We start from the raw sequence: 57,671 nt of genomic DNA on the forward strand, positions 1-57,671 counted from the left end.
AGTTAGCAACTTTGCCATCAACTAAACTATTACGTGAGCCTGATTTCTGACCCTTATGCGTTTTTTTTCTACCCGATTCTTTTTTATCTGCGGGACGGGTTTCTTGCTTTCTGATCCCAATTTGACCAACTTTTCTACTTTTTTTCTGACGAGTCATTATTTACTCCGGGTGAGGGATTAGAAGACATTATAATTTATATCAATTGATCTAATACTTTTTATTCAGTTATACAAAATCACCAGTTCAGATCACGAGCATTTAAGGTCGAAACTTTTTAAACTTTGAATAACAAATAAAACACTTTAAGCATTTGCTTTTCATACGTTTAACAAGCAATTATGCCGCAAGTTATGAATTTAGACGCAAAAAAGCTGCGCTTTTAACCATCGCTTGTCCAAATACTTATTAATTCCCACTGAATGCAAAAAATATTAGATGAATTGATATTATGGGGATTTTACTGGTTTGTTGAATTTCAGGCAATAAAAAAGGCGATAGTGTGACAGCCATCGCCTTAAATTTATATCAGTCGCCAAAAATATATTGGCACCTCTCCTATTTTACTTCGATAATCCTTCCGAACGCACGACACCTTGTCTCGTCACTAGATAAATTTTCCGTATTCTTTTTATTTAATGTCCATATATGTTTTTATTTTTTATCGGTCATCATGACACTTTATTCAATCTTCCGTGTGAACTCACCTGAGTTATTGTTAGCAATCACCACTGTGACTTCCTTGAAACTTATCCGTTTTTTTATTCGCTGCGTGGCAACGGGGATTAATTTACTCCTATCCCAAAAACTCTCAACCTTTAATTAACATTTTTTTACATTTATTTAATGAACCAATTAACTTATCTATACATTTCAACGGATTGAGCTATTCTCGGTATATTTTTTGGGACTTATCTCATAGTAAAATTGAGATATATCTCACAAATATTCCACTAATTTTTCCTATTTTGCCCCATATTGGTGGGATATGCTGATTTTAGAATGAAATTTTATTCCAATATACCGGTCTAATACTGCTTCACGTAATAAAAATGCCATTATGACCATTTCGTATATATAGTTCATTAGTTATTAAACATAAAAAAAGCGCCTAAGAGGCGCCTTTTCTTTAATCAGTTTTATACTGATTAAGCTTAAATACAATGACTAGTGAAGACCAGACAAGTACTTAGATAATATTTCAATATCTTTGTCTGTTAATTTCACAGCGATATCTTGCATCATGCCATTCATGTCATTCTTACGATCACCAGAACGGAATTTTTCTAGCTGTAACTTAAGGTATTCAGGGTGCTGAAACGATACTTTAGGAAAGCCCGCTAAGCTTTGACCAACACCACGTGGTCCATGACATGCGATACATGCCGGAATACCGCGTTCCATATCACCACCGCGATATAATGACTCGCCTTCTTCAACAACATTTTCTGGTGTAGAACCCGACTTAGTTGTTTGATTTGAAAAATAAACGGCAAGATCTTTCATGTCTTGATCATTTAAAGGCATGGCCATACCACTCATCGCGACATCGTAGCGACCTTGCTTGCCGCCGGTTTCCATTCCTAATTTAAATTCTTTTAGCTGTTTATAAATATAATCAGCATGTTGTCCTGCTATCTTTGGATACATTGCCAAAGTGCTGTTACCATCTGGTCCATGACATGCGCCACAGGTAACTGACTTAGTTTTCCCTGCTTCAGCGTCGCCGGTTACAGCATTGGCAGAACTGATGAGTCCGAAAAGCAAAGTGAGTGATAATGCGATATTTCTCATATTTTATTCTCTGTTTTAAAGTTATCTCATTTCCTTTGGCTATGAAGCAGTTCACGCAAAGAGTATAATTAACGTATTCTACACCAAATGTCACAATGTGGAAGATTCTTAAGACGGTTATTTTAGGCCAAGTCTTTGAATTTCTGACATTCGGCTAAATTAATCGAGGAATTTTTGTGTCACGATCTATTATTAACTACAGAAAGGCGGCGTTTTTAACGTCTGCACCGGATATTTCGAAACTGCCAGCCGATCAAGGATACGAAGTTGCCTTTGCTGGACGTTCGAACGCCGGTAAGTCTAGTTCACTCAATACACTTACCGAACAAACAGGATTGGCTCGTACCAGTAAAACACCTGGCCGAACACAATTAATCAATGTTTTTTCTTTGGACGCGCCTGACCGTCGTTTAGTCGACTTACCTGGTTACGGCTATGCAAAAGTACCATTGGAGATGAAATTAAAGTGGCAACGCTCACTTTCAGAATACCTAGAAAAAAGAACCTGCCTTAAAGGGTTGGTGGTATTAATGGATATTCGTCATCCGATGAAAGAACTCGATCAAGATTTAATTCATTGGGCGGTTCATAGTCAATTATCTGTGTTAGTTCTGTTAACTAAAGCCGACAAATTTAAGTCGGGTAAACAAAAAGGCGAATTGCTTAAAATTCGCGAAGCATCGTTGGCATTCCAAGGAGACGTGACTGTTGAGTTGTTTTCATCTTTGAAAAAACAAGGTATCCCGCAGTTATCTAAAAAATTAGATGAATGGTTATCTGCAGACGAATTACTTGGCGACAAAATTGCTGATAAAAAAGCCGAGCAAAACACCAATAAATAGTAATTTTGATCTTATTAGCTAGTTAAGTCAGTTTCTAAAGCGCCTACGTTGGCGCTTTTTTTTATATTGAGTTTCAACCAAGCGTTATATCACCAATAACAATCCCACTTAATATAGTTAAGTCAATTGGCTGCACATTGAGATTGAACAAAATTAGAACGAGAATTGAAATGCAAAAATTGCCTAAACCCACGCTAGCTTGTGGTGCAGCGTGGCAGGTTGAAGCCTAAAGGATAATAAGTATCGAGCGGAAAATTTGTAGTTCAAAGTAATTGAGAGATCAGATTACACTTACCTTCTTGTAAAGTGATTAAAAAACGCCCTTCAAATGTAGTTAAATAACATAACTGTCGGTAAAAACCGTAAAACTTTATTTTTGGCAAAAAAAAACCGATGCTTTTGGCACCGGTCATAGCAATAAGGGGAGAGGCTATAAAAATTCTCGTCAATATCAACAGGGTCTGCTCAAAGAGCGACTGTAGCTATAATAGCGTTTTCAAATAAAAAGTAAAGTCATTACTCTAAAAAACCTGAGTTTATATTACTAAATAATACATAACTATTTGATAATAAAGAAATATTAAAGATTAAATAAATTAACTCCACGAACAAATAATACTCACCCACTAAATTTCAGACAAAAAAAAGCCCCATCCAAAGGATGAGGCGGCAATTTAAGCCTATTTCATATTATGAAATAAAAGGTCTGAAAGATAGAACATCTTACGTCTGTACCCTACGCCATAAAGCATAATATTTGCTCATTAATAAAGCAAGGGTTGTGTAATAAAATTATGTAATTTACTTACATAAAATAATTCTATCTTATACCTAGGTTCAATCTTTTGTTAATGAGCTTGGTCCCAATTCTCGCCTATCCCTGCTTCCGCAATTAATGGCACATTGAGTGAGGCTGCTTGTTCCATCAGGTTCACTAACGTTGACACATACATATCCAACTTACTTTCTGAAATTTCAAATACTAATTCATCGTGGACTTGCATGACCATTTTCACATCATCGGCGGCGTTTTCTTTTATCCACTGGCTAACAGAGATCATTGCCAATTTAATAATGTCAGCCGCAGTACCTTGCATAGGCGCATTAATTGCGGCACGTTCCGCTGCTTTGCGCCTTGGTACATTACGAGCAGTAATGTCTGGTAAATAAAGTCGACGACCAAAAATGGTTTCAACAAAGCCATTTTTCTCGGCATTTTGACGTGTGGTTTCCATATAGGTTAGTACACCAGGGAAACGCTCAAAATATTTGTCGATATAGTCTTGAGCCTCAGAACGTTTAATATCTAACTGTTGTGCAAGACCAAACGCCGACATGCCATATATAAGTCCAAAGTTAACTGCCTTAGCCGCTCGTCGTTGGTTGTTTGTAACCTCAGCAAATGGTGTCGCAAACACTTCCGAAGCCGTGGCTCTATGAATATCCTGGTTATTCGCAAACGCATTAACCAACGATTCATCACCACTTAAATGCGCCATGATCCGCAGTTCTATTTGCGAATAATCTATCGCGACGATTTGCTTACCTTCAGGGGCAATAAATGCTTCTCTTATTCGACGACCATTGGTATTACGAATCGGAATATTTTGCAAATTAGGATCGGTTGAACTCAAGCGTCCTGTCGCGGCCACAGCTTGTTGGTATGACGTATGGACGCGCCCTGTGCTAGGCTTAATCATCGAAGGCAGTTTGTCTGTGTATGTCGACTTAAGCTTACTTAAACCACGGTGTTCTAAAATTAGTTTCGGTAATTCATGAGTCAACGACAATTCTTGTAGTACATCTTCCGCTGTTGAAGGCGCTCCCTTAGGAGTTTTCTTAAGCGGCGTTATGCCCATTTTATCAAATAGGATCACTTGTAGTTGTTTCGTAGACGCTAAATTAAATACTTCACCAGCAACGTCATGGGCTTTTCGTTCTAATTCTTCAAGTTTAATTGCAAATTCGCTACTAAGGCCATGCAAGTGATCAGCATCAATTAATACGCCGCTTTGTTCCATTTGCGTTAAGACTGGCATAACCGCAAGTTCAATGTCAGCGAGAAGTTCTTTTAAGCGAGGGACTTTGTCGAATTGCTCATTAAAATAGAAAAATAAGCGCAATGTGATGTCGGCATCTTCCGCTGCATATTGTGCCGCTTTTTCTAATTCAATTTGATTAAATGTGATCTGCTTCGCGCCTTTACCGGCAATATCTTCAAAAGAGACACAGTTATGCCCTAAATATTTTAGCGCTAGGCTCCCCATATCATGACGGGTAGCCGTACTGTTAAATATATACGACTGCAACATAGTGTCACCTACTATGCCTGCAATATTTAGGTCGTATTTAATGAGGACATTCATATCATATTTAAGATTTTGCCCAACCTTTTTAACATTGTTGTCCATTAAAAGTGCAGATAGTGAGTCAAATACGCGTTCTAAAGATAGTTGCTCCGGCGCGTCCTCATAATCATGCGCAAGTGGCACATAAAACGCTTTGATGTCCCCTTGCCACTCATAGGCCATGGAGAAACCAACGAGTTTAGCTTCCATATAATCTAATGAGGTCGTTTCTGTATCAAACGCAATTAGGCCAACTTGATTTATTTCATCCAAACATTGCTGCCACTGCTCCAATGTAAAGATAGTTAAATATTTCTCTTGATTAATAACAACCGACTTCACTTCTTCATCGATTATTTTCGTGACATCTTGCTTGGTCTGGCCGACTGGCGGCGGGGTTGCTCCACCAGATAAAACTTCTTTTAACCATCGCTTAAATTCACATTCAGCGTAAAGCTCAGCGAGTTTTTGCTTGTCGGGTGAACCTAATGTCATAGCTTCATCTGGACAGTCGTGTTCGACATCCATCTTAATCGTGGCTAATTCGTATGATAACTGCAGTTGTTCTTTATTATCTTCCAACTTAGCGACCATGGTTTTAGAACCTCTAAAACCAAGACCAGCAACTTTATCTAAGTTTTGGTAGATATTTTCAATACTGCCTAATCCCTGTAATAAGGCTACCGCCGTTTTATCACCAACACCTGGTATACCAGGAATATTGTCAACTTTATCTCCCATCAATGCGAGGTAGTCGATAATGAGTTCGGGCGCGACGCCAAATTTTTCAACAACCGCATCAGGGGTCAATAGGGTATTTGTCATGGTATTAATTAACGTTACTTTATCGTTAACTAATTGCGCCATGTCTTTATCACCGGTACTTATTAAAACATCGTGTCCTAAGTCCGCTTGTTGCTGTGCAATGGTCCCAATGACATCATCGGCTTCTACGCCCGGTATTGAAACAAGAGGAATTCCCATTGCTCTGATTATTTTGTGCAACGGTTCTATTTGCGTTCTTAAGTCATCTGGCATCGGTGGACGATTGGCTTTGTACTCAGAATACATTTCGTTTCTGAATGTTGGTCCTTTAGCATCGAAGATCATGATCATGCGATCTGGCGAATATTGACGGATCAAACTCTTTAGCATGTTTACGACGCCATAGATTGCACCTGTGGATTCGCCTTTCGAATTTGTGAGATGAGGTGGCGCATGATATGCACGAAAAAGGTACGAAGAACCGTCGACTAGCACGAGTGGTTTATAGTCAGAAGTAGTCATGTGGATTGTTTCCATTAGGCGATGGATTATTTAGGGCATAAGGATGCCATAAACGTGGCAATCCCGCTATATGAATGATTTACAAAATATTGATCGGATATAAATAACGCGTTATGCCTGTGGATAACTTTGTTAATAACCATTTTTCCATAGCACACTACCCACTGCGATTTTAAGTCAATGGAATAGCTTATTTAAATTGTTTTTGAAATAAATATACGAGACTAGGCTCCGCTATATTATTATTTTTTTTATTATATGCGGCCAGAAACAAAACGGCTGGACGAATCAATCCCCGCTCGAGGGATGAATAATTTACACATAAAAAGATCATTGATCTAGATCTTTTTATATATTTTTTTTGATCGTCACTTAGATTCGTTATTCTTTTTACATTTTGTGGATTCCTGCTTTAATAATGGGACAAAAAGTAGAAATATTTTCAATATATAAATCAATAATATTGCAAGGGTTATTTCTATAGGTAGAATGTGCAGGATAATTATTGCTATCCCGCAAAATCATAGGTGATTCAAGATGAAAAAACTGCTTGTTATATTAGTGTCTATTTTGTTTGTAACATTTGCCCAAGCTGGCGAATCGACAAAAGACGAAATTGCTGAACGAATTAAACCAGTTGGTCAGCTTTATTTAGAAGGCGCTGAGCCTGCAGAAGCGGCTGATACAGGCCCAAAAACAGCGGAACAAGTTTACAACACATCTTGTACTGCTTGTCATGGTTCTGGCGTTATGGGTGCACCAAAAATGGGTGATGCTGGCGCTTGGGGTCCTCGCGTTGCACAAGGCTTAGAGGTATTAACAAAGCACGCACTTAACGGATTCAACGCAATGCCGCCTAAAGGTGGTTGTATGGCGTGTTCAGACGACGAAATTAAATCGGCGGTTGAATATATGGTAGACGGATCTAAGTAAGATCTTCGCCAAAAAAAAGCGAGCAATTGAGTGTCCTCACAATGCTCGCTTTTTTATTCACAATTTTTGTGCCGCTACTCATATTCGACTGCGGATAACACTTTCAGCTTTGTTTTAGCCTATGTTGCTATTTTTTTAACATCGCTCTCAAATTTGCAATATTCGCTTTATTTTTCTCTTTTCTGTGTTCTTCAGAAACCTGCTGCCCTGACTTTTCCCAGCGTAAATCTTTTTGATCAAGCTCATCCAAAAAGCGAGATGGTTCGGTTGTGATCGTTTCACCGTATTGACGACGCTCTTTAGCGTAAGTTAAAAACAGTTGAGTTTGTGCTCTGGTGATACCAACATAAGCTAATCGACGTTCTTCCTCTATGTTTTCTTCGTCAATGCTCGATTGGTGAGGCAACAATCCCTCTTCCATCCCAACCATAAACACATACGGAAATTCGAGCCCCTTAGACGCGTGCATTGTCATCAACTGGACTTGGTTATCAGCTTCGTCTTCTTCGTTACGCTCCATCATGTCTCGTAGAGTCAGTTTTGTAACCACCTCTGCTAAAGATAATGGTTCATGTTCATCATCACCGTCCAACATCTGATTTACCCAGCTATAAAGCTCGCTGACATTTTTCATACGCATCTCTGCGGCTTTCGGGCTGGCACTGGTTTCAAACAACCAGTCTTCGTAATGAATCCCTTTTAACATGTCTTTAACGGCTTCTTTAGGCTCGCTTCGCAATACCTGATCGCTTAGCTCCACAATCCAACGGGTAAAATACTGAATAGCGGATTTAGCCGGTCCGGATATCATTCCCATAAAAGCATTATCAAATGCCGCTTCAAATAAACTGATATGTTTGTCATTGGCTAAATGACCAAGTTTTTGCAATGTTACAGGACCAATTTGACGTCGTGGCGTATTGATAATCCGTAAAAATGCATTATCGTCATCTTGATTCACCAATAAGCGTAAATACGCCATGATGTCTTTAATCTCTGGTCGAGAGAAAAACGATGTACCGCCGCTAATTTTGTATGGAATACGGTTAGACATAAGCAATTTTTCAAAGATACGAGACTGATGATTGCCTCGATATAAAATCGCATAGTCACCATAATGGGTTTTATTGGTAAATCGGTGAGCTATGATCTCAGCGATAACTCGCTCAGCTTCATGTTCTTCATTTTTAGTTTGGATAACCCGAATTGGATCACCATATTCTGCATGCGCTTTGAGCTTTTTATCAAATACATGTGGGTTTTTATCAATTAGCACATTTGCAGCATGCAAAATACATCCAACCGACCGATAATTCATTTCAAGTTTAATTAGCCGCAATGCCGGAAAATCTTTGCTAAGTAAAACTAAATTTTGTGGTCTCGCACCTCGCCAGGAGTATATCGATTGGTCATCGTCACCGACCACCGTAAACCGAGCATTGTCGCCGACAAGTAGCTTAACTAATTCATATTGGCTGGTATTGGTATCTTGATATTCGTCCACCAGCAAATAACGTATTTTCTTTTGCCACCGCTCTCGTACCTCATCATAATTTTTAAATAATAACGTAGGGATCAAAATTAGATCGTCAAAATCCAACGCGTTGTAGGCACGCATTTGTGATTGATAACGATGGTAAAGTTCAGCGTAAAGGGCATTTTCAGAGTCTGTTGCTTCATCAAGCGCCTGCTGTGGCAAAATTAAGTCATTTTTCCATGACGAAATCCGATTGATCAGTTGGTAAATGCTTTCTTTATCTTCTTTTAGCTCAGGTTCGGTCAGTTCCTTTAACAACGAGAAGCAATCTTGGTCATCAAATAAGGAAAAATTGGATTTGTAACCCAGAGTTTTTATTTCTTTTTTTATGATATCTAGGCCAAGCGTATGAAAGGTTGATATTTTTAAACCTTTGATCCGTGAACGATCCATCGACTGCTTAATTCGCTCGCGCATTTCCCGCGCCGCTTTGTTAGTAAATGTTACCGCTGCAATTTGATTTGCGGGTAAGCCACAACGTTCAATTAGGTGAGAAATTTTATTAATAATAACTCGAGTTTTACCGGAACCTGCACCGGCTAGCACAAGACAAGGTCCATCAACAAACGTGACGGCAGCTTCTTGTTCGGGGTTTAAACGCATGGAAATATCCTTGAACTTTGGGAGCCGAATATTACCAATAATTTGCCTTAGTTGGTACTTATACCAATCTGTAAAATTAATTGCGGCCTTGGCACTAGCCTTTTTATTATGAACTTATACAATAGCCAACTTAATGATTAAGGACCCGACTATGTTAGACGCAAAAAAAATTGAGCAAATCGCTGAGCAGATCACCAATGTAATTCCACCAGGCGTAAAAACATTAGCCGATAATGTCGAAGAAAAGATTAAAACGGTATTGCAGGCAAAGCTGAGTCAGCTTGACGTCGTTAGCCGCGAAGAGTTTGATGTGCAAACTCAAGTATTGGCTCGAACGCGTCAAAAATTGGATTTACTTGAAAAAGAATTTGAACAAATTAAACAACAATTTGCTGATACTACGGCAGAGTAACCGTGAGTTAATTTTACGTCACGGCGCGGTTAATAAGAAAGTTAACTTAGACGTGACGTAGAGGACGGCCTAAATTACTCTCGATGCCAACACACCCTACCTTTTCCTTCAGATTTAGCGGCATACATAGCGTGATCTGCGTTTAGAATAACCATATCCAGTTGCTCTTTTGTTTCGGCACGGGCGACTCCAATACTTGCACCTATTGTGAGTTTTTGGTCTTCGAACACATAATCACGGCTGATTTCAGTGATAATTCGCTCACCTATGTTTTCGACCAATTCATCGCTGTCTACCAGTTCTAAGACCACAACAAATTCATCACCACCAATACGCGCAACTATGTCATAACCCCGCATTAACTTAGTCAGTCTATTGCTCACTTCAATCAACACGGCGTCGCCAGCTGCGTGACCATAATTGTCGTTGATGTGCTTAAAACCGTCCAAGTCGATAAATAACAAATAAATCGTAAACTTGCCCCGGGCCATTTTTGCCCCACACCGGGCTAAATATCCGTTTAAATACTGCCGGTTGGCTAAGTCAGTCAGATAATCGTGAGTTGCCTGATGCTCTAACTTATTACCCAACTCTTTATTTTTTATGATTTCCTGCTCTAGGTCTAAAACGTTTAACTCAAGCTCTTTTTGCAATTTTTTGCGTTCAGTCACTTCCATTTCGAGGTTTAACGTTTTTTGCTCTAGCGTTTCAGTTTTTATTTCAATCAAATTTTCAAGATTCGATTGGTACGCTTTCAGTGATTTGTTGGCGTAAAACAACTGCTCTTGATATGAAAAAACATTCAACGAATTTGAAATCACGTGGCTAATCATAACCAGCAACTCTATATCATGGTCCGAATACGTTATATCCGGGTCATAGGTTTGCAGAATTATCGCGCCTAATGAGTGTTCGTCTGCAACCAACGGAAAACTAAGCCATTGTTCTGGTATCTTAGACTCAACCTTAACTAAGGATTCAGCTTGAAGGTGCTCAATCATTTCTTTTGAATAGTTGCACACGATATTGCTTGTGAGCGCATAAAAAATTAGATTCGAATGAATATCATCGACTGTCAGGTGATCTAAGCTTTGTAGGTCGACTCTGTTTTCAGTATCCGCAACATAGGGAAATCGCAGATAACCGTCGTCACCTAACAGCACTACACAGAAATTTTCCGCATAAGTGATTTTCCGCAGAATAGCATGAACCCTTTCAAGAAGTTCTTTGGTGTTTTGGCATTTGGTAAGGCAGGCGACAATTTCACTGGTGTGTAAAATAAATTCGCGATCGTCTATGTGCATATCGCTATTACATTTTCCATAATTTAAATGCCTTTAATTAGGGCGCAGTATTTAGTTTAGTTCAGTATCTAATATAAATACAAAAGTCAGCTACTTTATCCAAGTCTAAATGTTTAACCCTATGATGAAAATAGCATTATGAAAAATAATAAATATTTTGAACCGCTAATACCACCAATAACGCAATAGAGAGTGATTTCCAAAATGCCATAGGGTTTCTTTCCAACAGGGGAGCTGCGTCTAAACGACTCAACATCTGGGAGTTAGGCGTTTTAATATCTTGTAAGAATTCAGACATCGCTTGATATCGATGCGTAATATTAGGTTGGGTTGCTTTTTGAAGCGCCAAATCAATCCAAACTGGAATGTCTTGTCGGTGTTTTTGAATACTACGGTATCGCCAAAAGTCCAAATTATTAACTTCATTCTTCTGTATAAATGGCTTTTTGTATGGCAACTCACCGGTCAACATTTCATAAACCATAATACCGAGTGAAAATATGTCTGAGCGATGAACTCCTTTTTGGCCTAACAAATACTCCGGAGCGATATAACCTACCGCACCGACCAGTTCATCATTGTTAAATGGCGATCGGATCTCCTCAAGCCCTGCAACTTGTACCGTGCCAAAGTCAATGATCTTAACTTTGTTATTGTCGTTTATGATGATGTTTTCAGGCTTGAGATCTCTATGTACCATACTGTGTCGCTGCAATACTCTAATTGCCGCCATAATCTCAGCAGTTATCTCTCGGACTAACGTTAAACTCGGTTGTGGATTGTCGTACATCCACTGCCGCAGTGTTTTGCCTTTTGCGTATTCACAAACATGGTATAAAAAAGGGCTACTGCTCTGCATCTCATTTCGAGGGTAAATTTTCATTACTCCACGACTGTTAATACGACTGCCTATCCACTGTTCCCGAATAAAGCCCTCTAAATAATTTAAGTCGTCACTGTAATTTTCAGTTGGGAACTTTAAAACAAACTCATTATCGGTTGGTAAATGTTTTGCTAAATAGACGTGGCTTCGAGTACCGCTATGCAGAACCTGCTCTATTAAAAAATCGTCTAACTTTGCCCCTTTAGACAATACAGGCGGTATTTTTAATGCCGTTAGTTCACGGGAGACTTCATGGATATCTTGCGTGGGTAATTGCTTAATTTCGGCAATAAAACAACTTAGATTGTCGACACTCCCTTGGTTTTTAGCTAGCAAGCACATGTCTTGTGCTATTTGTTCTAAAGATAGTGTTGTTGTTGCGAGTAACGATTTCATCTGCACACTTGATAACGACTCATGTACGCCATCTGTAGTGAACACAAAACGGTCTCCAAGCTGCAATTCATGTTGGCAGAAATCCACTTCTAAATGGCTGTCCATGCCAAGCGCTCGTGTGAGAAAACTGTTGTCTTTGGAGGTGAATTGGGAATGATCTTTTGTTAAAAGTTGGATAGCGCCGTCACGATACAAATACACACGGCTATCACCAATATGAAATATATTCGCTGTGTTTGACTTAAAAATCACGCCGCTGAATGTTGTCACTAGCTGGTTTTGACGGTAGTCAGCTTGTTTACCGTGATGAAATAACCAAGAGTTCAGGGATGATAGAACTCGAGCGACGGATTCTTTTACCGTCCAGGAGTCGGGCGTTGAATAATAATCACTGATAAAGGTTGTGACACTAAGCTGGCTCGCTTCTTTTGCGTTGTCACTGCAACTGACACCATCGGCGATACAGACAACACTTCCTTTGTTCTTTCGAGTCGACATCTCTGGTTGCTGAGCCGCAAACGCGTCTTGGTTTTCAGATTTAACTCCTTTGTCAGAAAACCCGCCAAAAGCAACATCAAGCGCTTGAGAAGTCGGCTTCTTAACATTTTCAACTGACACGTTTTTCCCCAATTAAAACGCGTTTCTCATATAATAAGAAACGCATTACTTAATTCAATTACATAGAGGTTAGTAAATATTTACTAACCAACCGAGATAAGTTCAACCGTACCATCTTCTTGTACTTCGGCAATGTGGCCCTGAGGCTCTTCCATTAATAATAAGGTGATTAAACCGACCAGTGCAGTACCGGCGATAACGAAGAAGAAAGTAGAGTAATCAACTAATGATAGTACAGTAAGATAAACCACTGCCCCTACGTTACCGTAAGCCCCTGTCATACCGGCAATCTGGCCAGTCATACGACGTTTAATCAATGGTACAGCGGCAAAGACCGCGCCCTCACCAGCCTGAACAAAAAACGAACATGCCATGGCAGCTATAACCGCAAGCGCTACGGGCCATGTGCTGTCGACAAGTCCCATAACAAAATAACCTACTGCTAATCCCGCAGTTAAAATAAGTAATACCGGTTTTCGACCAAAACGGTCAGACAACCAGCCTCCCCCAGGACGAGACATTAAATTCATAAAGGCATAAGCAGATGCGACCATTCCCGCCATCACTGGAGTCAATTCAAACGTTTCTGAGAAAAACAGCGGCAACATAGAGATCACGGCAAGCTCAGAACCAAAAGTAGCAAAGTAAAGTATATTTAATACCGCAACCTGCTTGAATTTATATCGATGAATTTCAGGCACTTCTTCTTTAAAAACTTGTTTATTCACTTTCCAAACTTTAGAACAATCAAATATATACAACGCAACAAGGCTTGCATATATGGCCATCTCTGCGAATTCTGAAATCATATTTACGCCATTTGGCGATAATTTCCAAGCAAGTAATGCCAGCGCAGCGTACATTGGGATCTTCATCACTAAAAGCAGAAAGAAATCACCAGTTGACGTGATTTCCATCGCGCCAACATTTTTAGGACGATAGTAAGTTGCCCCTTTTGGCGTATCGGTAACATTGCGATAAAAAATAACTGAATATAGCAAGCTCATGAGTCCGGTAATCCCCATGGCATAACGCCAGCCATCTTCTCCACCAAACATAACTGCTACGGTAGGTAAGGTGAACGCCGCGGCCGCTGAGCCAAAGTTGCCCCAACCGCCATAAATCCCTTCAGCAGTCCCTAATTCATTATGCGGGAACCATTCTGAAACCAAACGAATACCAACAACAAACCCGGCTCCAATCAGCCCCAATGCAAAACGAGCAATCGCCGCTTGAGTAAAGGTGTCAGCTAGCGCAAAAGCAAAACACGGAATAGAACAAACAGCTAATAATCCGGAGTAGACGATTCGAGGGCCAAATTTGTCGGTTAACATTCCTATGATGACTCGGGCTGGGATTGTAAATGCCACATTTAATATCAGTAACGTTTTAATTTCAGACGTTGTTAATCCAAGCGACTCTTTAACCGCTTGTAACAATGGAGCAAAGTTAAACCAGACAACAAATGTAATAAAAAACGCAATCCAACTTAAATGTAAGACTTTCATTTTGCCGTCAAAATTAAATAAATTAAATTTTGGAGATTCTTGAGTTGTTGCCATTATCATTTCCACCAATGATTTTTAACCAAAAAAAAGGCCACGGGCAAACATCAACTTTATTGACATTTTCCAGTGGCCTCTTCGCCTAATCTCTTAACGCCGACAACCTAGTTGGCGATAGAGTATTAATATGTAACTGTTCGTTTTAAAACTGTTATTGAAAAGGATTGTTTGCACCTTTAATGCCAATGAACTTTTATTCTATAAAAACAGTTAGTTAAAATAAATTAACCCATGAGTTTAGACTATTTACTTCATTGTTTGCACAGTTTTGATCCACAGACGCACAATCAACGAGCATCTAAGAATGTGTTGTTTGCCTCGCTCTCAACTGTTCAATTAGGACGTCTCAACTTGACAGACAAGTCAATAGTGTTCGGTATAACAAACCTTTAAACACATAACGAAATGTAATCCGATTTAATCAAATTTAATTGTTAATACCGAGCTCTGATCCATGTGTATTGGCAGTCCACATGCGTAAAAAAGCGCTGTTTTTTTTCGATTAGTGGCGAACGCTAAAAAACTCTAGTTTTATCGATTGACCTAGACGGTAATTGTCGACGACAGAGGGGCATCAAATGCAACGAAAAAGCGCAACCGCTGTTATATAAGTCTATGTTTTAAAAATAATTGGTACGTAATTAATGGGATACATTTTAAATTGATATTAGTTGCCTTAATGTTAGGAGTTGTCACAATTATTCGTTAAAATGCCGCACCAGCTTTCGACTGGATGGCGATGGCTGATTCGACACTTTTCAGCATTAACAATTTAAAATTGAAAAATAGGATTTCTAATGAAAAAACTGACTTTACTTCTCGCAACAGTTTTGGCTTCTAACGCATACGCTAACCAAGGTTCACTAGATGCAACAGTTGCATTCCAGGGTGATTATTCAGGTATCGCATTAAACTATGAAACCGCAGCACCAAATTACATTGAAAACACCAAAAATGGTTATTACGAAGGAACGTTAGTTTACCTATCTGGTGACGTTGGTGATACTTCATTTAGCCATACATTAATCGGTCTTTCTTATGGTATTGGCGACAAGCTAAATAACCAATTTAATTGGTTTGCGCAATTAGGTTTGGGTTACGTAAACAATAATGTAGATTTCTCTATCATGGGCAATTCCAGTTCTGTTTCAGACTCTGGTATAGAGCTTCTAGGTAAATTAGGGATCAGTTCTTCACTGAACGACAAAATCGACTACAAAGCTTACGTAGCACTTGAAGACGATACCGTATTAGGTATCAATGCAATTTATAAACATTCTGAGAAACTTAAATTTATTGCAAAAATCGAGACGTTCTCAGATAGCCGTCTTGCCTTCGGTGTAAATTACCAATTCTAATTCTTAATTTACATCTGTTGTGGCAAAAACATAAGATTCAAAATTGTTCCATGCTAGATTTAAACAAACAATGGAATTAAACAAAGAACAGAATCAAAAAGGGCAATAATTATATTATTGCCCTTTTTATTTACAGTTTGTACCGCGCTTTAAATTGATGCGCACCGATCCACTTGTAACCCTGTAACTTTATCGCCTCCCGGTTGTGGTTCGACTTCTTGATAATCAAAATAACCAAAGTCAGCAAAATTGTTCTGCCCTGATAAGTCTTGGCACGCAAGTCCATAAAACGCACCGGTAAAACAGGGGTGAAAATATTGCTCAGCATGCTCTACATAATCATCGGACAAAATAGTACCGTCCAATACCGGACCGACTTTCCTCCATTTAACCTTCCCTTCATCATCAATACCATAATAAAACTGCAGGTGTGCGCCAAAATATTCAGCTTTAAGATGTACTTTTTCAAGATCTGAAACGTCAATAGGTTTGGTCAGTGGCTCGCTAATTTCATTATTATCTGCGCTGATTATCGCTAAGTATTTTTTGCCACTGTACTGGCCAAAGTCATCGCCATAAATATGTAAATAATAGTGATGAGTGCTGTTGTAGTAACACGTAAGCCCAGCCATTTGTTGAAAATTTTCAGGGTTAAATTCAATACAAGTTGCAGCTGACGTACTATGTGCTTGGACTCGCCGGGCAATCATGCTTTGTTCAAAACAAGAGGCTAAAGAGTCTCGCCCGTATAATCGCAGAAACCCTGGTCGGTCGGTTTGATTAACCCAATCCGGAGTCATGGGCACACGTAGTGACTGAAAGTGAATGTCTATCTCATTTGAATCAAAATTTACTCTCATATTTGAGGGCGTAAATGCATGCTCAGATAGCTCTGGCGCTTCAACAAACGCCCTTGCCTCATGCCCTCCGCAGGCCAAATAAAGCCAGCCATCGTCGCGCCATTCAACCTTTTCAATGGCACTTTCACGACCGGTAATACAACGCCCTAACGTTGTTAAAGGGCGGCCAGTAAGAAACACTACATACCAGTCACCATTTTGGGTTTCGACCAAATCACCATGCCCGGTCTTTTGCAAATAGTTGTCTGGACTGTACTTAGCTGTAATAAGTGGATTTTCGGGATGAACCTCATATGGGCCAGTAATCGTTTTTGACCGGCACAAGGTAATGCAATGGTCATAACTCGTGCCACCTTCAGCGGTCATCAAATAATAGTAACCATTGCGTTTATATAAGTGTGGCGCTTCTGTGCGACCGTGTTCGGTACCGTCAAAAATGTAGTGAATTTTACCCACAAGTTGATTTTTCTTGGTATCAAATTCTTGCAAGATTATGCCGCCAAAAAACTTGCCGTTGCGGTGATCCACCAGCATATTAACGAAATACGAACGGCCATCGTCATCATGAAACAACGAAGCGTCGAACCCACTAGAACTGAGAAAACAAGGTTCAGACCACGGCCCATTAATATCTGTGGCGGTTACTAAATAGTTAGGTGTGTCTTTCCAATTACCATTGAAGTTTTTAACATTGCTATAAACCAGATAAAACACGCCATTATGGTGAGTCAAACAAGGCGCCCAAACGCCACAAGAGTCTGGTACACCGCGCATATCAAGTTGTGAGACTCGGTCAAGTGGCCGGTTAATAAGTTGCCAATTAACTAAGTCTCTAGAATGATGAATTTGGCAACCGGGGAACCATTCAAATGTAGACGTGACAATGTAATAGTCATCATCTACGCGGACAATGCTTGGGTCTGGATTAAACCCTTTTAAGATTGGGTTTGAGATTAGTTTCGTCATACTTGTCCCTACTTACCTTCAAACTGGCTCGTTTGGACCCAGCGTGTTTCGTCATTAATTTGCTCTAACCATCGCTGTTTTATTAATGCATTAGCCTGTACTCGGGTATCACCCCATTGGCCATTACTGCACCCGGGTTGTCCGGCAGCAATGCCAGGTTTACAGACCCACATGCCCTGCGTTTCCCAATGCGCATTAATATACGCAGCCGCTTTAATCACGTCGCGATTCTCGTCAATAAAGTCAAAGTAAGGCTTAAACCAACCTTGCCAAATCTCTTCAGCCGTAACGTCTTCGGGTAAGTTTTCGTGGATCACACTTTTAGTTAAGCCGCCAATTCGATAACCTTGAGGCGCTGACTCAGCAATCATCACGGGCTTGTTATGTGTCCGCGCAAAATCAACTAGCTTTTGCTGAGCAATTACTGGCGTAGTCCTAGGTTGGTAATTCCACTGTTTTAAATCTCGGTAGAAAACCGATAACCCAACCCAATCAACAACGTCATCGCCTGGGTACCAAGCGTCAAAATGATTTTCCCGAGTAATGTCATAAATATCAATGCCAAAGCTGTCAGACCACGCCGCTGTTTGCCAAAAGGTCGTTATATTCAATGCGTTTTGTTGCGCAATAACAGACGCTATTCTACGAAATGTTTTTTTGTAGTTATCTGGGGTATAGCAATTCCATGGACCGTCAAATTCGTAACCTATTCGTAAGTAAACTTTGCGCGGTGCCAACGACTTAAAGTGTTTAATCATGTGGCTTATTGTTTTGTCGTACTTACCCTCTACAATATTTTGCTCATGGGAATTTTGCGATTCGGCTTTATTACAATGATCAAAGGATAACCCCAATGCAAGTGATGCATGCGGGTCAACTAATGCGAGTGATTCATTAAAGTTGGTATCGCCCGCTAACCAGTTATCGGTTTTATGGACCCCCATCAATGTTTTTTCAGGATCAGCGGCTTTTAGTTGGGTGTACAACGTTAACCCCTCTATATTGTCTTCAGGAACATCTTTTATGTAATCCGCTATCGACTCACTGTCCTGACCAATAAACATTAAGGCTTTATCCGCGCTTGGCACAAATTGGTAGTCTTGTGGTGACTCTGAAGCACTGGATTGATGATTTGAATGACGCTCTGGACTACAAGCCAATAACATCGAAACCGCATAAACCACAGCAATCACGCTGCTTATTCGAAAAAGAACACCATTCATAAAACCACCTCACAATAATATTAGCTGCCACACTATGTTCTTAAAAACATCGATGCAATTGCGCTATCAATTAACGTAAATACGTTAACTAACTTAATAAAGCGCGACAGAGAAATGTACATAAAATTCGAGGTATATAGGGCCACACTAAAGGCAAGAAGCAAACGTGTTATCGACAGGTCATCAAGTTAGCCCAACCACTACAGTTGAGCTAACTCAAAAGTTTTAGCTTGATGATAGGCTCTTATCTAAAGCGACTTGGAGCGATGTTGGAACTTGAATTTTTGCTCTTCAATTAAATCCCCCGAACCATCACGCGGGGTTGTGAAAAAGTTAACATTTAACGTGTCGTTATTATTGTCTAACTGAATCGATGCAAATCCCCATATAAAACCTTTACCCCAAATGATGTCCATTTCTGGGTAAGCACGCTCTTGGAACGCAGCTAACGTTGAATGCTGCCCCCGCATTTTTGACGCAGCGCCACTTATAATCAAAGGTAGTTTTGGTCGTTTGGCATTTTGATACTTAGAACAGTCATCTGTTAATAACTCTAAATCATGCTCATGTCCTGCGATATAAGCGTCTGCGTATTCACATAAACTTGGTAACAGTAACTTTCGTAATACATGCCCTTCATCGTATTTTGACCCACCGTAAGACCACAAAATATGATGTCCGTAAACTATCTTCCATTTTGCTGTCGACTCTTTGAGTCCCTTCTCTAGCCAAGATAACTGTTCAACATCTTCATTATTTTTTGGCCCCTCGTGCACTTCTATGCCTTCTAGCTTGGCAACACCGAGTTCGAGGGCTTGGGCTAATGGCATTTCGCTGCCGTCGTCATTTAATGGCACTTCATAATACGTCTGACCGGCCAGTAACATATTTGTATCAAGTACAAAAAATTCGACTTCATTACCTGGCGTGCCTTGTGTATAACGATAATACCCTTTGTCACCCATGTGGAATTTATCTTGTTTTGCCATCCATTTTGTTTGTAACGCGACACCTTTACGCGACGACTTCCAGTCATGATTACCCAGTGATGAATACACTTTTAGATCAGGCACTTGTTCAAACAACGGCACTAATGGTTTTAGGATGAGATCATTCATTCGCTGTTGATCGTCTTTACCATCATTTGCGTCGGCACCATCTGGATAGATATTGTCGCCCAATTGAATGCCAAAATCACAACGATTGGTTTTACAATAATTAGCCATCGCTTTGCCCACAGGCAAGGCGCCACCCCGCTCAGTAGCAATATCAGTCCCTGGATAAATATAAATTGGGGCGTGATCAAAATCTGCTAAAGGGCGTTTTTCCTCCAACCAATCTTCGATTTCCGAGACGATAAATTGTTGTCGGTTTTTCGGGTTAGATATGTGTTTTTGTTTTGGATAATCAACATGATACCCGCCGTCACCAAACGCCAAAAAATGAATGTCTTGATCATTACTTTTTACCGCTTGGGTTGAAGAGGGAGCCGTCGTACTGTCAGTTGCACATCCATTTAGAAATAATCCAAATAGGGTTATCGATAAAATATGTTTCGCGGCTGCTATTGCGTTCTTTTTTGTATTCAATCGTGGTTTTGTAGTCATATTTCTTTTTGCTCTTTTTTGCTCTTTTTAATCAATAGTGCAACATCCCTGTTGCACTATGAGTCACTCAAAATCTATTAAAGGCCGTTATATGTAAAGCCTATTTCAAAAGAGCGGCCGTACTCTTCATACTGATAATTGTAGTTACGTGTACCGTGGTATAAGTAGTAAGATTCGTCCGTTAAATTAACCGCATTAAAATAAACGATACTATTGTCGTCGACATAATATTTGGCGCTGAACTCAAGCTGTTGATGTTCGTCTTCAAATACTCTGCGGTCAGCATCTTCAAATAAAAATGCTTCACTCTTATAACTTGCTGTTAAACGTGTACTAAACTTGTCTGTTTCATACGCCACTGATACATTTGCAATCGTATCTGATTGACTCGGTAAGTCGTCACTCGCATCGGTTAATGTGGTATTAGCTGACAACAACCAGCCTGAATCAAACCCTTTGGTATAGGCCAATTCTAAACCCGTTAATTTCGCACTTCCGCCATTGACTGACTGTACAACTTCGTCAAATCCAGACCAACTACCATTGTCTTGCACTTCTTGCTTAACAATAAAGTTGTCTATGTTTTTATGGAAAAGCCCAGCAGAGATAACCCCTAACTGACCTGGGTAGTACTCAACTGAAAAATCAAAGTTGCTTGCTTCATACGCTTCAAGATTCGGATTGCCCACTTCGGCAATTACTTCTGACTCGCCGTCTTCGGTTTCAACTTCAATTAACTGAAATGCCGCAGAATCACTAAAATTTGGACGACTAATGGTATTGGTATACGCAAATCGCATTAGCAAATTATCACTTAGGTCGTACCTAACATTTACGCTAGGTAAAAAGTGGTCATAGTCTTTTTCGACGTTCCAACCATTTACAATTAGCGTTTCCGTGTCTTCATCGTCATTCACATCTAAGCGAACAACATTTCCGTTTGTCGCAAATTGAGTAGATTCAAAACGCACCCCGGCGATTATCTGCCAATTTTGATAATTCATATCAAACATCGCGTATAAGGCGTTGATAGTTTCCTCTGACGTATAACTTTCGCCTTTACTGGCAACATTTGACTCGTTTTCATTAAGCTCAAGTACGCTGCGGTTTTGCGCCATGAATTGCTGTAACTCAGCTCGGCTTAATCCCGGTCCAAAGTCACCTAATCCCCATGAAGGCGTAGCTGTCTCAAAATCTGCGGCGGTAATATCATCAAAACCACCATCATATATAGATACTTTCATGTCGTTAGTTTTCTCACGACCACGATGTTTTAAACCAAATTGGGCCGTGCCGTTCATGTTTAGAAATGAAATTGGGTGACTCATATCAAATTTGAATGACAACTCTGAATCTTCGGCCTTATTGTCGTTCGCTTCAATTTCGTCCATTTCAAACGCCGACATATCAATGCCGCTATTTGGTGCTTGGAAGGTTGGAATTGGTCCTGAGGTTAAATAGCTTAAATCCAACTCTTCACCGGCAAAAGTAACGTCCATTCGGCTTGGTTCTTCTTCTGTCGAAACGGAATAACCAACATTGTATTCCAAGTGCCATGTATCTATTTGTTGCTCGCCGCCAAGTACAGTCGATAGGATAGTTTGAACTTCATAACGGTCTTTTGTATCCCGATCCATTTCAGCGTCAACCACAGACATCGAATTCGCCGTGTTGGAGTTGAGCTTACCATCGCTAAATTTGTATTCGTTGCGAAGTCTAAATTCATCATCTGAAAATTCGCTATACAAGGTTCTTAAATAAAACTGGCTTGTTGCGCTAGCGATAAAATCTAAATTTAGGGCAACGCCTAATCGCTCGCGGGTGATTTCGTAATATCTCTGCTCTATTTCTTCTGCGCCAAATACTTCAACATCGTCACCTGTAAGCGCGTCTTCAATTTCCATATCGTCTAACCAACCACCGTCAGTTTCGACATTATGAGAACCAAATTTGCGTTCCAACCAGCTTACCGCCGCAGCAACGCCAAGTTGCTGGCCTTTGTCTAAATGAATGATGTCGGTGAAACTTCCAGATAACTTCGGACTCACTTCTTCTGTTAAATCACTATAACGCGCCTGTGCTGTTACTGAGAACGTTCGGCCGTTACGGTCAAATGCGCTTAAACTTTTAACTTCAATAGAACCACCAATTGCATCGGCATCCATATCAGGAGTAACCGTTTTACTGACTTCTAAACCTTCAATCAGCTCGCTTGGGATAACGTCCATTGCCACACTTCGCACACCGGCTTCTGGTGCAGGAATGTTAGCGCCGTTAATGGTTACGTTGTTTAGATTAGGATCGATACCGCGGATCCCCACAAATCGGCCTTCCCCCTGGTCCCGTTGAATAAACATGCCCGGTAGTCGTTGCAATGCTTCCGCGGCATTTTGATCGGCAAATTGACCAATAGACTCTGATGAAACAACAGACTTAAGGTTCTTAGAGTTTTTTTGTCTGTTTAGAGCATCCATTTGGCTTGAACGCTGAGCGTAGGCAACAACTTCTTCAAGCTCATCGCTTTCACCAAGTGTAATAACTAAAGGTTTAGCGACTTGATTTTCGACAATGACAGTCTGCTTTACTGAATTAAAACCAATGTAGGTAATATCAAGAGTGTATATGCCATCTTCGACGCCAGATAACTTAAATGCGCCATTACGCTGTGTCACTGTTTTTAAGTTAAGTGATTTAATTTCGACTAACGCGCCTTCAAATTTTACGTTTTGATCCGCTGACATCAAAACCCCTGTAATGTCGGCTGCGACCGACTGACCCGCACAGATCAGAGCCGCACAGCTCAAAGAAATAGCGTGTTTTTTAAACTTCTTACGAAGAAAGTGAGTTGTCATTACTTTGCCTTTTATTGTTAGATTTTTCATTGCAGTCTTGCTGTTGTTTGTTATTAGTTGTTTGTTATTAGTTGTTTGTTATTAGTCATTTGCAGGGCGGCACTGTATTGATGAAAAATGACAGAAATATGATGGCAAAGATTTTTAACCCGTTGATGGACTCCTATTGTCACAAAAATATTCGTTTTCTCTGGTTAATGAGCGAAATTAACCCCGCTCGCGCCCTTGTTTAAAAGGCCATACAGCCAAATCAAAAATGTTTAGTCATATTTCTGCAAACTCCCTGAGCTAAAATGACCCTGTTTATAAAAACCGAGTTAATTAGACTTTGTAAAAACATAACTGGTTAGAAAAAATGAATTTCAATTTATTAGGACAACATCATCGGCTGATCATATTTACCTTCTGTATGATTATTTGCACCTTCGTTACCACCTTCAGTCTTGGCCAATTAAAAGACGTTGCCACTTACGACTTTGCTGATTTATTAGGTGAAGGTGGTATCGCAGCAGTCACGTTAATGTGGATCACGGTCATACTGATGAGCCGCCCTGCTGGACAGCTAACTAATTATTTAGTGGTGGGTTTGGTCTTTATGCACATTTCTGTGCTGGCGGATTTTCTCGATGAGTTTTTATTTTACCCTCCTGAGCAATTGTGGATCACCGCATACGAATCCGTTCCTGCGCCAATAGGCATGTTATTAACAACGTATGGCTTATATCAGTGGCATAAAGAACAAGTAAGCATTAACCAACAATTAAAAAAACGTGAACAAAGTTTTAGAGAACATCAATCAATAGACTTTATAACTGGGCTTTATAATGGCCAGTTTATGAAAGCTCAAATAGAGCGAATGATTGAACGAACCAGCGCAAAAAAAACCAATATTAACTCTCAATTGCTGATGTTAGATATCGACCAATTTGATGACTTTGTGCAATTTAACGGAGACCCAGCAGCTGACCGAGTATTGCGCGAATTGTCAGAGCTTTTTTTGATGAACCTGCGGCCAACCGACTTATTATGTCGTTATGCTGGCGATAGATTTATCGCACTGTTGCCCAATCTCACCTCGTCGCAACTCGGTTCTGTGATCCACCAGTTAGAACAAGCGATTGCAAGTTATTCGATTAAGCCAACGTCCTCGGTGGCTGCAACGTATTTGAGCTTTTCTTATAGTCATTGTTCAACCAAAGAATTTGAGTCTGCCCAAAGCGCATTTGAACTGCTAAATAACCGAATGGTTCAGCAGAAACATGACAGAACTAGGGTTGCCTAATCATGTTGGTAAGTTGGCCCACCGACAAAGTTTTGCACACCCATATTTGGGTTTCAACGCTAGTTGAATTGTCGATGAGTCGTGGGGCGACGATAGAGCAATTGTTAAAAGGAACTGGCATATTTGCTCAAGACCTGACACAGCTCAACCATAATGTTAGCGTTCAACAATTTCATGTCCTCATTAATAACTGTCAAAAATATACGCGGAGTCAGGATCTCAGTTTTATGTTGGGACGCCGACTGTTATCCGTAAACAACTCTGAATTTGCCACGTTACTACTCAATTGCCGAACCCTGACTGGGCTGTTTAGAATTTTAATACTCTATCAAGCAATGATATTTCCTCTGGCTTTTATCCATATAAGGCGTGCCGATAACAAACACTATATTTTACTAAACACGAGTTATAACGATGAAAACCAACAGTTTATTTATGAGGTATTTTGCTCACTCATCTACCATTGCTGTAAAACAATGAGCGCAGCACAACCTATTGTTCAGTTTCAATTTGAGCACAGTCGCCCGCGTAACATCTATCAATATGAAGAAAACCTAGGCCATCGCTTGCAGTTTAACGCTCACCATAATGCCATCGTATTTCAATCTGCCGAGCTAAACGTCCTTAACAAACAGGCCAGCAAACTCGCAAGACAGCGATTATTGGTCATTTGTCGCCAAACACAACAATGCGATTCAAATACCGGCATTAAACAATTTTTACATATGGCGATTAACCGTGGCCACATTGTTAATTTTGAACAAGCCGCAAAACGCTTAGATATGAGTCCCGCCACCTTAAAACGACGGTTAAGCACGGCGAAGTTACGTTTTCAACACATTCACGACAACGTAAATAAACAACAAGCTGTATTCGAACTTGTAATCTGCAACAATAATAACGAAACCGTCGCAAAACATTTAAATTATAGTGACGTAACTAACTTTCGACGCGCATTTAAACGTTGGACCGGTTACACCCCGAAGGAAATTAAAGGCACCTAGATAAGATCATTTGGGTTCTAGGCAACTCAAATGGGAATACGATTTTAGTGGGCTTTCAAAAACGGTAGCCCTCATAGTGCTAAATAAATCTAACTACGCGCCTTAGCCTTGTGCTTAATGACTTCATTAAAACTTAAGCTTAGCTAGATATAGTGTTACTTTACCTTTTAACGAGTTAACTCCTTTTAGTAAAAATGGCAGAGCAGTAAGGCCCTTAAATGATTGATTTAGCAAAATTTGACGCAATAATATTTGATATGGATGGCACTTTAGTTGATTCAATGGGATCACATTTAGAGGCTTGGCATAAAGTCTGTGACAAATTTGGATATGACTTTGATCTAGATTACATGCATGGATTAGGTGGCGTTCCGACTAAACAAACCGTGCATATTTTAAATGAAAAATTTGGCTTAAATCATGATTCACTTGTCGTCGCTAAATACAAACGTGACGTTTGGAACGCAATGGATCATTCTCCAACGCTTATAGCCTCCACTGCCGCAGTGTTCCATCACTATTTAGACTCGAAAAAAATCGCTGTAGGGACTGGTGCAGAACGCTCCCACGCTGAAGAACTTTTAGCAAAACATGGATTACTTGAACATTTAGGTGCACTGGTTACGGCTAACGATGTTACCAACGGTAAGCCACACCCAGAAACCTTTCTTACGGCAGCAAAGCTTATCGGTGTACCACCGGAAAAGTGTGTTGTATTTGAAGACACTATCATTGGTAAACAGGCTGCCATAGCTGCTGGCATGGCTTGTATATTAGTCGAAAACGGCAAAATAATGTAATCACCGAAAATACAATATTGCCGACTGCTAAGTAGCAATTATCGATTTAACTAATCGAGTGACAACGCTGCTAGAATTTATCTAATAGCGACTGTTGATAGTCTTCAACGGAAACTTTGAGATTGAGCGATTCGATTTTTTCCTGCAGTTCATTTGATTTTTTAGTTAGCGAATTTATGGTTATTGTATTGTCATCTAAGGTGTAAAGTTGCTCGCAGGCCTTGTAATAAAAGTTCATCACTGTGATGGCATCAACATTGTTCTCAGCAACCGCTGCGTCAATTTTTCTGCTTTTTCGGTAGATATAATTAATTTGTTGTTTAAGCTTCCAAACATAGTACACCTCTCGCATATACGCATGTTGATTAACTTTCTTGAGGGCCGTACCTATGAGCATCATAGCAACCGCTACACCCATTACATTTAGCCAAAAATGGCTGCCTTCTCGGTCGGTGAAAAAATAGATAGCCGATTGCGAAATAAGTAATGATAGGACGGCCAAACTCACAACGCAAATCGCGATGACGACATTAAGGTGTTTACGGTAAGTTTGTTTGTCTATCGTTAGCAGTTTCATTTGTTACACACTTTTTTGAAAGTTAATCTGGATAGGTAGGTAATGGCGGCATTGTACGCAAACCTTTGGGGTCACGTCTAATTGTAAAAGGCGTAAGGCGTCACATTCTTATAAGCTCTATGTTTAGAACCCTAGAAAACGAATAAAATCAGGCAACATGACAACGTGCTGATTAAAAATAGATTATTGTAAATACGCGAAAAACAAGTTTCTTGAATATGAGCTAAATATTTATTACTGTGCGCAATAATCGTTTTTCCCTGCTACTTTATCGACTCTTTTTAATCGACTCTAATAGGATAGGTTCCAAATGAAATTAATCTCCATGCGCATATTGCATCGTTATTTAGGCTTTTTTTTAGCGGGTATTATGACCATCTATGCACTCAGTGGGATTGTGCTAATTTATAGAGATACCCATGTCTTTAAAATATCGAGTGCTGTGGAACAATCACTTGCGACAAATCTTGACCAATCGGGATTAGGCCAGACCTTAAAAATTAAACGATTTAAAGCAGACTCTGAAGACGAGCAATTTATTTATTTCCAAGATGGGTCATATAATAAAACGACTGGCGACGTAAGCTACACCCGTTACCAACTGCCAGTTGTGTTAGATAAGTTGACTCACTTGCACAAAGCTACAACAAATTCACCGGTGTATTGGTTAAATATTTTCTTTGGTGCGTCGTTATTGTTTTTTTCGGTATCTTCATTTTGGATGTTTATCCCAAAAAGTAAGACATTTAAAACCGGTGTAAAATACAGTATTGCTGGGGCGGTACTGGCTGCTATCTTAGTCGCCATAAGCTAATGCTCTGATACGACAAAACTAACGGCAATAGTGTCGTTAGTTTTGACCCGCTAAATCCTCTAAATGGCTTATTTGTGCCATAACTCATTAATAAGCTCTCTGACAAATCCTAAAAGCTGCATCAAGAATATAAGTAAAAATGGCAGGGCTCCAATGATCGCCACACTTCTGTTTAACGACTCATTGTTTTGCACCAACAACACATAGGCGCACAACCCTAAAGCAAATGACCAACCGTATAGACTCCAAGATGGTCTTTCGCTTGCCCCACATAATTGTCGTATGACTAAAACCGCTGAATCAGCGGATGTGGCGACAAAAATGAGTAGCAATAGCAAACTTGCCCAAATAAGAACGAAACCTTGCCAACCGAGTTGCTCAAAAAACACAAATAGACCTTGGGTATAGTCCGTTTTTATCGCCTCTAAAATACCACTTTGATGACTAGCATCCCACGCGATTGCAGAGCCCGAAAAAACGCTAAACCACAAAATGGTCACCAACGTCGGTACCAACACAACGCCTAAAATATACTGCCATACCGGACGACCTTGGCTTATTTTTGCCAAAAACACACCGACAAAAGGCCCCCATGCTAACCACCAAAAATAGTAATTGTAGGTCCAACCATTCGCCCAATTAGGATCATTCAACTGACTAGAGAATTGCCAAGTGCCACTTGTGATCAACTGAATGTAATCCCACGTGCCACTAACAGCAGTATCAATAATGGGTTGAATTGGTACAAACATGAGCAACCACGCAATCAGAGAAAACGCGATAAACATGTTTAGTTTACTGAGGGTTTGGATCCCCTTTTTAAGTCCTAACTTGGCCGATAACGTGTATAAAATCACGATTAAACTGATGATGATAAAACCCGATAACAACGCCGAACTTATGCCAAGTTTTAGTTCTAATCCTTTGCGTAATAACAACGTCGAGTTTGCAATCGTGCCAACCACACCAAAAAATATAGCAAAAACCGCCACCAGCTTAACGCTAAAGGCTAGTCTGCCCTGCCAGCGATCATTAAATAGACCTTTGCTTGCACTTAAGACCGGTCCTGTAATGTCTCCAGACTTATCGCTATTGAGGCTAAGCCCTCCTAAAACCAGTCCAAATACGGCGTATAATGCCCATGCATGTGATCCCCAATTAACTAAGGTCAATGCCAATCCGCTAGACTGCGGGTTTGGATAAAGACTGTGTTTTAATGGTGAGGCAATGGTATGCAGTGCGGGTTCAGCAACGCCCCAAAATATCAATCCAGATCCCATACCGGCGGCAAATAACATCGACAACCAACCGAACAGACTAAATTCCACTCGGGCGTACTCGCCACCGATTTTGCGCCGACCAAGAGGACTGATGGCGATGGCGATAACCGTAAACAGCAAGATGTTAACGAGGATAAAAAAAGGAGATCCTAAATAACGCAGAAGTTCTGAGATTACCGGTTGCAGTTGGTCGGTTAGTAATTGAGGAAATAGGAATGCGACAACAGATAAGCTGACACAGACAAACAACGCAATTTGTTCTAGTTTTGTTGTTTTACTTTCAACCAACTTAATTGTCCACCAAGGTTAGTTTCGACTCAATAAATAGTCGGCAAAATAATTATTTTGGTCAGTAAACTTTTGGGTTATCTCAAAGTCGGTTTTAGCCAATATTCTAGAGAGAATGTCATCATTGTACTTACGTGAAATTTCTGTATGAATTTTTTCCCCTTCCTTGAAATGATACGTCTTTCCTGTAGCTTCAATTTCAACGGACTGTTTGCGGGCACTCAACAAATAGCTTTTAGCAATGCCTTCGTCTATACAATATTCAGGGGCGTGAACAAACTCATCAGGGTCAAAACTGGCGCCGAGTTCAGCATTCATTCGATGCAATAGATTAATGTTAAACTCGCTTGTTATGCCCTTTTTGTCATTATAAGCAGGCAATACAATATCCGCAGATTTAATCAGGTCGGTTCCTAACAATAGTTTGTCGCCTTTACTTAAATTCGCCCCAAGTTGATATAAAAAGTCGCTGGCAACTGCGTCTGTCATATTGCCAATATTCGAGCCAAGAAACAGCACAACTTTCGGGTGATGACTGTCTTTAATGGAGCCTAACATCTCAAAGTAATCCCCGTGTTTTGGAATAACCGAAACGTCTGGCAAGCTTTGTTCTAGTGATGTTTGGAGTTGATCTAACGAATTTTTGGAGATATCTACGGGCAGATAGTCAAACTGATAACCTTCCGTACTTAACGCTTCAAGTAATTTACTGGTTTTAGTTCCGTCACCAGCGCCGAGTTCAATTAACTCAAAATAGGTATTTTTATCCGCTTGAAATGACTCTATTAATGCGGCTGTTTGGGTGCTAAAAATCTCCATTTCACAACGGGTTAAGTAATACTCTGGCATGTTCATTATTTCAACAAAAAGTGCATCGCCATTCTTGTCATAAAAATATTTAGAAGGAAGGGTTTTCTCGGGTTTACTCAACCCAATGTCGACGCTCTTTGCAAATTGCTCAATCATATTGTGTTGTATCCTTAACAGTCCATTTTAGGTGGACCTATTTAACTAACCGCAGGCCAGAAAACTGCCATTGAAAATGCGGTGCAAAAAAGTTTCGATAAGTGGCGCGTGAATGATTTTCCGATGTCGCCACAGATGCACCGCGCAATACCATTTGGTTAATCATAAATTTACCGTTGTATTCACCAACCGCTCCGTCGCTAATGTTAAAGCCTGGGTATGGTAGGTAAGCCGATGAAGTCCACTCCCAGCGTTCTCCCCATTCAAATTGGGTTGAGGCCACTTCCCATTCAAACTCGGTCGGCAAACGCATCTTTTTCCAATGCGCGTATGCGTTCGCTTCGTAATAAGAAATGTGTGACAAAACAGCCTGCTTGTTAACTCGCTTTAATCCTGCCAACGTATAGTAATGCCATTCACCATCAATATTTTTCCAATAAAGTGGCGCAGTAATATTATGGCTATTTAACCAGCTCCAGCCATCATCCAACCAATAACTAAATGTGCGGTAACCGCCACTTTCAATAAACTCAATATAGTCGCCATTTGTTACCAATGATGAAGCGATGTCAAAATTTTGCAGGTACACTTTGTGGCGTCCACGTTCGTTGTCAAAACAAAAGTCGTCGCCAGCATAACCCACTTCATAAACGCCTTCTTTCACACTGAGCCAGTGTTTTTCCTCTGACGTCCCCGCATTGCAACTATCCACCAAATTAAAGTCAGGTTGGTATACAGGCGCAATTGGGTTTAACGAGAGAGTGTATTTTAGGTCGGTCAATAATAATTCTTGATGTTGCTGCTCGTGGTGAATACCTAGCGTGATAAGTGCTTTGACAGACTCGGAAACTTCTTTACTGAGTAAACGCTGGATTTGTTCATCCACATAATGTCGGTATTGATAAACCTGATCTACTGTTGGACGTGTCATCAACCCACGTTGAGCACGCACCGCTTTTTCTCCAACACTTTGATAATAACTATTAAACAAAAAACCAAAATGAGCGTCAAAAACCGCATAGCCGTCCAAAAATTTGGTTAGGATCATCTCTTCAAAAAACCACGTTGTGTGGGCCAAATGCCACTTAGGCGGGCTCGTAAAATCAACAGCCTGCGGAATGTAATCTTCGATGTTTAAAGGTGCACAAAGGGACTCGGTATATTTCCGTGTTTGTTGAAATAAAGCTAATAACATGCAGCTACACCTTAAATTCATTTAGCATTTTGGGCATTTTTCAACCGAGTAAAATACGTCAACCAGCTTTCATGCTCTCGACCTGCGGCGGTTAAATAGTCGCTAACGTTATCAGATTTACCTTCTCGGATCCCCTGATAAATACCTGCAATCACATTACCAATAAATTCGCCAAGTGCGGCAATGCGTTCCTTTTTGTATTCTTCTACGGACACAGCAGAATAGGTTAAATCGGTCCCAAACCCCATATTAAGGTATTCAGCGAGTTGATACTGGGTGATCACCTCACCGTGTAAATTGTAGGTTTGGCCATTATGCTTATCTTCCATTAGCATTTTGGCATAAGCATAAGCCAATTCCGCTCTTGAGGTATAACCGCACCGACCGTCACCGGCGCAATTAGATATCCGTCCCTCTTTTTTATAAGTTTCTATATATTCGATGTCAGGCTCGATATAAATGCCGTTTCGCCCAATAACCCATTGTAGTCCACTTTCACTGACATCTTTTTCCGTTTGGCGGTTACTTTGAACCACCGGCGAAAAACTGGTGTTTTGTTCCGCACCTTGAATACTGGTGTACACTATCTTTTTCACACCTGCGTTTCTTGCCGCCTGTATGACATTTTGATGCTGCCCAATTCGTTTATCGGGCGCATCCATACCAGATACCAGTAATAAGCTATCAACCGACTGCAATGACTGTTCTAATTGATACCTGTCATTATAATCGCCCGGACGTACTTCAATTCCCAAATGCTTCGCTTTTTCAGGTGTCCGAGCCAATGCAATCACATTACTTTGGGGGACCATATCAGCTAATGCTTTCACTATGTGTGAGCCTAATTGCCCACTTGCTGCTGTAATTGCTATTTTCAATTTAACGACCTCTGAATTAAAACGGTTCTAATTTGCAACCTGACTTCATTGTATAAGCCAAACGTTACGTTTATTTGTCCTCTTTTCTACCCACAAAAGTGTTTAGCAAAAAGATTGAAATACAAACCTCGACGTTAATTGGCCCCTTAGTTAAACGGACCAAGGCTAAATACCCCCGATACGAAATAAATAACTGCTAATCAGTCATGGCGAACAATGATTTTAGGGTCTATTGACGGATCGAGTCTAAGCTCGATTGGTCGATAAACGTGTATTTTTCCCTTTATTATGACGTCCTTACCAATCTCTATAATCGGTACGCGGGTTTCAAACTTAGATAAAATAAACCCGGTTTTTTCAATAATAATATCGCCATCGACCTTTGCTTCATCGGCCAAAACTACATCACCAGTGACGGTGATAATGTTGCCACCAATCACAGATTTGGTTGCAATTCTAATTTCACCATTTACGGTTTTTACATCTCCAGTTACTAAGACCTGCTTACCTGTAATTATATTTCCGTTGGTGGTTTCTAATGACAATGCACGGCTAAAATCACCAATGGCTATATTGCCATTTACAATCTCAACGGCTTTTACCTCAGCGTTTTGGCCAATACTAATATTGCCATTATAAGCACTTAAATCCCCTGCAATGTTATTATCCCTTACATCAATATTTCCCGCAGATGTATGGGAATCAGAGCCGTCTTGGGCAATTCTGTTCCCGATAACACAGCCAGTGAGTGTCATAAATAACGTCGATATCGTTAGATACATACCCATTATTTTAATGAGCTTAAGCTTATGATTTAATGTTGTTTTCATTTTTCTCGCTTATTTTCTCGCTTAGTTGTTTTATAAAAACCATGATAATCAGCTATTCTGTTTGAGTTATTGGTTTTATTCAAATGTTTATAAAGTTAGTCCCATCAACATAATAACGATTTGACGCCAAACGAGTCAGAGAAAAGCGACTGACGGTACACTCATGTTTAATGGTTCTAATAACAATCGGCATAAGCCATCATTTTAACGCCACAACAAAACCGTAAGTGCTAAGGATAGAAGATGAAAAATATCGCAATGTACCTGCTCGTACTGTGCAGCGTCGGGGCAAAGGCAAACACGTTTGAAGCCGACATCGTTTCAGCGCTGTTAGAGCGTACAACTCACAATGTGACTTATGATGGTGCGTATATATCTATCCCTTACCCAAATGGCGATGTACCTGACAATATTGGCGTATGCACCGATGTTGTTATTCGTGCATATCGCACTTTAGGTGTGGATTTACAAAAGCTTGTTCATGAGGATATGGTTGCCAATTTCAATTTGTATCCATCGAAACGAATTTGGGGACTGACACGGACCGACAAAAATATTGATCACCGACGTGTCCCTAACCTGCAACAGTTTTTCACTCGCCACGGAACAGTACTAAAGGTATCAAACGACAGTAAAGACTATAAAACAGGTGACATAGTCACTTGGGTATTACCGGGTAATTTACCCCATATTGGTATTGTTATTGACCGTATATCCGAGCAATCGGGCAACCCGTTGATTGTCCATAATATCGGCCGAGGTCCAAAAGTAGACGACATGTTATTTGACTATAAAATTACTGGACACTATCGCTATGTGCCAGCAAACTGATCCGCTAATTTGTGATAATGGACGCTACGTATGTGTAGCAACTTTGTAAATCACGGCTTCCTTTTTGGGCTCGTATGTATCTCGACGAAGTGGTTTCAACTTCACGGTCATTAAGCCCATTTGCTAACGATACAATTCCAGTTGTTTCATAGCTTGGCCAATTTCCTCAATCACATCTTTATATTTCTGCGACTGAATTGACTTGTATCTATCGTTAAACTCTTCGGCTGAAATACCTTCTGGCCGGTGGTTTATGTCTAATATAAACATATCTTCTGTATAAACATTGGCCAATTTGAGGCAGGCTGATTTTGTATCAGTCATTGGGTCAGTCAGAAACTCTGCAAACGTTAAGCCCGCTTTGTCAGCAACAATGTCTGCAAAGCTAAAGCCGGTGCCTCCTGCGTTACTATCAATTAACTCTTTTATTTCGCCAATACTAAATGCGGTTTGTGTGCCACTGTTTAATTGTAAAAAAGCGGAATAGAGAAAATGCAATGCAAGATCTTCGCGGTTTCTCAATGTGGCCGACATACCTCGGCCAATTTTTCCGGGTATTCCTACGAGTCGACCAAATTTAGGGTTACCGTAACGGATCACTAGTGCCCAAATTGCAGCTTGAACATGGCGGTTTCGAACATCAGTTGGGCTGTTACGTGTTTGCTCTTTAACATGTGAAAAGGCGCTTCTAATTGGCTCCATTAACGACTTTGAATCATAATTTTGTAACGATAAATGCTCAATATAATTAGTGACTAGAGCTTTATCTAAATTTGAAGTACCACTTACTAGGTTCTGGGCTTCATTAAAACTCGCCTGAAGTGCCGGTTTAATCATATTGGCGTCCAAGTTTTTCACAACTAACTTGTTTCGTTCAAAACTTAAATTGGTTATAAAATGCTGCCATAAGTCATAACTATGTTTGCCTACAAATTTGTTAAGGCCATACTTTATTATTGGTTTGAGGGAATCTCCAGGAAGTGTCACAGAACCTATTTTACAGGAGTCGATATCGGCTCCTTCATAACCGTTGGTCAACATACATATGACATTTACATAACGTTTAAAACCACGTTTTTCCAATTTGACTGTGGCAACTAAAGTTAATCCCAATGACGTTAATCGTGACTCGATATCAATATTAGGCACAGAATAGCTTGCGACATTTAACGCAGCTGTCAGTTCGTCATTCGATAACGAAAACTCTTGAACCGCTTGTTTCGACGCGATACTACGATGAAATTGTTTAGTGACATTCTGAGCAATTTTAGCGTCATCTGCAGTGACGGACTTAATCTCTGGCACTAATCGCTGCTTGTCTGTTGCCAAAAATGGCAAGCTCGCCATACCGACTAATAAAATTACGATAAAAATGCCAATCCACTTCACACTAACTTCCTTTTAAATTTTTATTAATAATAGCCATTAGGGCATCAACTCGTTCTTCGTAACTGTCAAATTTGTCATTTATATCGACTTTTTCTAAATATAACTTTGCCAAAGTCCAATTTTTTTCTGCTACATATAACTGCCCAAGTCGATAATACGTCAGCTCGTCAATATTTGAATCAACTAATTCTGACGCTCGCGGTATCAACTCTAAAAAAATCGCTATCGCTTTGCTGTTTTGCTCTAATTTCTGAAATGTTCGGCCATAGTTGTAATTAGCAATGATATTAACATTAATTAATCCGGCTTTACGCGAATGTTCCATGGCAACAAGGTATTGAGTTTGCGCTTTAACCAAGTCCCCAGTGAGGAGATATAAATTGCCTAAGTTAATCGCGACTTTAGCAATTATATTGGCATTTTTATGATCACTAAACTTTCGTTCCAACTGCTTTAAAAGCCTAATACCTTCAGTGTATTGGCCTAGATAAATATGCAAATTAGCATAATCGATTAACGTGTTTGGGTCGTCACCTGTTTTTAACAACGCTTGGAAAATTAATTGTGCTTTTGCTAAGTGAGCTTTACGTTCAGGGTCATCCTTTTGACCTATTTTTAACTTTGCCGAATAAATATGAATTTTAAGTTCTACCACTTTTGGCAGCCTAGATGCGTTGATCAGTTTGCCCATCTCTATGTCTAACTGTTGGTATTTACCTAAATAATAGAGTGAATCAAGTTGGTACATCTTAAGCTTATAAAACTCGATTTTACTTTTGGGTTGTTCCGCTAGTTTTTGCTCAACCAGTCTTAAACAATTGGAATAGTCATTAACACAGAACTCATCTAATTGCGCTTGGGCCAAACTAGGGGTTACGAAAAAAATGATTGGAATTATCTCCAACACCAATATTTTTAACCGTCTAATAAAAGTCATCTTATGTTGGCTAACCTTGTACTTCATGACTAAAACAGACCGTATCACCAACACTGATACAGCAATCATTTTCCAAAGATTTACTTTTGATTAATACGCCATTGTGTCCGAAATAGGCACCTTTATCGGCAATATTTTCCATCGAAAACAGCGTTTTCAACGGTTGCTTAGAATTGCTTATTTCACCGGAGTTCTGATCAATTGACGTCATTTTACAACGTTCGCAGGGTTTACATAAATGCAGAGTACCAGCCTCTCCCATTTGCATATACTTAAATTGATGTTCAACAAATGCTGTTGTTCCAGCAATAACAACATTTGCTCTAAATCGAGACATAGGAACAGCCGACTCTGACTGCGCCACCAATTTTGTATTGAGTTCATCTAAAGAAGCAGATGTAGCCACTAAAAACGGATAACCGTCGGCAAAATAAGTTTGATGAATATCACCGTTGGTGTGTTTATTACTGACAGCTCGTTGGCTTTCGGGATTTAATCTTACGAGTCGCAACGCCTGCCCACGAAACCGACCTAAAATAGAAGTTAACCACGATCCAATTTTATCGCCTTCATCTAGAACGACACATTCACTTTGCCAAACTTTTGCGTTAAATGAGGTCGCGTCAAGCTCATCTGAGCCCGCATAAAGCAAAGGTATGTGGCACTCTCCAAATTGGTCATGACTTAAGACCAAATGGCTGTCCGTCAACGTGGTAGAGATAGTTGCCATCGCAGGGATATTTCGCTGCGACATAAACAACCCGTCTTCATTCACTATCATCCAAAAGCGGTCCCACTTTAACCCTAGGGGCGTCACCACAGATTGGCTCAATGAAATGCCCTTTAAGGACTTCACGGGATAGATATTAATTTCTTCGATAGTACCAGTCTGACGAGCTAACAATTTAATAACCTCTGGATATGCCAAAACTTTAGTGCAGTCAACAAACTACAACTAACAGTTTTAATGTCTTTAAACATCTATTTATTAAAAGACTTTTTGGGCGCTAAACGCCTTTACAGTTTGAATGTGGCTAATTTTTTCTCAAATTTTTGAAATGAATCTGCACTGCCAAATTGAATATCATATTTGCCATGAAACATCATCGTTAACGTTACATCGTTTAGAGACAGATAACAGTTGTAGCCGTCAAAATCGGACCACGCCTCTAGTCCTTCATAGTGGAACTTATCTTCTTTTTTTTCACCATCCGACATAACTTTGTCGAAAATCATCAAACAACGTTTTAAATCAATACTATTTTTCATCGCAATTACTCAAATAGATAAAAATATACTAATCCACCATATAGATGCTGCTTAGATTTTACCAATGGAGAATCAACATATTTTGCGCCGCTAATATCGGCATATGCAAAAAAACTACTGACAATATGTCGCTTTAATTGCCAACGAACACCGCCGTTTACTCGAAAGCCCGCGAAGCCACCTGGGGCGACAAACGCATCTCGTTCATCTGTCATATATTCTGGACTCACACCATAAAATTCATTGGCATAATCCTCAGACACAAACTCATAACCTAACTTTAATCGCGTGTTAACTTTACCGCCAAAAAACGTTTGGCTTAACCCTTTTCGCATTAAGATTGAAGGACTAGACGTTAATTTCAAATTAGTGAATTTGATAGTTCTGGCTTGACGAATATTCATATCGAGAAAAATGGCATCGGGGCTTGAGTCATCGCCCACAAGGTAATATTTAAGACTTGGACCAAACTCAAAAATGGCATTAATGTCTGGCATGCCTTTCCGTGCTTCAGCATCATCACTGTCGACAGGAATCGCACCGGACAAACTGACAGACAACAACCATTTTTCGCTATCAAACAATCTCGCGACAATACCGCCTTGGCCAATTTTTAAATTTGGACTGCGATAGTTGATATACGGGATTGGTAAAATAGCAGAACGGGTTTCTTTAGCACCAATATAAACAGGTACATTGACCGCAGTTGCAACACCAACACCAAACGTCCAGCCGCTTGGTTGACTTTCTTTTGGCATATCTAGGTCGCAATCGAGTAACAATTCAATTTGGCAGCCACCAGCGTCATCGGCAAGTGCACTAAAAGAGAGTAAAAAAGACAGAATAATTAAGGCAAATAATTTCATTTGCTAAAAATAACCAAATGTTGTGCGCTAAACAACTGAAATTACCGTTGCTGACAAAAATAAACTAGTATTAACGGAGAAACCGAAGTTAAAATTCAGGCAGTACTTATTGTTCCTAATCTCAATGTCAATTTCGACCCTAATGGACTATAACTGATTACAATGAAACTCTTTTTTAGAATATGCACCCTAACAGTTAGCCTCTTTGCGCTTTGGCTGATTTACCAAAAAGACCTAGGCATATCCAATGGCATCATCAATTATGTTGCGGCATGGCCAAATGGCGACAAAGTAGGTCATTTTTTTCTGTTTGGTTTTTTATCTTTTTGCGCTGTTTTGGCTACTAACTTTAAAAAAGCGTCGAACAGCCGATATGTCCCGATATATTTAGCTAGCTTGGTCGTTTGCATCATTGTTATATTAGAAGAATGTAGCCACTTACTATTTAAAACCCGAACGTTTGAAATAGCTGATATTATGGCCAATATCTTAGGTATCATGACATTTAGTTATATTGCCTATGGCATCGACAGTGTTTATAAATTAAGTGTTATGGAACAACAGGCTGAGAGCAATCAATGAAATATTCGTATAGGCAAACACAACACAGGGAATATGTAGGCGATGACAAGGGTGATCTATATTTAAATCACTTAAAATATTTTGAATTTCATCATTATCCCGGAGAGAGGTTACATAGCTTTTGGGCTATCGCAATTGTACTTATATTACTTTTTAAAATTGATGATTTATTTTCTATAAATGTATTTTATGGTTTGCTGGGCATTTATGTAATGTACATTGCGATATTTACAAAATACTTATTGACCAAAAAAATATGCAGATATAAAGGCTATTTCCTTTACCCTAATGCTATGATCCGTTTTTTTAAAAAACGTAAAAAATCTACTAATTCAGTGATTTAAACCTCAACATACTTGGCGTTGCTAAAAAGTTTTTTCGCTCTTAAGGCTACTTCATCTACCGTCGATTTAGGTAACCACAAGTCAAACGCAATGCCACTTGCGGTGAATAATGTTACGCAACGAGCCGCACGTTGAATTTTAACAACATCTGACTTAACCAATGCTCGGCCATTTAGCTTGAAGATCCGAGCTAGGGGCAAGTCCCGACAAAAAACCGTTGGGCCAGCTTCAACTAATACCCTTTTAGCCCCATTGATTGTCGCCGAACGATTGAGTCCGATAAACAAAAACAACATGCCCCAAAGTCCAAAAAACACTGGATAATCAATCATTCCGTTTCGCTTCTTTGTTCATTTTGAATTGCCCACATTGTTGCGTAATGACCACCTAAGTTTAATAACTCATGGTGTGTTCCTTGTTCAACAATTTTTCCTTTTACCATAACCAAAATATTATCCGAATCTACGATGGTCGACAACCTATGTGCAACAACTAAAGACGAATGTCCTTTAGCTATCGACTTCAGAGCGGTCAAAATAGCTTGCTCAGAACCAGAATCAAGTGATGATGTTGCTTCATCAAAAACCAAAATCGGCGGCCGCTTCAAAATAGTACGAGCTATCGCTACACGTTGTTTTTCACCACCGGATAACTTAAGCCCTCGCTCACCGACCATGGTTTTTTCTTGGTCAGGTAAAGAAACGATAAAGGATTTGAGATGAGCTAATTCTATCGCGCGCCAAACATCTTCCTCTGAGGCTTGCGGGTCGCCGTATTTTATATTTTCGAAAATTGTATCGTTAAACAGCACAGTGTCTTGTGGCACCACACCAATATTTTTTCTCAACGAGTGCTGACTCACGCCGTCAATTGGTTGTTCATCTATTAGGATTTGACCACTGCTAACATCATAAAATCGAAACAGTAATTTTGCTAATGTAGACTTACCCGCCCCACTTTCACCAACAACTGCGACTTTTTGCCCAGGTAATATTGTGAAATTAATGCCGTCCAGGATTTGGCGTTTTTTATTATAATGAAACTTTACATCTTTGAATTCTATTTTTGCCGTGGTGACCACCAATTCGGTTGCAGCTATGCTGTCTTGCACTTTGGGCTGCTTTCGTAGCAAAGCGAACATATTTTCAATATTGGCCAAAGATCCTTTAATTTCGCGATAAACAAACCCCAAAAAGTTAAGCGGCATAAACAATTGCATCATAAAAGCATTAATCAGCACAAAGTCACCTAGTGTCATTTCCTTTGCAACTACGCCTTCTGCGGCTAGTACCAACATCGCCGTCATCGATATAGCAACAACTAATGCTTGTCCCGAATTTAAAGCAAATAACGTGAGCCGGTTTTTACGGCGCGCGGTTTCCCATTTGGCTAAATCTTCGTCGTAACGTGAAGCTTCATAATCTTCGTTATTAAAGTACTTCACGGTTTCGTAATTCAGTAAACTGTCTATAGCTCGCGAATTACTGCTCGAATCTGCTTTGTTGGCTTCACGCACATATTTGGTTCGCCACTCCGTCGCAACTGCGGTGTACGCAACATAAGCCACAATTGACAATAATGTTATCGCCGCAAACTCAATACCGTAGTTAGTGAAGAAGATAATGACGACAAACATAATTTCGAGCAAAATTGGAACGATATTAAACACCATAAAGCGCATCAGAAAACTGATACCAGTAGTTCCACGTTCCATGTCTCTAGACAAACCACCGGTTTGACGATTCAAATGAAAATCTAAATCTAACTCATGGAGGTGATTAAATAATTTCAACCCCACTCTTCGCATCGCACGCTCGGTTACTCGACCAAATAATGTATCGCGAATTTCGCCTAGTAAAACAGTAGAAAACCGAACCGCACCATAGGCAATCACTAACGCCAATGGCACACTGACTATTGCCACTAAACCGTCGTTCATTTTGTCTAAGTCATCAACCACATGTTTAAGAATAAACGGTAGGCCGACACTTGCGACTTTAGCCAAGACCAAACACCCTAAAGCCAAAAAGACACGGACCTTATGCTCAAGGATATAAGGAATTAATGCGGTTAGGGAGCGCCAGTTAAAGTCAACTGGATCATCGGGCATAGAACGGGAATGTCTCACAGTGCGCCTTTTCTTAAGGGGTGATTTGTTTAATATGGAGATAACGAACAGTTACTTCAATTATCCATTTGAGATCAGTTTATATCTGTTTGTAATTTAAACCAATTGAAACAATACTAATACCAGTATGCATAATTAAATATTTTATAGGCGTTAGAAAATAACACTATCGCGGTTGGTAGTATTTGTCCGTTTTAATCATGCAGACTATCTCAAACTTCATTCATATAATAATTAAAGATGTTATGCTCATGTAGCGTCACTATCGTTTTTTAATATTGTTTTACTAACCAAAAGAGTTGGCCCATGCGCTGTATTTTAATTTCCCTAATGCTTTGTCTTAGTTTCAGTTTTTCTAGTTTTGGGCAATCGTCAATCGCCTCTGATATCTTATCGATGCAAGAGCGCGCGCAATTTATTGATGACATGACAGAACAACGTGTTACTCAACTGCTACCAGCAATGATGACTAAATCCGGGTTAGATGCGTGGTTATTAATAAGCCGTGAATACAATGAAGATCCGGTGCTAAAGACGATGTTACCAGCAACCTGGATTTCAGCGCGACGAACCACTATTTTACTCTTTTTATTGACGCCAAACGGCACAGTAGACGCCTATGCGATTGCGCCTTATAAAGTGGGTTCGGTGTTTAAACAAGGTTGGAATAAAAAACGTCAATCCAGTCAGTGGGAAGCCCTTAGCGAACTGCTTGAGCGTTACCAGCCTAAAAATATTGGTTTAAACTACTCAACAAATTGGGCCCACGCCGATGGCTTAGTGTTAACGGATTATAAAACGTTAAAAACGAATCTTCCCGCCAAATGGCGTAACAAAATGGTGTCAGCAGAAGCCCTTGCGGTTTCTTGGTTGGAGCAACGAATCGCGCCCGAAGTCGCTATGTATAAAGACATAGTGCGTATTGCTCACGCGATCATTGCCGAAGGTTTTTCGAATCAAGTTATCACTCCTGGCGTAACTTCAACAACCGACTTGCAATGGTGGTTTAGAGAACGCGTTCGCGAACTGAAATTACAGGTCTGGTTTCACCCAAGTATCTCAGTGCAACGCAATGAACAACCAGCCTTTAATAGCGACACCGCATTTTCTGAAGGTCATGAACAAAATATCATTCAATATGGTGACTTATTACATATTGATTTTGGCATTACCTATTTAAGGCTTAATACCGACACGCAACAACATGCCTATGTTTTGAAACCTGGTGAAACCGCGGCACCTCAATATTTAACAGCCGCTTTTACCACCGGTAATAAACTACAAGACATTTTCACTGACTTATTTAAAGCGGGTAAAACCGGTAACCAAGTGTTAAAACAAGCCCGAAGCGCCGCAATAGAAGCCGGCTTAAAACCAACCATTTATACCCACCCGATTGGCTATCACGGCCATGCAGCAGGGACAACATTAGGTATGTGGGACGCACAAACTGGCGTGCCTGGCGATGGTGATTACCCATTACATCACAATACGGCTTATTCGATAGAACTAAACAATGCGGTTTTCATCGATGCGTGGAACAAAGAGATCCGCATTATGTTGGAAGAAGACGCGATGTTTGATGAGTCTGGCGTTTGGTACTTAGATGGCCGTCAAACGGAGCTGATTTTAATTGGCGAAACCCCTGCGAAATAAGGGTTTGTTGATCTACATTCGGTAATCAAACAATTACCTCCAAGCTTTTTGCCAACCTAGGTTGGCAATTTGTCAATCTCATGTGACAATAATCATCTAATTTTTGATAACCGTAGTTAAAAACCTTTGTCAAACCACGTCCCATTATTATCATCAAAGCATTTAACTTGCATTCGTCAAGATAGAGTTCTATTTGAAGATCTCAATTTTGAGCTTAGTGCTGGGGATATCATTCAGGTTGAAGGGCCAAATGGCGTGGGCAAAACGAGTTTATTAAAAATACTCGCGGGACTGTCTTTTGCCAACGAAGGCGACGTACTTTACCGTGGCAAAAACATCCAGCAACAAGCCGAAGAATACCGGCAGAACCTGCTTTACCTTGGCCACCAACCTGGTGTTAAGGGTGAGCTCACCGCGGAAGAAAACCTGGAGTTTAGCTTAGCTCTACATGGTCAAACCGTTGCTGATACAGAACAAACGCTTAGTGAAGTTGATTTAGCTGGGTTTGAAGATGTTTACGCGTCGCAGCTAAGCGCCGGCCAGCATAGACGTATTGCGCTTGGTCGCCTTTGGCAGTCGACCCAAAAAATATGGATTTTAGACGAACCGTTTACGGCTATCGATAAATCGGGCGTTAGCAAGTTAGAGAAGTTGTTTTTAAGTCATATCCAACAAGGCGGGGCGATTATTCTCACCACGCATCAAGATTTTAACTTAATTGCATCACATGTGACAAAGTTAACGTTGCAGTATCGGTTTGATTAGGGATGACAATGAATTCTAAACCTGCGATGTCGTATTTCACGGTATTGACATTCATCATCAAGCGCGAACTTACTTTGGCTTACCGCCATAAAGATGACGTATTAAACCCGATCCTCTTTTTTATTATCGTCGTCACATTATTTCCACTTGGTATTGGGCCGGCAACCAATACCTTAGCGACAATTGCACCTGGTGTCATTTGGGTCGCTGCATTACTCGCAACCTTATTGTCACTCGATAGAATATTTAAATCTGACTTTAACGACGGTTCATTAGAGCAAATGTTACTCAGCCCCCACCCCACATACATTATTGTTTTGGGAAAAGTGGCGGCTCATTGGCTTATCACTGGGTTGCCCTTAATTTTTATCGCGCCAGTTTTAGCCGTGTCTTTACATTTAGATGACAATGCATACAACGCAATGATGTTAACGCTATTATTGGGTACACCGGTATTGAGTTTTATTGGTGCAATCGGTGCTGCGCTGACGGTGCGCCTTAAAAATGGTGGCGTTATTCTTAGTTTGCTTGTTTTGCCGTTGTTTATTCCAGTATTAATATTTGCGACAAGTACCATAAATACTGCGGCAATGAATTTACCTTATCAAGGCCAACTTGCTATCATAGCAGCCTTATTAGTCGGCGCGGTTACCCTCGCCCCATTTGCAATTAGTTCAGCATTAAAAGTGAGTACAAATTAATGTGGAAGTGGTTACACCCTTACGCCAATCCTGAAACGAGTTATCATTTGGTTGGTAAACTTATCCCATGGTTCGCTGTAGTCTCAGGTGCTTTATTAACAATAGGGCTATTTTGGGGCTTGTTATTTGCGCCACCAGACTACCAACAAGGTGATAGTTTTAGAATTTTCTATCTGCATGTTCCTGCCGCCAGTCTGTCGATGGGGATCTACCTAGGGATGGCCATAGCCGCGTTTTGTGGATTAGTCTGGCAATTACGTTTGGCTGGCGCAGCTGTTGCCGCTATGGCACCTGTAGGGGCTGTATTTACCGCAATCGCACTGATAAGTGGCGCCGCCTGGGGGAAACCTATGTGGGGAACATGGTGGATTTGGGATGCCCGACTGACTTCAGAACTTATTCTATTATTTCTCTATCTCGGCGTTATGGCGTTAAATAGTGCATTTGACGATAAAATTGCCGCGGGCAAATCTGCAGGCATCTTGGCATTAGTTGGAGTCATCAACCTCCCGATTATTAAATATTCGGTAGAATGGTGGAATACACTTCACCAAGGTGCAACCGTCAGCAAATTAGGTAAACCCTCTATGACATTAGATATGTTTTACCCATTTGTATTTTGCTTTCTAGGTTTTGCATTTTTAAGTGCTGTGATTATTTGTATCCGCTTTCAATCACAAATATTGCAACACAATGTCACTCGCCCTTGGGTAAAAAAGCTCGTTACTGTTGAGGAGAACAAACATGCAGTTTGATAGTTTTTCAGCTTTTCTCGATATGGGTGGATATGGCTTTTTTGTTTGGTTATCTTATGGCTCAGCTTTTCTGTTATTTGCCATTTTGTTGTGGTCTAGTTTATCTGGCCATAAACACACAAAACAACAAATTATTAAAAAACTAAATCGCGACGAAAAATTACGTCAACGTGCGCAACAATCGTCTGCAGGAGTAGAACCGTAACATGAACCCTCGTCGTAAAAAAAGACTCGCTATAATATCGACCATTGTTCTCGGCCTTGGTGCTGTAACAGGCTTGGTATTGTACGCATTAAGTCAAAATATTGATTTGTTTTATACCCCATCTGAAATCCACTATGGTAAAAAAGAAACCGGTGTAAAACCAACCCTAGGTCAACGCCTTGATATCGGCGGAATAGTTATTCCAGGCAGTGTCATTCGAAATGCAGACACACTGGAAGTGAGCTTTGATTTAGGTGACATGAAAACGCCAACGGTCTTTACCGAACAAGATCCTAAAGTGACAGTGCAATACACAGGTATTCTTCCTGATCTATTTCGAGAAGGGCAAGGTATTGTTGCACAGGGCATGTTAACGGATGGGTTTATCATAAAAGCCACTGAAGTATTGGCTAAACATGATGAAGAATACATGCCAAAAGAAATTGCCGATAGTGCCAAGAAAAAACATAAAAACGTCGATTACGGCGGTAACTAATACAGAACAATAAATACCAATATAATTGATAACGACGTTCAGGTTGAGCGTCGTTAAATTTGCAAGGTAGCGTTAGAATACAATCAAAGAAACCAAAATTTTTATATGGACGTAAAATATGAGCAAACCCGATTTCAGCGATTATTCATTGGATGAACTATTAGACGCTCAATGCCACATTGATGCTGAAAAATTTCCAGACCGAGTCAAACAAATCCAAACAGCCATTGCCGCCATTTTGCGCCAGAAGACGGGGCAGCAAATCCTCCTCAGTGGTACACATTCACTATAATCGCAATGGGCATAACAATGTTGCTTTGGCACTTGCTCGAAATTGTTACTATGTTGTTTAGTGCTAAAAACCGGGCATTTCATGATTTTATTGCAGGCACCGTCGTTGTTCGCATTCAGCATTAATTATTGGTACCTTAGGTTTTGTGTTTGCACCGAAAAGGAAAGCTAAACAATGAAAGTTGACGATATTCGCGTATTTATTCCAAGTAAAGATTATCAAGTTTCCCAAACGTTTTACCAGGCGATGGGGTTCAAAATGGAGTTTGTTACTGACGACCTGTCGCTTTTCACCAATGGCGATTGCACCTTTTTCCTAACCCGCTTATATAACAAAGAATTTGCTACAAACTTAATGTTCCAACTTGCTGTTTTAGACATCGATGAGGCGTTTGAGACAATCTCAGCTTTGCAAAGTAACTGTTTAAAAGAGGGGATCGAACTAGACATTAAATACGAACCCATTAAAACAGAGCATTGGGGGAAGGTAGTCTATTTATGGGGGCCATCAGGTGAACTTTGGCACGTCACTCAATTTGCTTTATAATCTGGCTTACATTTGTCGATGATCGGGAAGATTAATTGCTTTAGAAAAATATCCATTCTTCATTTAGGCATATGAGTTTATGCGCGTAACTGGCGAACTAAAAAGAGGCTCAATTTTCTAATATTAAATACCGAAATATTCAAATTTCACCAACGTAATATTAATCCTTTAACATACAAGTTTTAAACTGAATTATTAGCCCTATTATCGGCAGGTAGTCGAAAAAAGTCTTTAATTCTAATATACTCGTTTACGATCGTTAAGTAGCAATACACTCGATTTTAACTCGTTCTTCAACACTCTAGGTTCACGTGAGACAAATCTCTAAACCAGATCATTGCCAGCGTGTTCAGACAAACAAGGACCTTAATAATGATTGATATTTTAGCGACCTTTATCATATTTTTTGCCGTCATTGACCCAATAGGAACCATACCGGTATTTATAGCAGTAACTGAAAAATATGATGCTAAAACCAAACGACGTATTGCCCTACTTGCAGCGGTTTGTTCCACCTGCATCCTGATATTTTTTGTCGTTCTTGGTGAACTCCTACTCAAAGCATTGGCAATACCACTACCCGCTTTTCAGATCTCCGGCGGCATCGTTCTATTTCTCTTTGCACTGAATATGATTTTTGGCGACAGTAAACCAGAAGAAGAGCTCAAACTTATAAAGAAAGATTACCGACAAACAGCCATCTTTCCAATTGCAGTGCCTTCAATCGCGAGCCCAGGTGCAATGTTAGCGGCAGTTCTACTTACTGAGAATTCGCTCTTTAGCATTTGGGAACAGGCGCAAACGGTAGTTGTAATGATTTCTGTAATCCTCTTAGTCTACATTATGATGCTACTTGCGGGTTGGATTAACAAAGTGATTGGTAGTAGCGGAGCAAGCGTTGTAAGTCGTGTTATGGGTCTCATTCTCTCGGCCGTAGCAACAACAAATATACTGGCTGGCTTTAACGAATTTTACAATATTACACCTATGTAACTTGGGTCCAATTACTTTAGTCGATAGCGCCATAGGAAAAAGTTAAGTCCAATGGCGCCACCAGTAAGTCTACAGTGCCTTTAATTGCAATATTTTCTGTCGATAATTCATTAAAGTTAGCCAACAGCTTGAATGGTATTTTTAAATCGAACTGGTAATAACAAAATACACAAATTTAATATTTAATTTATGTTTTATCGTTAGAAAAATCTCAAGTTGTATTAAAAATAAATCATATTGCGTTTGACATTGTCTCAACTAAAAAAACATCAATATAATGCCCACATCACAAAAAAAATACATTACTCATATAAAACAACATCTTGAGAAAAAACCTAGCAACGACAACTTCATAAATAGCTAATTTTTAAGCAAAAAATACCTTCAAAAACAGACCAATAATAAAACCAATTTGATAACCAAGGTGGCAGCCTTGGCCTTACCAAATTAAATTAAATTAAATTACCAATTTGAAGAATTGCCAAAAGCTGTTATAAAGATACAATATCGCCAACAATTCATTATCAATTCTTGCTTGTTAGCATTACGTAATTAAGAGGTTTAGCATGGGTAGCCGCAGGTTATTTTGGGAAATAGTAGAACAAATTGAACGTCGTATAGATGCGGGTGACTACCCTCCTGGAAGCCGACTGCCCCCAGAACGTGTCCTTGCTGAACAATTTGACGTTAGTCGTCCGACAATTAGAGAAGCAATAATCGCACTCGAAGTCCGAGGACGTGTTGAAGTTAAAACAAGCTCTGGTGTTTACGTTTTAGACTCGAACAAAAAGCAGCAACCAGAAATTGAAGTGAGTGCTTTCGAATTAACTCAGGCCCGAGCTTTAGTTGAAGGTGAAGCTGCTGCATTAGCTGCGACGACTATTACTGAAGAAGAACTCGACAAACTGGAAGAGACTTTACTCGCAATGGAAAGCGGTATAAACGCCGACCAAGCGGATAAAGAATTCCACCGTATCATTTCTAAAGCCACTCGAAACAAAGCTATTTTGATGGCTGTTGAAAAGTTTTGGTCGCTACGAGAGAGTCGTGAAAATATCATCCAAGCATATGCTGGTGTTTGTAGCTCAAGTGCAGAAGCGCGCATGAATGAACATAGAAATATTTTTAACGGTTTAAAAAACCGCAATGCAGAAAAAGCGCGAGCAGCAATGCATGAACATTTTAATCGACTCATTAATGCACTTTTTGAAGCTAGTGAAGCCCAAGCATTGGAAGAGATTAAACGTAAAAGTAGTGAAACTCGTGGATTGTACTCGCTCAATCACTTAGTTCAGTAACACTTTACCATATGACAATTACCCACCTCTAAGTTGTCATATGATTTAGTATTACACATAGATGCCCTAAGGCAGTCTCTTATACCTAAATCCCTGCTAAGAAATTAGCAGGGATTTTTTTGAACCATTTTCTTAATCCATGAGCAGGTCTCCAAGCGATTTGGCAAGTTACTCTCGTTTTATGGGTAATGAAAAATATAGTAACGCCCGTAAATGCTGAAGCAAGGATTAAGCTTTTCGCAACGAGCGCGACACAACATTACCTGCTACTTTCCTTGGAAAGTACCACTGATATCGTTTATCGCCATTGATCTATTCGAACGGAATTAAGCTTCATTAACCAAGGTTACCGACATCGTGGTTTGCTTGCACATAGTATCGTTTTGTTTGCCCTAGAAGTATCTGAAGTCGTTGGGCTTATTGAACAGTGGCGATGGACAAAGATACAAAACGCACCGACTGTGCGTCTGTTAAAGTGTAATGACAAGGATGGTTAAGTTACTAACCATCCTTGAAGATGAGGTGTTAGCCAAAGCCCTTGAGTCAAACTTGTGATCAAGAGACAGCGCTTAGGTTGTTTTTGATGCATAAATAAAACTACGCATCAGCATAATCAAAAACGTAATCAAAAACGCACAGCAACATTGATTAGGAAAATAACAATCCAGCATTAATGTCGACACAGTTACCCGTCATATAAGACGACTCGTCTGATGCCAAGAATGACACTAATTTAGCAACTTCTTCTGACGTACCTTCTCGTTTAAGTGCAGTTGCACCTGCTACGTTCGTACGGACTTCACTCTTAGTGAAGGTATCGTGAAATCCTGTACTAATCATTCCAGGACACACACCATTCACTCTAATGTCTGGGCCTAACTCTTTAGCTAAACCACGCGTAAATGTCATTACAGCGCCCTTAGATGTCGCATAGGCAACCGCTCCAGGTCCACCACCATCACGCCCTGCTTGTGAAGCAAATGTAACGATTGAACTACCAGCTTTCATATGAGGAACGCATGCTCTTGTCATCTTAAATAATGACGTTAGATTTACATTCATCACGTTATGCCAATGCTCATCTGTCATCTCGCTAATTTTGACGCGACCAACTAAGCCACCTGACACATGTACTAAGCAGTCAATGCCACCGAGTTGGTTTACTGCAGCATCTATCGTTTTATCTACATCGGCTTGAACGGTTAGATCAGCCTGAATAGCAACGGCTTTTTGCCCCAACGCTTCTATTTCAGCAACAGCTGAAAGCGCAGTTTCGCTACTCGAATGATAAGTTAATACAATATTTGCACCTTTTTTGGCTAAATCGATAGCACACGCACGACCAATATCACGGCCACCACCGGCTACAATTGCAACCTTTCCCTTCATAGACATATGATTCTCCAGAGGATCCAATAAATGAAATAGATGATTGCAACTAAGTAAATACAGGCCGCACTCCCGATTTAACTAAGTTGACCCGATCGAATGTAAACCACACAACAATGAATTGTCAACCAATTAATTGACCAATGGTTAACCATTTTGATTGATTCTTATCCAAAATTCCAATATCGAGCTGCTAAAAGCTTCGTTAGAAAATTTACCAAAGCAAATACAAAAGGACACCTCGCTGACCAATCAGTGCATGCCACTCCTTAAATCGGCGACATGACTTTTTAACCAAACAGGGGCATATGGTATTCCTCAATAAATTATTTCAGTTTTCTAATTTTTTATTTTATGCAGTTATTTCGGACATTTACGTCAAAAAGTAAACAACAGTTGTACCAAATAGATTAGTTGCTTAGAATTCAGTTAACCTTAGGTTAATCAGAGCACCACATGAGTTCAGTGTTATTTTGGCTTTTAGTCATCGTTGTTGTTTATTCTTTATATGTCGTCCGAAAGAAACAAAAAACAATACACGCGTTAAAAACCAAGCAACTTTCGTTAAATCATTCAGTCCGTCAATTGCAAAATCGCTATAAAGAGTTGGTCGCGTCGCTACCACAACAGTATGAATTGGAACTTGAAACAGAACACAAACGTCGATTGATTGCCGTGGGCAATAACTACTTTGTGTTTCAAGCGGTAAACTCGTTAAACTTAGAGCGTTTGTCTGACTTAGTCGATACATTTTCCAATGTATTTTCTCAGTTTGAAGATATCAATTGGTACCCTAAAGAGCAGCTTCCAGCCTTAATATCAAGGCTCTGTGAAGCCTTGCCTAGCGATACCCGTAGCTTCAATAGCCAGTTTTATCTCGAAAAGGCGCCAAGACTATTTTTTGATTTTTCTGAGGAAATTAACGAATTAATTATTAAAAATGAAGCACAGTCAGAAGAAGACACAATAGAATCTGAAGAAGATGAGCAAAGTAATACTTATCAGTATTCTTCTGAAACAGAACAAGACATGTCTAACAACTCCTAAATACAAAACAAGCCGACCAAAAGCGTGTCCGCCTATGGTTGTGAAAATACTGAACAAACATGGAATATCGGGATTTATTGAGCTAAAGTAGTTGATCCCTTTTGCCATATAAATAAAGGTAAATAAAATAATATGGTCCCTAAGCGATTTATTACTGCTCAAGAATTATTAGAAGATTCCTTTCGTCTTGCCCATCAAGTTTATGAATCTGGATTTAAACCTGACTTTATTATTGGGATCTGGCGTGGCGGAGCACCAATTGGCATCGCCGTTCAAGAATACTTCGATTTTAGAAAAGTCGAAACAGATCACATTGCGGTGCGCACATCTTCATATTACGGTATTGGCCAGCAATCCAAAGAAATTAAAGTTCATGGTTTACATTATTTGATTGAAAATGCGAATGCGGACAACTCGTTACTTATTGTCGATGATGTTTTCGACTCAGGACGAAGCATTGATGCGCTGATCACACAAATTAAAAGTTTATCACGACTTAATACACCAAAAGACATTCGAATAGCGTGTCCGTGGTTTAAGCCAAAAAACTGTCAGGTAGACATAGTTCCCGACTATTACGTTCAACAAAGTGATGAGTGGTTAGTGTTTCCACACGAGTTATCAGGGTTGACGGCTGAAGAGTTAGCGGAAGGTAAAACAGATCTAAAAAATATTATAGATCTGTTTAAATAAATTAAAAAAATACGGGGTTGATGCATTCAACCCCGTAATTAAATTCAATAAAAACACAATTAACGATTTTAACAAATAGCTGTAAATCACTAATCAACAAATGCAATTTTAGCAATAAATAATACCGTCAGAATCCAAACGCTTAGACTGACTTCATCTCTTTTGCCACACAATAGCTTAGTAAATGCATACGTTATAAACGCCAAACTTATCCCATGCGCAATAGAAAATGTTAGCGGTGTAAAAAGCAATACTACAGTCACCGGCGCAGCTTCCGTAATGTCACTCCAATCAACATTTTGCAAATTAAATAGCATTAATATCGCCACATAAAACAAAGCCCCCGAGGTCGCATATACTGGGATCATACCCGCCAAAGGGGCAAAGAAAATACTCAGTAAAAATAGCACACCAACGCAAACCGCAGTTAACCCAGTGCGACCTCCTTCGGACACTCCCGCTGCACTTTCTATATAACTTGTCGTTGTTGATGTACCTAACGCAGCCCCCGCTAACGTTGCGACAGAATCACTCGATAATGCTTTTCCAAGGCGAGGAATATTGCCATCTTCGTCAATTAATTTGGCTTTTTGCGTAACTGCAATCAATGTTCCTGACGTATCAAATAAATCAACAAACAAGAAAGCAAAAACAACACTTAACATAGATAGTTCCAACGCGGCGCTTAAATCCATTTGTAAAAATGTCGGGGCTAACGAAGGTGGCATCGACATGATACCAGCGTACTCAATATCACCAAATCCTATACCGATTAACGTCATGGCTAATATCGCAAATAATACCCCACCTTTAACACCTCTTGCAGTTAAAGCGGCAATCACAAAAAAGCCAATCACACTCATTAAAGGAGTGAATTCAGAAAGGTTACCTAGGCTAACAAATGTTGCTGGGTGAGCGACAATAATGCCCGAATTTTTAAGTGCTATTAACGCCAAAAATGAGCCAATCCCCGTTGCAATACCGAGTTTTAGTACTCTGGGGATCGCGTTAATGATCCATTCCCTAACCTTAAAAAGGCTCAATAAAAGGAAGATAATCCCCGATAGAAATACCGCACCTAAAGCGGCTTGCCATGTATGCCCCATACCAAGCACAACACCATAAGTGAAAAAAGCGTTTAACCCCATTCCAGGCGCAAGCGCGATGGGATAGTTCGCAACAAACCCCATAATAAAGCAACCAATCGCGGCCGCGATACAAGTAGCGACAAATACGGCCCCTTTATCCATCCCAGCCTCGGCTAAAATACTTGGATTTACAAAAATAATATAAGCCATAGTGACGAACGTCGTTAAACCCGCGACAATTTCGGTTTTCACGTTCGTATTATTGGCTTTTAAATGGAACAGTTTTTCCAACATATCTAAACCTTCTTCAATTTTTGAGCAATATTTTTAAAATAGCGCTATATTTTGTACCATGCACTGCGAAAGATTAATAGAATCAATCTTTTATTTTACCTAAAGAGAACAAGAACATGAAAACAATACTGCTAAGCCTTATGACCTTCATCTTATTTTCAGCGCCTAGTATGGCAAAAACAAAATGGTCTGACTTTAGTTTAAGCTATTTAAAAGGCAGTGATTACGAACTGGGTGACAATAAACGTGAAGTGATTTCGTTTGAATACGCAAACGGAAGTACTTGGGGTGATACCTTTATGTTTTTTGATCGGCTAATATCTGACAACGGCGATGTTGAAACCTACGGTGAATATAACTCACGATTTCATGTAAAAAAATTCAATGGTTTTATTAAAAACGTTTATGTTGCAGGCACTTTAGAAATGGGCCCCGGCAATAACTATTTATTTGGCGTTGGCACCGATCTAGATGTGCCCTACTTTAAGTTTGTCCAGCTAAATCTGTTTCACCGTAACAATGCCTTTGGTGGCAACAATTACCAGGCGACTTTCGTTTGGAGTGCTCCAATTGGACCTCTGACATATACCGGCTTTATCGACTACGCAACTGAATATGATTCTTATGAGGCGTCAATGAACTTTACCTCGCAGCTAGGTTACGATTTTGCACCAGCGTTAAATATGAAAAACAAATTTATCGTCGGCATAGAGTACGTTTATTGGGACAACAAATTTGGCATCGACTCCATCGACGAACGCAATGCAAACCTATTAATCAAATATCACTTTTAATAAATTCAAAATCCTTACTGCATCTAAACCTGTGGTGATTATTACGGGGCAGTTGTGGTAAATATGAAATAGTAAGCTCATTTAAAAAGTACGGCCACATTTATCAAAAAATAGAGCCGTGCATTATTTACCGAATTTATTTATATCTCTTAGAAATTATTCCCAAAAATCTGTTAACTTGCTCGTAACTAATTAACATCACCTGGCGACGTTGTTTATTGCCAAGGTGTGACTCAAGGTTTGACACTTAAAAATGAATTCAAATGGAAAGAATGGCGCTATATTAGCCGTTATGGCTTATTCTATGTGGGGCTTAGCACCGGTATTTTTCAAACTGTTAGACCACATTTCGCCGCTTGAAATATTGCTACACCGCATTCTATGGTCCGTGGTTGTTTTGGCTATTATAATTTCAGTTAAAAATAACTGGCGAGCTGTTATCGCTGTGTTTAAAGACAAAAAAAATATCCTACTGTTAATGTTAAGTAGTTGCTTTTTAGCGTTAAATTGGTGGTTGTTTATCTGGGCCATAAATTCTGGGCGCATTTTAGACGCAAGTCTAGGCTATTACATTAACCCGATATTAAACGTCGCATTGGGCATGGTGTTTTTGTCTGAACGCCTAAGCCGCCTTCAATATCTGGCAGTGGCATTCGCTTTTACCGGCGTCTTAATTCAAGTTGTGACTTATGGTTCTTTTCCAATTGTCGCGTTTGGTCTTGCCTCGTCATTTGCAATGTATGGCCTTATTCGAAAAACCATCAAAGTTGACGCGGTGACCGGCATTTTTTGGGAATCCGCACTGTTAATTGTACCGGCCATTATCTATTGGCTAGTTTCAGAGCCTACAGTGACGACAAATATGTTTAACAACCCACTTAATTTAAATCTGTTATTTATAGCGACTGGGCTTGTAACAACAGCACCATTACTCTGTTTTGTCGGCGCTGCACGTCGTTTAAACTATTCCACTATGGGATTTTTCCAATACATTGGACCAAGCATCATGTTCCTTTTTGCCATATTTGTTTATCAGGAAAATATGAGTGACGCTAAATGGCAGACATTTGCATTTATCTGGACAGCGTTAATTTTCTATTCTTACTCAAGTTACCGAACATACTCAAATAACAGGATAAAAACTCACTAGTTGCTTAGCCTAGTCATCTGCATGACCAACAAGTATCTGCTGTGTTAAATATTACTTAGATTATTGCAGACATAAAAAAACCTCGATTAACGAGGTTTTTTTTACGATTCAACACATAATACTAATCCGCTAACAAGCGATTTAAATTTGTGGGCCCGCTGCCACTAACGCTTTGCCTTCGTCATTATCAGTAAACTGAACAAAGTTTTTCACAAACTTAGCGGCTAAGTCATCTGCCTTAACTTGCCATTCATCCGCTTTTGGATATGTATCTCGCGGATCCAAAATACCAGAGTTCACGCCAGGTAATTCAGTAGGAACTTCTAAGTTAAAGATAGGTACAAATTTAGTTGGAGCAGCTTCAATTGACCCATCTAAAATTGAATCGATAATCGCACGTGTATCTTTAATCGAAATACGTTTACCTGAACCATTCCATCCAGTATTGACCAAGTAAGCTTCAGCACCCGCGGCATTCATACGCTCAACCAAAACCTCAGCATACTGAGTAGGGTGTAAGGTCAAAAACGCTTTACCAAAACATGATGAGAAGGTTGGAACAGGTTCCGTGATACCACGTTCAGTACCAGCTAACTTAGCAGTAAATCCAGAAAGGAAATGATACTTCGTTTGTTCTTTAGTTAACTTAGAAACCGGAGGCAATACACCAAAGGCATCCGCCGTTAAAAAGATAACTTTTTGCGCATGACCAGCTTTAGAAACCGGCTTAACGATATTTTCGATATGGTATATAGGGTACGAAACTCGAGTATTTTGAGTTACAGAGCCATCAGAAAAATCAATTTTACCATTATCATCTACTGTGACATTTTCAAGTAACGCATCACGGCAAATTGCATTATAAATATCGGGTTCGCTTTCTTTATCTAAGTCGATAGTTTTGGCATAACAACCACCTTCAAAGTTAAAGACACCGTCTTCATCCCAACCGTGTTCGTCATCACCAATGAGTTGGCGTTTAGGATCGGTTGATAAGGTTGTTTTACCCGTACCAGATAGTCCGAAGAAAATAGCAACATCGCCTTCTTCCCCAACGTTAGCAGAACAGTGCATTGAAGCCATACCTTTTAGCGGTAAATAGTAGTTCATCATTGCGAACAACCCTTTCTTCATTTCACCGCCGTACCAAGTACCGCCAATTATTTGCATTTTTTCTGAAAGGTTGAATACCGTAAAGACTTCAGAATTTAATCCGTGTTTTTGCCAATCTGCATTGCCTGTTTTAGAACCGTTCATTACAACAAAATCCGGCTCGCCGAAATTTTCGAGTTCTTCGTCAGTTGGGCGAATAAACATGTTTTTAACAAAGTGAGCTTGCCAAGCAACTTCCACTATAAAACGTACTTTAAGTCGTACTTTTTCATTTGCACCACAAAAAGTATCAACAACATACAGTCGGTTACCAGATAGCTGATCTGTGACACATTTTTTTAAGTCTTGCCAAACGTCATTTGAAATAGGCTTATTATCGTTTGGAGCAGACTTAGAGTTCCACCATACTGTGTCGCGAGTGACATCATCTTCGACGATATATTTATCTTTTGGCGAACGACCTGTAAATACACCCGTACTTACATTAACGGCACCTAATTCGGTAACCACGCCTTTCTCAAATCCTTCTAGCTCAGGGTTTGTTTCATCTGCGAATAATCTATCGTAAGAAGGATTATGGATAACTTCTGAAACGTTTGTTATGCCGTACTGCGATAAGTCGATATTTATAGCCATTATATTCACCTGAACACTTTAGATTTAACAATTTGGTTTTTAACTCGCATTCTCACGTTTCGAGTTGTTGCGAAAAAATACATTGCCCAAAAGTACGCTTCGTTTACTCCAGTT

52 protein-coding genes (1 of these 52 only partly in view) are annotated in these 57,671 nt (G+C 39.9%); 25 read left to right on the top strand and 27 right to left on the bottom strand.

Going from position 1 to position 57,671, the window contains the following annotated elements; translation table 11 throughout:
• Together yihI and KO525_RS03940 are read right to left on the bottom strand one after the other, a co-directional pair.
• Nucleotides 1–157: the start of a Der GTPase-activating protein YihI gene (yihI, locus tag KO525_RS03935; protein WP_215962488.1), read on the bottom strand. Its footprint begins 416 nt before the window's first position; only the first 157 of its 573 coding nucleotides appear in the window; it begins with the start codon at nt 155–157; its stop codon lies off the left edge, out of view.
• Nucleotides 158–1,165: 1,008 nt separating this feature from the next.
• Entirely contained in the window at nt 1,166–1,792 is a 627-nt protein-coding gene (locus KO525_RS03940; protein ID WP_215962489.1) for a cytochrome c, read from the bottom strand.
• Nucleotides 1,793–1,980: 188 nt separating this feature from the next.
• Here KO525_RS03940 and yihA point away from each other — a divergent pair, with 188 nt between their 5' ends.
• Complete coding sequence (yihA, locus tag KO525_RS03945) at nt 1,981–2,634, top strand: ribosome biogenesis GTP-binding protein YihA/YsxC (RefSeq protein ID WP_215962629.1); 654 nt, start codon at nt 1,981–1,983, stop codon at nt 2,632–2,634.
• A gap of 848 nt (nt 2,635–3,482) precedes the next feature.
• Here yihA and polA read toward each other — a convergent pair.
• Entirely contained in the window at nt 3,483–6,269 is a 2,787-nt protein-coding gene (polA, locus tag KO525_RS03950) for a DNA polymerase I (protein ID WP_215962490.1), read from the bottom strand.
• Nucleotides 6,270–6,806: 537 nt separating this feature from the next.
• Here polA and KO525_RS03955 point away from each other — a divergent pair.
• Nucleotides 6,807–7,202, top strand: coding sequence for a cytochrome c5 family protein (locus tag KO525_RS03955; protein WP_215962491.1), 396 nt, complete (start codon nt 6,807–6,809; stop codon nt 7,200–7,202).
• 127 nt (nt 7,203–7,329) lie between these two features.
• On the opposite strand, the gene rep is transcribed toward KO525_RS03955, so the two are convergent.
• Nucleotides 7,330–9,342 (bottom strand): DNA helicase Rep, encoded by a 2,013-nt coding sequence (gene rep / locus KO525_RS03960; RefSeq protein ID WP_215962492.1) that lies wholly within the window; start codon nt 9,340–9,342, stop codon nt 7,330–7,332.
• A gap of 151 nt (nt 9,343–9,493) precedes the next feature.
• On the opposite strand from rep, the gene KO525_RS03965 reads away from it, so the two are divergent.
• On the top strand, nt 9,494–9,754 hold the full coding sequence (locus KO525_RS03965; RefSeq protein ID WP_215962493.1) for an accessory factor UbiK family protein: 261 nt from the start codon (nt 9,494–9,496) through the stop codon (nt 9,752–9,754).
• 74 nt (nt 9,755–9,828) lie between these two features.
• On the opposite strand, the gene KO525_RS19850 is transcribed toward KO525_RS03965, so the two are convergent.
• The 3 genes from KO525_RS19850 to KO525_RS03980 form a co-directional block, all read right to left on the bottom strand.
• Nucleotides 9,829–11,058 carry a sensor domain-containing diguanylate cyclase gene (locus KO525_RS19850; protein ID WP_215962494.1) on the bottom strand — a complete coding sequence of 410 codons (1,230 nt, stop codon included), beginning with the start codon at nt 11,056–11,058 and terminating at the stop codon, nt 9,829–9,831.
• Between the two features lie 136 nt (nt 11,059–11,194).
• Nucleotides 11,195–12,955 (bottom strand): protein kinase, encoded by a 1,761-nt coding sequence (locus KO525_RS03975; RefSeq protein WP_368668262.1) that lies wholly within the window; start codon nt 12,953–12,955, stop codon nt 11,195–11,197.
• 83 nt (nt 12,956–13,038) lie between these two features.
• Nucleotides 13,039–14,517: a NarK family nitrate/nitrite MFS transporter gene (locus KO525_RS03980; RefSeq protein ID WP_215962495.1), complete on the bottom strand. Its 1,479-nt coding sequence runs from the start codon at nt 14,515–14,517 to the stop codon at nt 13,039–13,041.
• Nucleotides 14,518–15,317: 800 nt separating this feature from the next.
• Between KO525_RS03980 and KO525_RS03985 the strand changes: the two genes are divergently transcribed.
• Entirely contained in the window at nt 15,318–15,878 is a 561-nt protein-coding gene (locus KO525_RS03985; protein ID WP_215962496.1) for a hypothetical protein, read from the top strand.
• A gap of 149 nt (nt 15,879–16,027) precedes the next feature.
• Here the strand turns inward: KO525_RS03985 and KO525_RS03990 are convergent, their stop codons facing one another.
• From KO525_RS03990 to KO525_RS04005, 4 genes are all read right to left on the bottom strand, one after another.
• The gene (locus KO525_RS03990; protein ID WP_215962497.1) at nt 16,028–17,704 is read right to left on the bottom strand and encodes a glycoside hydrolase family 43 protein; all 1,677 of its coding nucleotides are present in this window, start codon (nt 17,702–17,704) and stop codon (nt 16,028–16,030) included.
• Nucleotides 17,705–17,712: 8 nt separating this feature from the next.
• A complete protein-coding gene (locus KO525_RS03995) occupies nt 17,713–18,927 on the bottom strand; it encodes a hypothetical protein (RefSeq protein ID WP_215962498.1) in 1,215 nt (404 codons plus the stop codon).
• A 248-nt stretch (nt 18,928–19,175) separates the two neighbouring features.
• Complete coding sequence (locus KO525_RS04000) at nt 19,176–20,534, bottom strand: metallophosphoesterase (protein WP_215962499.1); 1,359 nt, start codon at nt 20,532–20,534, stop codon at nt 19,176–19,178.
• Nucleotides 20,535–20,611: 77 nt separating this feature from the next.
• Entirely contained in the window at nt 20,612–23,416 is a 2,805-nt protein-coding gene (locus tag KO525_RS04005; RefSeq protein ID WP_252736786.1) for a TonB-dependent receptor, read from the bottom strand.
• 325 nt (nt 23,417–23,741) lie between these two features.
• Here KO525_RS04005 and KO525_RS04010 point away from each other — a divergent pair, with 325 nt between their 5' ends.
• The 3 genes from KO525_RS04010 to KO525_RS04020 all read left to right on the top strand — a co-directional run bounded on the left by KO525_RS04010 (nt 23,742) and on the right by KO525_RS04020 (nt 26,472).
• Complete coding sequence (locus tag KO525_RS04010; RefSeq protein WP_215962500.1) at nt 23,742–24,668, top strand: diguanylate cyclase domain-containing protein; 927 nt, start codon at nt 23,742–23,744, stop codon at nt 24,666–24,668.
• A 2-nt stretch (nt 24,669–24,670) separates the two neighbouring features.
• Nucleotides 24,671–25,672, top strand: coding sequence for an AraC family transcriptional regulator ligand-binding domain-containing protein (locus KO525_RS04015; RefSeq protein WP_215962501.1), 1,002 nt, complete (start codon nt 24,671–24,673; stop codon nt 25,670–25,672).
• 218 nt (nt 25,673–25,890) lie between these two features.
• On the top strand, nt 25,891–26,472 hold the full coding sequence (locus tag KO525_RS04020) for an HAD family phosphatase (RefSeq protein WP_215962502.1): 582 nt from the start codon (nt 25,891–25,893) through the stop codon (nt 26,470–26,472).
• A gap of 70 nt (nt 26,473–26,542) precedes the next feature.
• On the opposite strand, the gene KO525_RS04025 is transcribed toward KO525_RS04020, so the two are convergent.
• Nucleotides 26,543–27,049 carry a DUF3087 family protein gene (locus tag KO525_RS04025; protein ID WP_215962503.1) on the bottom strand — a complete coding sequence of 169 codons (507 nt, stop codon included), beginning with the start codon at nt 27,047–27,049 and terminating at the stop codon, nt 26,543–26,545.
• A 310-nt stretch (nt 27,050–27,359) separates the two neighbouring features.
• Here KO525_RS04025 and KO525_RS04030 point away from each other — a divergent pair, with 310 nt between their 5' ends.
• On the top strand, nt 27,360–27,863 hold the full coding sequence (locus tag KO525_RS04030) for a PepSY domain-containing protein (RefSeq protein WP_215962504.1): 504 nt from the start codon (nt 27,360–27,362) through the stop codon (nt 27,861–27,863).
• A 68-nt stretch (nt 27,864–27,931) separates the two neighbouring features.
• Here the strand turns inward: KO525_RS04030 and KO525_RS04035 are convergent, their stop codons facing one another.
• From KO525_RS04035 to KO525_RS04055, 5 genes are all read right to left on the bottom strand, one after another.
• Entirely contained in the window at nt 27,932–29,431 is a 1,500-nt protein-coding gene (locus tag KO525_RS04035) for a BCCT family transporter (RefSeq protein ID WP_252736787.1), read from the bottom strand.
• An 18-nt stretch (nt 29,432–29,449) separates the two neighbouring features.
• On the bottom strand, nt 29,450–30,397 hold the full coding sequence (locus tag KO525_RS04040; protein WP_215962505.1) for an L-histidine N(alpha)-methyltransferase: 948 nt from the start codon (nt 30,395–30,397) through the stop codon (nt 29,450–29,452).
• Between the two features lie 37 nt (nt 30,398–30,434).
• The gene (egtB, locus tag KO525_RS04045) at nt 30,435–31,592 is read right to left on the bottom strand and encodes an ergothioneine biosynthesis protein EgtB (protein ID WP_215962506.1); all 1,158 of its coding nucleotides are present in this window, start codon (nt 31,590–31,592) and stop codon (nt 30,435–30,437) included.
• A 17-nt stretch (nt 31,593–31,609) separates the two neighbouring features.
• Complete coding sequence (locus KO525_RS04050; protein ID WP_215962507.1) at nt 31,610–32,470, bottom strand: SDR family oxidoreductase; 861 nt, start codon at nt 32,468–32,470, stop codon at nt 31,610–31,612.
• 200 nt (nt 32,471–32,670) lie between these two features.
• Complete coding sequence (locus tag KO525_RS04055) at nt 32,671–33,300, bottom strand: hypothetical protein (RefSeq protein ID WP_215962508.1); 630 nt, start codon at nt 33,298–33,300, stop codon at nt 32,671–32,673.
• 243 nt (nt 33,301–33,543) lie between these two features.
• Here KO525_RS04055 and KO525_RS04060 point away from each other — a divergent pair, with 243 nt between their 5' ends.
• Nucleotides 33,544–34,131: a DUF1287 domain-containing protein gene (locus KO525_RS04060; RefSeq protein ID WP_215962509.1), complete on the top strand. Its 588-nt coding sequence runs from the start codon at nt 33,544–33,546 to the stop codon at nt 34,129–34,131.
• 123 nt (nt 34,132–34,254) lie between these two features.
• On the opposite strand, the gene KO525_RS04065 is transcribed toward KO525_RS04060, so the two are convergent.
• From KO525_RS04065 to KO525_RS04085, 5 genes are all read right to left on the bottom strand, one after another.
• The gene (locus KO525_RS04065) at nt 34,255–35,520 is read right to left on the bottom strand and encodes a hypothetical protein (protein ID WP_215962510.1); all 1,266 of its coding nucleotides are present in this window, start codon (nt 35,518–35,520) and stop codon (nt 34,255–34,257) included.
• A gap of 1 nt (nt 35,521) precedes the next feature.
• On the bottom strand, nt 35,522–36,457 hold the full coding sequence (locus KO525_RS04070; RefSeq protein WP_215962511.1) for a lipopolysaccharide assembly protein LapB: 936 nt from the start codon (nt 36,455–36,457) through the stop codon (nt 35,522–35,524).
• A gap of 10 nt (nt 36,458–36,467) precedes the next feature.
• On the bottom strand, nt 36,468–37,361 hold the full coding sequence (locus KO525_RS04075) for an MOSC domain-containing protein (protein ID WP_215962512.1): 894 nt from the start codon (nt 37,359–37,361) through the stop codon (nt 36,468–36,470).
• Nucleotides 37,362–37,474: 113 nt separating this feature from the next.
• Nucleotides 37,475–37,726: a DUF3081 family protein gene (locus KO525_RS04080; RefSeq protein ID WP_215962513.1), complete on the bottom strand. Its 252-nt coding sequence runs from the start codon at nt 37,724–37,726 to the stop codon at nt 37,475–37,477.
• A gap of 5 nt (nt 37,727–37,731) precedes the next feature.
• Nucleotides 37,732–38,592, bottom strand: coding sequence for a MipA/OmpV family protein (locus tag KO525_RS04085; protein WP_215962514.1), 861 nt, complete (start codon nt 38,590–38,592; stop codon nt 37,732–37,734).
• Nucleotides 38,593–38,754: 162 nt separating this feature from the next.
• Here KO525_RS04085 and KO525_RS04090 point away from each other — a divergent pair, with 162 nt between their 5' ends.
• Together KO525_RS04090 and KO525_RS04095 are read left to right on the top strand one after the other, a co-directional pair.
• The gene (locus tag KO525_RS04090; protein WP_215962515.1) at nt 38,755–39,174 is read left to right on the top strand and encodes a VanZ family protein; all 420 of its coding nucleotides are present in this window, start codon (nt 38,755–38,757) and stop codon (nt 39,172–39,174) included.
• A complete protein-coding gene (locus KO525_RS04095; protein ID WP_215962516.1) occupies nt 39,171–39,518 on the top strand; it encodes a hypothetical protein in 348 nt (115 codons plus the stop codon). Before KO525_RS04090 ends, KO525_RS04095 begins: the two co-directional genes overlap by 4 nt.
• Here KO525_RS04095 and KO525_RS04100 read toward each other — a convergent pair.
• Nucleotides 39,515–39,850, bottom strand: a complete 336-nt coding sequence (locus tag KO525_RS04100) for a hypothetical protein (RefSeq protein WP_215962517.1) — start codon at nt 39,848–39,850, stop codon at nt 39,515–39,517. The two genes, KO525_RS04095 and KO525_RS04100, sit on opposite strands and share 4 nt — an antisense overlap.
• Complete coding sequence (locus tag KO525_RS04105) at nt 39,847–41,628, bottom strand: ABC transporter ATP-binding protein/permease (protein WP_215962632.1); 1,782 nt, start codon at nt 41,626–41,628, stop codon at nt 39,847–39,849. Before KO525_RS04105 ends, KO525_RS04100 begins: the two co-directional genes overlap by 4 nt.
• A 348-nt stretch (nt 41,629–41,976) precedes the next feature.
• Between KO525_RS04105 and KO525_RS04110 the strand changes: the two genes are divergently transcribed.
• From KO525_RS04110 to KO525_RS04155, 10 genes are all read left to right on the top strand, one after another.
• A complete protein-coding gene (locus KO525_RS04110; protein WP_252736798.1) occupies nt 41,977–43,302 on the top strand; it encodes a M24 family metallopeptidase in 1,326 nt (441 codons plus the stop codon).
• Between the two features lie 126 nt (nt 43,303–43,428).
• Entirely contained in the window at nt 43,429–44,067 is a 639-nt protein-coding gene (gene ccmA / locus KO525_RS04115; RefSeq protein ID WP_215962519.1) for a cytochrome c biogenesis heme-transporting ATPase CcmA, read from the top strand.
• An 8-nt stretch (nt 44,068–44,075) separates the two neighbouring features.
• A complete protein-coding gene (gene ccmB, locus KO525_RS04120; protein WP_252736788.1) occupies nt 44,076–44,768 on the top strand; it encodes a heme exporter protein CcmB in 693 nt (230 codons plus the stop codon).
• Nucleotides 44,768–45,523, top strand: coding sequence for a heme ABC transporter permease (locus KO525_RS04125; protein WP_215962520.1), 756 nt, complete (start codon nt 44,768–44,770; stop codon nt 45,521–45,523). The genes ccmB and KO525_RS04125 overlap by 1 nt, the downstream gene beginning before the upstream one ends.
• Nucleotides 45,513–45,728 carry a heme exporter protein CcmD gene (gene ccmD, locus KO525_RS04130; RefSeq protein WP_215962521.1) on the top strand — a complete coding sequence of 72 codons (216 nt, stop codon included), beginning with the start codon at nt 45,513–45,515 and terminating at the stop codon, nt 45,726–45,728. Before KO525_RS04125 ends, ccmD begins: the two co-directional genes overlap by 11 nt.
• 1 nt (nt 45,729) lies before the next feature.
• Complete coding sequence (gene ccmE, locus KO525_RS04135; protein WP_215962522.1) at nt 45,730–46,224, top strand: cytochrome c maturation protein CcmE; 495 nt, start codon at nt 45,730–45,732, stop codon at nt 46,222–46,224.
• A gap of 118 nt (nt 46,225–46,342) precedes the next feature.
• On the top strand, nt 46,343–46,516 hold the full coding sequence (locus KO525_RS19605) for a hypothetical protein (RefSeq protein ID WP_252736789.1): 174 nt from the start codon (nt 46,343–46,345) through the stop codon (nt 46,514–46,516).
• Between the two features lie 174 nt (nt 46,517–46,690).
• The gene (locus KO525_RS04145) at nt 46,691–47,062 is read left to right on the top strand and encodes a lactoylglutathione lyase (RefSeq protein WP_215962523.1); all 372 of its coding nucleotides are present in this window, start codon (nt 46,691–46,693) and stop codon (nt 47,060–47,062) included.
• A 372-nt stretch (nt 47,063–47,434) separates the two neighbouring features.
• Entirely contained in the window at nt 47,435–48,055 is a 621-nt protein-coding gene (locus KO525_RS04150) for a MarC family protein (RefSeq protein ID WP_215962524.1), read from the top strand.
• A gap of 566 nt (nt 48,056–48,621) precedes the next feature.
• Nucleotides 48,622–49,353: a FadR/GntR family transcriptional regulator gene (locus tag KO525_RS04155; protein WP_215962525.1), complete on the top strand. Its 732-nt coding sequence runs from the start codon at nt 48,622–48,624 to the stop codon at nt 49,351–49,353.
• A 648-nt stretch (nt 49,354–50,001) separates the two neighbouring features.
• On the opposite strand, the gene KO525_RS04160 is transcribed toward KO525_RS04155, so the two are convergent.
• Nucleotides 50,002–50,748: an SDR family NAD(P)-dependent oxidoreductase gene (locus tag KO525_RS04160; protein ID WP_215962526.1), complete on the bottom strand. Its 747-nt coding sequence runs from the start codon at nt 50,746–50,748 to the stop codon at nt 50,002–50,004.
• 450 nt (nt 50,749–51,198) lie between these two features.
• Here KO525_RS04160 and KO525_RS04165 point away from each other — a divergent pair, with 450 nt between their 5' ends.
• Together KO525_RS04165 and KO525_RS04170 are read left to right on the top strand one after the other, a co-directional pair.
• Nucleotides 51,199–51,789, top strand: a complete 591-nt coding sequence (locus KO525_RS04165; protein WP_215962527.1) for a hypothetical protein — start codon at nt 51,199–51,201, stop codon at nt 51,787–51,789.
• A gap of 132 nt (nt 51,790–51,921) precedes the next feature.
• Nucleotides 51,922–52,482 (top strand): phosphoribosyltransferase, encoded by a 561-nt coding sequence (locus KO525_RS04170; protein ID WP_215962528.1) that lies wholly within the window; start codon nt 51,922–51,924, stop codon nt 52,480–52,482.
• 89 nt (nt 52,483–52,571) lie between these two features.
• Here the strand turns inward: KO525_RS04170 and KO525_RS04175 are convergent, their stop codons facing one another.
• Nucleotides 52,572–53,864, bottom strand: a complete 1,293-nt coding sequence (locus KO525_RS04175; RefSeq protein WP_215962529.1) for an NCS2 family permease — start codon at nt 53,862–53,864, stop codon at nt 52,572–52,574.
• A 116-nt stretch (nt 53,865–53,980) separates the two neighbouring features.
• Between KO525_RS04175 and KO525_RS04180 the strand changes: the two genes are divergently transcribed.
• Nucleotides 53,981–54,658, top strand: a complete 678-nt coding sequence (locus KO525_RS04180) for a nucleoside-binding protein (RefSeq protein WP_215962530.1) — start codon at nt 53,981–53,983, stop codon at nt 54,656–54,658.
• Between the two features lie 253 nt (nt 54,659–54,911).
• Nucleotides 54,912–55,808 carry an EamA family transporter RarD gene (rarD, locus tag KO525_RS04185; protein WP_215962531.1) on the top strand — a complete coding sequence of 299 codons (897 nt, stop codon included), beginning with the start codon at nt 54,912–54,914 and terminating at the stop codon, nt 55,806–55,808.
• A 141-nt stretch (nt 55,809–55,949) separates the two neighbouring features.
• On the opposite strand, the gene pckA is transcribed toward rarD, so the two are convergent.
• The gene (gene pckA / locus KO525_RS04190; RefSeq protein ID WP_215962532.1) at nt 55,950–57,557 is read right to left on the bottom strand and encodes a phosphoenolpyruvate carboxykinase (ATP); all 1,608 of its coding nucleotides are present in this window, start codon (nt 57,555–57,557) and stop codon (nt 55,950–55,952) included.
• Between the last annotated feature and the right edge of the window lie 114 nt (nt 57,558–57,671).

Origin of the sequence: Psychrosphaera sp. B3R10, assembly GCF_018861025.1 — a bacterium.
GTDB classification, from domain to species: Bacteria; Pseudomonadota; Gammaproteobacteria; order Enterobacterales; family Alteromonadaceae; genus Psychrosphaera; species Psychrosphaera algicola.

What these genes read in the sequence shown, in the direction of transcription:
- KO525_RS03940 (WP_215962489.1), bottom strand. Translation starts at nt 1,792, where the DNA reads ATGAGAAATATCGCATTATCACTCACTTTGCTTTTCGGACTCATCAGT.
- polA (WP_215962490.1), bottom strand. Translation starts at nt 6,269, where the DNA reads ATGACTACTTCTGACTATAAACCACTCGTGCTAGTCGACGGTTCTTCG.
- KO525_RS03955 (WP_215962491.1), top strand. Translation starts at nt 6,807, where the DNA reads ATGAAAAAACTGCTTGTTATATTAGTGTCTATTTTGTTTGTAACATTT.
- rep (WP_215962492.1), bottom strand. Translation starts at nt 9,342, where the DNA reads ATGCGTTTAAACCCCGAACAAGAAGCTGCCGTCACGTTTGTTGATGGA.
- KO525_RS03965 (WP_215962493.1), top strand. Translation starts at nt 9,494, where the DNA reads ATGTTAGACGCAAAAAAAATTGAGCAAATCGCTGAGCAGATCACCAAT.
- KO525_RS19850 (WP_215962494.1), bottom strand. Translation starts at nt 11,058, where the DNA reads ATGCACATAGACGATCGCGAATTTATTTTACACACCAGTGAAATTGTC.
- KO525_RS03980 (WP_215962495.1), bottom strand. Translation starts at nt 14,517, where the DNA reads ATGGCAACAACTCAAGAATCTCCAAAATTTAATTTATTTAATTTTGAC.
- KO525_RS03985 (WP_215962496.1), top strand. Translation starts at nt 15,318, where the DNA reads ATGAAAAAACTGACTTTACTTCTCGCAACAGTTTTGGCTTCTAACGCA.
- KO525_RS03990 (WP_215962497.1), bottom strand. Translation starts at nt 17,704, where the DNA reads ATGACGAAACTAATCTCAAACCCAATCTTAAAAGGGTTTAATCCAGAC.
- KO525_RS03995 (WP_215962498.1), bottom strand. Translation starts at nt 18,927, where the DNA reads ATGAATGGTGTTCTTTTTCGAATAAGCAGCGTGATTGCTGTGGTTTAT.
- KO525_RS04000 (WP_215962499.1), bottom strand. Translation starts at nt 20,534, where the DNA reads ATGACTACAAAACCACGATTGAATACAAAAAAGAACGCAATAGCAGCC.
- KO525_RS04005 (WP_252736786.1), bottom strand. Translation starts at nt 23,416, where the DNA reads ATGAAAAATCTAACAATAAAAGGCAAAGTAATGACAACTCACTTTCTT.
- KO525_RS04010 (WP_215962500.1), top strand. Translation starts at nt 23,742, where the DNA reads ATGAATTTCAATTTATTAGGACAACATCATCGGCTGATCATATTTACC.
- KO525_RS04015 (WP_215962501.1), top strand. Translation starts at nt 24,671, where the DNA reads ATGTTGGTAAGTTGGCCCACCGACAAAGTTTTGCACACCCATATTTGG.
- KO525_RS04020 (WP_215962502.1), top strand. Translation starts at nt 25,891, where the DNA reads ATGATTGATTTAGCAAAATTTGACGCAATAATATTTGATATGGATGGC.
- KO525_RS04025 (WP_215962503.1), bottom strand. Translation starts at nt 27,049, where the DNA reads ATGAAACTGCTAACGATAGACAAACAAACTTACCGTAAACACCTTAAT.
- KO525_RS04030 (WP_215962504.1), top strand. Translation starts at nt 27,360, where the DNA reads ATGAAATTAATCTCCATGCGCATATTGCATCGTTATTTAGGCTTTTTT.
- KO525_RS04040 (WP_215962505.1), bottom strand. Translation starts at nt 30,397, where the DNA reads ATGATTGAGCAATTTGCAAAGAGCGTCGACATTGGGTTGAGTAAACCC.
- egtB (WP_215962506.1), bottom strand. Translation starts at nt 31,592, where the DNA reads ATGTTATTAGCTTTATTTCAACAAACACGGAAATATACCGAGTCCCTT.
- KO525_RS04055 (WP_215962508.1), bottom strand. Translation starts at nt 33,300, where the DNA reads ATGAAAACAACATTAAATCATAAGCTTAAGCTCATTAAAATAATGGGT.
- KO525_RS04060 (WP_215962509.1), top strand. Translation starts at nt 33,544, where the DNA reads ATGAAAAATATCGCAATGTACCTGCTCGTACTGTGCAGCGTCGGGGCA.
- KO525_RS04070 (WP_215962511.1), bottom strand. Translation starts at nt 36,457, where the DNA reads ATGACTTTTATTAGACGGTTAAAAATATTGGTGTTGGAGATAATTCCA.
- KO525_RS04080 (WP_215962513.1), bottom strand. Translation starts at nt 37,726, where the DNA reads ATGAAAAATAGTATTGATTTAAAACGTTGTTTGATGATTTTCGACAAA.
- KO525_RS04085 (WP_215962514.1), bottom strand. Translation starts at nt 38,592, where the DNA reads ATGAAATTATTTGCCTTAATTATTCTGTCTTTTTTACTCTCTTTTAGT.
- KO525_RS04090 (WP_215962515.1), top strand. Translation starts at nt 38,755, where the DNA reads ATGAAACTCTTTTTTAGAATATGCACCCTAACAGTTAGCCTCTTTGCG.
- KO525_RS04095 (WP_215962516.1), top strand. Translation starts at nt 39,171, where the DNA reads ATGAAATATTCGTATAGGCAAACACAACACAGGGAATATGTAGGCGAT.
- KO525_RS04100 (WP_215962517.1), bottom strand. Translation starts at nt 39,850, where the DNA reads ATGATTGATTATCCAGTGTTTTTTGGACTTTGGGGCATGTTGTTTTTG.
- KO525_RS04105 (WP_215962632.1), bottom strand. Translation starts at nt 41,628, where the DNA reads ATGCCCGATGATCCAGTTGACTTTAACTGGCGCTCCCTAACCGCATTA.
- KO525_RS04110 (WP_252736798.1), top strand. Translation starts at nt 41,977, where the DNA reads ATGCTTTGTCTTAGTTTCAGTTTTTCTAGTTTTGGGCAATCGTCAATC.
- ccmB (WP_252736788.1), top strand. Translation starts at nt 44,076, where the DNA reads ATGAATTCTAAACCTGCGATGTCGTATTTCACGGTATTGACATTCATC.
- KO525_RS04125 (WP_215962520.1), top strand. Translation starts at nt 44,768, where the DNA reads ATGTGGAAGTGGTTACACCCTTACGCCAATCCTGAAACGAGTTATCAT.
- ccmD (WP_215962521.1), top strand. Translation starts at nt 45,513, where the DNA reads ATGCAGTTTGATAGTTTTTCAGCTTTTCTCGATATGGGTGGATATGGC.
- ccmE (WP_215962522.1), top strand. Translation starts at nt 45,730, where the DNA reads ATGAACCCTCGTCGTAAAAAAAGACTCGCTATAATATCGACCATTGTT.
- KO525_RS19605 (WP_252736789.1), top strand. Translation starts at nt 46,343, where the DNA reads ATGAGCAAACCCGATTTCAGCGATTATTCATTGGATGAACTATTAGAC.
- KO525_RS04145 (WP_215962523.1), top strand. Translation starts at nt 46,691, where the DNA reads ATGAAAGTTGACGATATTCGCGTATTTATTCCAAGTAAAGATTATCAA.
- KO525_RS04150 (WP_215962524.1), top strand. Translation starts at nt 47,435, where the DNA reads ATGATTGATATTTTAGCGACCTTTATCATATTTTTTGCCGTCATTGAC.
- KO525_RS04155 (WP_215962525.1), top strand. Translation starts at nt 48,622, where the DNA reads ATGGGTAGCCGCAGGTTATTTTGGGAAATAGTAGAACAAATTGAACGT.
- KO525_RS04160 (WP_215962526.1), bottom strand. Translation starts at nt 50,748, where the DNA reads ATGTCTATGAAGGGAAAGGTTGCAATTGTAGCCGGTGGTGGCCGTGAT.
- KO525_RS04165 (WP_215962527.1), top strand. Translation starts at nt 51,199, where the DNA reads ATGAGTTCAGTGTTATTTTGGCTTTTAGTCATCGTTGTTGTTTATTCT.
- KO525_RS04170 (WP_215962528.1), top strand. Translation starts at nt 51,922, where the DNA reads ATGGTCCCTAAGCGATTTATTACTGCTCAAGAATTATTAGAAGATTCC.
- KO525_RS04175 (WP_215962529.1), bottom strand. Translation starts at nt 53,864, where the DNA reads ATGTTGGAAAAACTGTTCCATTTAAAAGCCAATAATACGAACGTGAAA.
- KO525_RS04180 (WP_215962530.1), top strand. Translation starts at nt 53,981, where the DNA reads ATGAAAACAATACTGCTAAGCCTTATGACCTTCATCTTATTTTCAGCG.
- rarD (WP_215962531.1), top strand. Translation starts at nt 54,912, where the DNA reads ATGAATTCAAATGGAAAGAATGGCGCTATATTAGCCGTTATGGCTTAT.
- pckA (WP_215962532.1), bottom strand. Translation starts at nt 57,557, where the DNA reads ATGGCTATAAATATCGACTTATCGCAGTACGGCATAACAAACGTTTCA.